At 30.7% G+C, this 46,648-nt stretch carries 46 protein-coding genes and 1 pseudogene; 14 read left to right on the top strand and 33 right to left on the bottom strand.

All coding sequences use genetic code 11. The features are described 5' to 3' along the window. Positions 1–46: 46 nt before the first annotated feature. Positions 47–784 (bottom strand): tyrosine-protein phosphatase, encoded by a 738-nt coding sequence (locus RH98_RS04125; RefSeq protein WP_026038736.1) that lies wholly within the window; start codon positions 782–784, stop codon positions 47–49. Between the two features lie 30 nt (positions 785–814). Further along, complete coding sequence (locus tag RH98_RS04120) at positions 815–1,933, bottom strand: lipoprotein N-acyltransferase Lnb domain-containing protein (RefSeq protein WP_010250815.1); 1,119 nt, start codon at positions 1,931–1,933, stop codon at positions 815–817. 382 nt (positions 1,934–2,315) lie between these two features. Between RH98_RS04120 and RH98_RS04115 the strand changes: the two genes are divergently transcribed. The 3 genes from RH98_RS04115 (at position 2,316) to RH98_RS04105 (ending at position 6,377) form a co-directional block, all read left to right on the top strand. After that, positions 2,316–3,053 (top strand): CDP-alcohol phosphatidyltransferase family protein, encoded by a 738-nt coding sequence (locus RH98_RS04115; protein WP_010250813.1) that lies wholly within the window; start codon positions 2,316–2,318, stop codon positions 3,051–3,053. Between the two features lie 507 nt (positions 3,054–3,560). After that, complete coding sequence (gene putP / locus RH98_RS04110) at positions 3,561–5,063, top strand: sodium/proline symporter PutP (protein WP_010250811.1); 1,503 nt, start codon at positions 3,561–3,563, stop codon at positions 5,061–5,063. Between the two features lie 135 nt (positions 5,064–5,198). Then, positions 5,199–6,377 carry an MFS transporter gene (locus tag RH98_RS04105; RefSeq protein WP_026038735.1) on the top strand — a complete coding sequence of 393 codons (1,179 nt, stop codon included), beginning with the start codon at positions 5,199–5,201 and terminating at the stop codon, positions 6,375–6,377. On the opposite strand, the gene RH98_RS04100 is transcribed toward RH98_RS04105, so the two are convergent. Together RH98_RS04100 and RH98_RS04095 are read right to left on the bottom strand one after the other, a co-directional pair. Then, positions 6,370–6,951: a uracil-DNA glycosylase family protein gene (locus RH98_RS04100; RefSeq protein WP_010250808.1), complete on the bottom strand. Its 582-nt coding sequence runs from the start codon at positions 6,949–6,951 to the stop codon at positions 6,370–6,372. The genes RH98_RS04105 and RH98_RS04100 overlap by 8 nt on opposite strands. Before the next feature lie 101 nt (positions 6,952–7,052). Further along, entirely contained in the window at positions 7,053–7,820 is a 768-nt protein-coding gene (locus RH98_RS04095) for an AraC family transcriptional regulator (protein ID WP_010250806.1), read from the bottom strand. Positions 7,821–7,908: 88 nt separating this feature from the next. On the opposite strand from RH98_RS04095, the gene RH98_RS04090 reads away from it, so the two are divergent. Then, complete coding sequence (locus RH98_RS04090) at positions 7,909–9,048, top strand: multidrug effflux MFS transporter (protein WP_010250804.1); 1,140 nt, start codon at positions 7,909–7,911, stop codon at positions 9,046–9,048. Positions 9,049–9,062: 14 nt separating this feature from the next. Here the strand turns inward: RH98_RS04090 and RH98_RS04085 are convergent, their stop codons facing one another. The 4 genes from RH98_RS04085 to porV form a co-directional block, all read right to left on the bottom strand. Next, a complete protein-coding gene (locus RH98_RS04085) occupies positions 9,063–9,479 on the bottom strand; it encodes a GNAT family N-acetyltransferase (RefSeq protein WP_010250802.1) in 417 nt (138 codons plus the stop codon). Between the two features lie 266 nt (positions 9,480–9,745). Then, positions 9,746–11,137: a hemolysin family protein gene (locus RH98_RS04080; RefSeq protein WP_010250801.1), complete on the bottom strand. Its 1,392-nt coding sequence runs from the start codon at positions 11,135–11,137 to the stop codon at positions 9,746–9,748. Between the two features lie 236 nt (positions 11,138–11,373). Further along, entirely contained in the window at positions 11,374–11,856 is a 483-nt protein-coding gene (locus RH98_RS04075; RefSeq protein WP_010250799.1) for a cytidine deaminase, read from the bottom strand. 96 nt (positions 11,857–11,952) lie between these two features. Further along, on the bottom strand, positions 11,953–13,083 hold the full coding sequence (gene porV / locus RH98_RS04070) for a type IX secretion system outer membrane channel protein PorV (RefSeq protein ID WP_010250797.1): 1,131 nt from the start codon (positions 13,081–13,083) through the stop codon (positions 11,953–11,955). Positions 13,084–14,687: 1,604 nt separating this feature from the next. Between porV and gldJ the strand changes: the two genes are divergently transcribed. After that, complete coding sequence (gene gldJ / locus RH98_RS04065; protein ID WP_010250796.1) at positions 14,688–16,196, top strand: gliding motility lipoprotein GldJ; 1,509 nt, start codon at positions 14,688–14,690, stop codon at positions 16,194–16,196. 68 nt (positions 16,197–16,264) lie between these two features. Next, positions 16,265–17,575 (top strand): UDP-N-acetylmuramoyl-tripeptide--D-alanyl-D-alanine ligase, encoded by a 1,311-nt coding sequence (locus RH98_RS04060; RefSeq protein WP_010250794.1) that lies wholly within the window; start codon positions 16,265–16,267, stop codon positions 17,573–17,575. 37 nt (positions 17,576–17,612) lie between these two features. Here the strand turns inward: RH98_RS04060 and RH98_RS04055 are convergent, their stop codons facing one another. The 6 genes from RH98_RS04055 to RH98_RS04030 form a co-directional block, all read right to left on the bottom strand. Beyond that, positions 17,613–18,647, bottom strand: coding sequence for an endonuclease/exonuclease/phosphatase family protein (locus RH98_RS04055; protein WP_010250792.1), 1,035 nt, complete (start codon positions 18,645–18,647; stop codon positions 17,613–17,615). A gap of 1 nt (position 18,648) precedes the next feature. Further along, on the bottom strand, positions 18,649–19,503 hold the full coding sequence (locus RH98_RS04050; protein ID WP_010250790.1) for a rhomboid family intramembrane serine protease: 855 nt from the start codon (positions 19,501–19,503) through the stop codon (positions 18,649–18,651). Continuing rightward, the gene (locus RH98_RS04045) at positions 19,503–20,261 is read right to left on the bottom strand and encodes a rhomboid family intramembrane serine protease (RefSeq protein WP_026038734.1); all 759 of its coding nucleotides are present in this window, start codon (positions 20,259–20,261) and stop codon (positions 19,503–19,505) included. Before RH98_RS04045 ends, RH98_RS04050 begins: the two co-directional genes overlap by 1 nt. Then, a complete protein-coding gene (mutL, locus tag RH98_RS04040) occupies positions 20,261–22,426 on the bottom strand; it encodes a DNA mismatch repair endonuclease MutL (RefSeq protein WP_010250784.1) in 2,166 nt (721 codons plus the stop codon). Before mutL ends, RH98_RS04045 begins: the two co-directional genes overlap by 1 nt. Positions 22,427–22,602: 176 nt before the next feature. Further along, positions 22,603–23,091: a 6,7-dimethyl-8-ribityllumazine synthase gene (gene ribH, locus RH98_RS04035; RefSeq protein WP_010250782.1), complete on the bottom strand. Its 489-nt coding sequence runs from the start codon at positions 23,089–23,091 to the stop codon at positions 22,603–22,605. 12 nt (positions 23,092–23,103) lie between these two features. Next, positions 23,104–23,880 (bottom strand): tetratricopeptide repeat protein, encoded by a 777-nt coding sequence (locus RH98_RS04030; RefSeq protein ID WP_010250780.1) that lies wholly within the window; start codon positions 23,878–23,880, stop codon positions 23,104–23,106. A 135-nt stretch (positions 23,881–24,015) separates the two neighbouring features. Between RH98_RS04030 and recF the strand changes: the two genes are divergently transcribed. The 7 genes and pseudogenes from recF (at position 24,016) to RH98_RS03995 (ending at position 31,238) form a co-directional block, all read left to right on the top strand. Further along, positions 24,016–25,113, top strand: a complete 1,098-nt coding sequence (recF, locus tag RH98_RS04025) for a DNA replication/repair protein RecF (protein ID WP_010250778.1) — start codon at positions 24,016–24,018, stop codon at positions 25,111–25,113. 19 nt (positions 25,114–25,132) lie between these two features. Next, complete coding sequence (gene murB / locus RH98_RS04020; RefSeq protein ID WP_262491725.1) at positions 25,133–26,149, top strand: UDP-N-acetylmuramate dehydrogenase; 1,017 nt, start codon at positions 25,133–25,135, stop codon at positions 26,147–26,149. Between the two features lie 67 nt (positions 26,150–26,216). After that, positions 26,217–27,338, top strand: coding sequence for a glycosyltransferase (locus RH98_RS04015; protein WP_010250775.1), 1,122 nt, complete (start codon positions 26,217–26,219; stop codon positions 27,336–27,338). Beyond that, positions 27,319–27,894, top strand: coding sequence for an RNA polymerase sigma factor (locus tag RH98_RS04010; protein WP_010250773.1), 576 nt, complete (start codon positions 27,319–27,321; stop codon positions 27,892–27,894). The genes RH98_RS04015 and RH98_RS04010 overlap by 20 nt, the downstream gene beginning before the upstream one ends. 459 nt (positions 27,895–28,353) lie before the next feature. After that, positions 28,354–29,821, top strand: a pseudogene (nirK, locus tag RH98_RS04005) (copper-containing nitrite reductase). 1 nt (position 29,822) lies between these two features. Next, a complete protein-coding gene (locus RH98_RS04000; protein ID WP_026038733.1) occupies positions 29,823–30,596 on the top strand; it encodes a formylglycine-generating enzyme family protein in 774 nt (257 codons plus the stop codon). 12 nt (positions 30,597–30,608) lie between these two features. Then, positions 30,609–31,238 carry an SCO family protein gene (locus tag RH98_RS03995; RefSeq protein ID WP_010250768.1) on the top strand — a complete coding sequence of 210 codons (630 nt, stop codon included), beginning with the start codon at positions 30,609–30,611 and terminating at the stop codon, positions 31,236–31,238. Between the two features lie 85 nt (positions 31,239–31,323). On the opposite strand, the gene RH98_RS03990 is transcribed toward RH98_RS03995, so the two are convergent. The 16 genes from RH98_RS03990 to RH98_RS03920 all read right to left on the bottom strand — a co-directional run bounded on the left by RH98_RS03990 (position 31,324) and on the right by RH98_RS03920 (position 43,835). Next, positions 31,324–31,776: a CopD family protein gene (locus tag RH98_RS03990; protein WP_010250767.1), complete on the bottom strand. Its 453-nt coding sequence runs from the start codon at positions 31,774–31,776 to the stop codon at positions 31,324–31,326. 4 nt (positions 31,777–31,780) lie between these two features. Continuing rightward, positions 31,781–32,977: a hypothetical protein gene (locus tag RH98_RS03985; protein ID WP_010250765.1), complete on the bottom strand. Its 1,197-nt coding sequence runs from the start codon at positions 32,975–32,977 to the stop codon at positions 31,781–31,783. Between the two features lie 61 nt (positions 32,978–33,038). Continuing rightward, the gene (gene ric / locus RH98_RS03980) at positions 33,039–33,752 is read right to left on the bottom strand and encodes an iron-sulfur cluster repair di-iron protein (protein ID WP_026038732.1); all 714 of its coding nucleotides are present in this window, start codon (positions 33,750–33,752) and stop codon (positions 33,039–33,041) included. 2 nt (positions 33,753–33,754) lie between these two features. Further along, positions 33,755–35,989 carry a nitric-oxide reductase large subunit gene (locus RH98_RS03975; protein ID WP_010250761.1) on the bottom strand — a complete coding sequence of 745 codons (2,235 nt, stop codon included), beginning with the start codon at positions 35,987–35,989 and terminating at the stop codon, positions 33,755–33,757. A gap of 65 nt (positions 35,990–36,054) precedes the next feature. Then, entirely contained in the window at positions 36,055–36,489 is a 435-nt protein-coding gene (locus tag RH98_RS03970) for an RrF2 family transcriptional regulator (RefSeq protein WP_010250758.1), read from the bottom strand. Positions 36,490–36,615: 126 nt separating this feature from the next. Then, the gene (locus tag RH98_RS03965; protein ID WP_010250756.1) at positions 36,616–36,927 is read right to left on the bottom strand and encodes a DciA family protein; all 312 of its coding nucleotides are present in this window, start codon (positions 36,925–36,927) and stop codon (positions 36,616–36,618) included. A 4-nt stretch (positions 36,928–36,931) separates the two neighbouring features. Next, positions 36,932–37,360: a hypothetical protein gene (locus RH98_RS03960; protein WP_010250754.1), complete on the bottom strand. Its 429-nt coding sequence runs from the start codon at positions 37,358–37,360 to the stop codon at positions 36,932–36,934. 8 nt (positions 37,361–37,368) lie between these two features. Continuing rightward, complete coding sequence (gene ftsY / locus RH98_RS03955; RefSeq protein ID WP_010250752.1) at positions 37,369–38,322, bottom strand: signal recognition particle-docking protein FtsY; 954 nt, start codon at positions 38,320–38,322, stop codon at positions 37,369–37,371. A 182-nt stretch (positions 38,323–38,504) separates the two neighbouring features. Then, on the bottom strand, positions 38,505–38,657 hold the full coding sequence (locus RH98_RS15400) for a DUF4295 domain-containing protein (protein ID WP_010250750.1): 153 nt from the start codon (positions 38,655–38,657) through the stop codon (positions 38,505–38,507). Positions 38,658–38,666: 9 nt separating this feature from the next. After that, complete coding sequence (gene rpmG / locus RH98_RS03950) at positions 38,667–38,849, bottom strand: 50S ribosomal protein L33 (protein WP_006260303.1); 183 nt, start codon at positions 38,847–38,849, stop codon at positions 38,667–38,669. A gap of 25 nt (positions 38,850–38,874) precedes the next feature. Beyond that, positions 38,875–39,111: a 50S ribosomal protein L28 gene (rpmB, locus tag RH98_RS03945; protein ID WP_010250743.1), complete on the bottom strand. Its 237-nt coding sequence runs from the start codon at positions 39,109–39,111 to the stop codon at positions 38,875–38,877. 81 nt (positions 39,112–39,192) lie between these two features. Next, the gene (locus RH98_RS03940) at positions 39,193–40,437 is read right to left on the bottom strand and encodes a competence/damage-inducible protein A (protein ID WP_010250742.1); all 1,245 of its coding nucleotides are present in this window, start codon (positions 40,435–40,437) and stop codon (positions 39,193–39,195) included. Between the two features lie 3 nt (positions 40,438–40,440). Continuing rightward, positions 40,441–40,785 carry a hypothetical protein gene (locus RH98_RS03935; RefSeq protein ID WP_010250740.1) on the bottom strand — a complete coding sequence of 115 codons (345 nt, stop codon included), beginning with the start codon at positions 40,783–40,785 and terminating at the stop codon, positions 40,441–40,443. 4 nt (positions 40,786–40,789) lie between these two features. After that, complete coding sequence (locus tag RH98_RS03930) at positions 40,790–41,401, bottom strand: fumarylacetoacetate hydrolase family protein (RefSeq protein WP_010250738.1); 612 nt, start codon at positions 41,399–41,401, stop codon at positions 40,790–40,792. 21 nt (positions 41,402–41,422) lie between these two features. Next, positions 41,423–42,196, bottom strand: coding sequence for a 3'-5' exonuclease (locus RH98_RS03925; protein ID WP_010250736.1), 774 nt, complete (start codon positions 42,194–42,196; stop codon positions 41,423–41,425). A 598-nt stretch (positions 42,197–42,794) separates the two neighbouring features. After that, positions 42,795–43,835, bottom strand: a complete 1,041-nt coding sequence (locus tag RH98_RS03920; protein ID WP_026038731.1) for a cytochrome-c peroxidase — start codon at positions 43,833–43,835, stop codon at positions 42,795–42,797. Between the two features lie 226 nt (positions 43,836–44,061). Here RH98_RS03920 and RH98_RS03915 point away from each other — a divergent pair, with 226 nt between their 5' ends. After that, positions 44,062–44,511 (top strand): hypothetical protein, encoded by a 450-nt coding sequence (locus tag RH98_RS03915; RefSeq protein WP_010250732.1) that lies wholly within the window; start codon positions 44,062–44,064, stop codon positions 44,509–44,511. Between the two features lie 45 nt (positions 44,512–44,556). Here RH98_RS03915 and RH98_RS03910 read toward each other — a convergent pair whose 3' ends face one another. The 3 genes from RH98_RS03910 to RH98_RS03900 all read right to left on the bottom strand — a co-directional run bounded on the left by RH98_RS03910 (position 44,557) and on the right by RH98_RS03900 (position 46,598). Beyond that, a complete protein-coding gene (locus tag RH98_RS03910) occupies positions 44,557–44,994 on the bottom strand; it encodes an acyl-CoA thioesterase (RefSeq protein WP_010250729.1) in 438 nt (145 codons plus the stop codon). Between the two features lie 62 nt (positions 44,995–45,056). Then, on the bottom strand, positions 45,057–46,043 hold the full coding sequence (locus RH98_RS03905; RefSeq protein WP_036495461.1) for a DUF4421 family protein: 987 nt from the start codon (positions 46,041–46,043) through the stop codon (positions 45,057–45,059). Between the two features lie 141 nt (positions 46,044–46,184). After that, complete coding sequence (locus tag RH98_RS03900) at positions 46,185–46,598, bottom strand: hypothetical protein (protein ID WP_010250725.1); 414 nt, start codon at positions 46,596–46,598, stop codon at positions 46,185–46,187. Positions 46,599–46,648: the final 50 nt, after the last annotated feature.

Below are 46,648 nucleotides of genomic sequence, written 5' to 3'. Positions count from 1 at the left end.
GTGTACAAATACCCCCAAACAGATGTAAGTGTAGTGTATATTATCTTTATATTTTAAATATCTTATTATTAGATATTGCTTTTTCTAAATTCTTAATGTCTTTTACTTGCACCTTTGATTCAAACCCTTTTATATGTTTACTATGATGGATATCTGATCCTGCAAAATCAATTAAATCATTCTTTAATAAAAACTTAGCAGCTTCTAAAACATGTCCGCCATAATAACCTGTAACAGAAAGTAAATTCATTTGAAAATTACATCCCATCTTTTTCAACTTCAAATACATATCTGTATTTTGATGATAAAAATTATATCGTTCAGGATGTGCTAATACAATTTCGTACCCTCTACTTTTTAATTGGAATAAGATATCAAATAACTGTATGGGTGGGTTAATATATGACATCTCTACCAATACATACTTATCTTTTAAAGTCAGTAATTCTTCTTGTTCCATTCTTTTTAAAAAACTATCGTCCATCATATACTCAGAAGCAACTCGTAATGAAAGCATATCCGCATGATCAGATAAAATATTTTTTACCTCATCATATTTTGACAGTATTCCTTCTTTTGTATTATCCCATACTAATGGAGTTGTGTGAGGAGTAGTAATTGCTTGATCAAAACCTAAAGATTTCATCGACTCAATAATAAACTTAGTATCATCTGGTGTCTGTGCCCCATCATCAATTCCAAACATTAAATGAGAATGAATATCAATATAATCACTAGGTATTATTTCTTTTAACGCAGGTTTTGACTTAAACATTGAAAACATATCTGATAGTTTTTGAGTAATATTAATTTATTATATAATAAGCTTATTTTGACGCTTATCGATTATTAAAAAGAATAAAGTTAACAAAAACAAAGGTAGGGTAATTAATAATCTTTCAGAAAAAACATTTAAAACAATATAAAGTCCTAATCCTATTAAACTTATTATATAAAGAATTTTATATATTTTACTTCCATTACTGAGGAACATGAAAACTAAAAATAAAGGACTACATAAAAGAATAATATTATTACGTAATATTTCAATATGATCAGAATAAAGTGTTACAAAAGCAAATAAAACACCTAAACTACCTAATATGAAAAAGTAAACTTTTCTTATGATCCTATAATTCTTTCCTAAAAATCCTATTATTACACATAACAAAGAGAAAAACCATAACGAATCCCACCATGAAGCTTTTGAAGTTAGATTAGGATCAGCACTAAATAATGTCACTGTCTCACTAACGATGGGATGTCCATCAACTACAGTTTTCTCTAAACCTTGCATATATTTATCTGGAAGAAACTGTTTATCATTAACCTCATCTATACGTGCTCCTAAAATCATATTAATTCCTAACTTTAGAAAATAACTATCTGTAAGATAATCATTAAAAATACTTCGATAGCTTTTATTATTTGCTGGAACTTCTGCATTAACTATTGTATTAGTAGCACTATTAACGATGTCTACTACTTTGGTTGTACAATTCTGATCTATAAACTTATAAACGTAATATTTATTTTCTTCTTTCAATGCTTCGTTTAACTTATGCCAAATGTCTTCTTTTTGTGCTGAAGTAAGATTTAAAACTTGTTCATAAACACTTCGATTATCATAAACATAGCTCATTACGAAATTGCGCATAGGGGTATAAACTACAAAATACTTCATATCTCCCTTAACAAAACGCAATGCAAAATTTGGTGTAGAAAAGGCAAACATTCCAAAGTTATATACACGATCAATACCTTGCATAGGATCATTTACTCGAATAGCTGTATGTCCAAATAACTCATGTAATTCAGGTCCAGTCCCCACAGTTAATACACTAATTTGAGCTAAATCAGACAATTCCTTATCTTGAGCTAAAACCTGCTGGGTAAAAAACAGTAGCAGTAAACTATATAAAAAAGCTTTCATTTTTTATTTTTTGCTAAAGATATTAAGGTTTAAGCATTCAAAAAAAGATAAATAAATATTTTACAACATAAACCTACGGACTAGAAAAGTACTGCCTATGTTTATTTAAAGATTCTTAATAAATCTAGTAAGTTTTAATATTGTATTTAAATCATTTTTTATACCCTAGTCCCTTCTTTATAGTTACGAACATATTTTTCACTACTTACCATAGTGAATGATTACTACGAAAAGTTTATATATAATCACTAAATCACTAAATAAAATAATATTTACTAATCAATTGACATTATTTACGTATTTCTAACTTTTATGATACATTTGTACTATTAAAATACTACTGTCGTAAGCAGTAAAACAACAAAACAAAAGAGTCAACAACATGAAGAAACACATCCCTAATCTAATTACACTTTTAAATTTATTATCAGGACTTATTGCCTGTGTTTACGCATTTGATGATAATATACACATGGCATTTTTATGGGTATGTATTGGTATTTTCTTTGATTATTGGGATGGCTTTGTAGCTCGTATCCTAAATGTAAAGAGTGAGCTAGGCTTACAATTAGACTCCTTAGCGGATATGGTTACTAGCGGTGTAGTACCTGGATTAGTAGTTTATAAACAATTAGCTAATATACAGGCTAATCAAGAACTGTATAATTTGACTCCAGATACTTATTATATGGGAGTAGTTCCTTATTTAGGATTTATTATTACTTTGGGTGCAGCGTATCGTCTAGCTAAATTTAATATTGACACTAGACAAACAGATTCTTTTATTGGATTGCCAACTCCTGGAAACGCTTTATTTATATTAAGCTTACCAATGATTATAAGTACAACTGATTCAGAGATAATTATTAATATCCTAAGTAATCCATATTTATTAGTTATTTTAAGTATTCTAAGTGCAATAATTATGAATGCAGAATTACCTCTATTCTCATTAAAAATAAAACCTAACAATTTAGGAGCTTATAAATTGCAAATTATTTTTATGATAGTGTCTTTAATACTTTTAATTGCCTTAAAATATTTAGCAATTCCAATTATAATAATAGTATATATTATATTGTCCATTATCAAAAACATAACAGCTCCAAAAATAGCCTAATACATCAACTATTTATATCAAATCAAAAAGCGCCTTCTTAGTAATTACTAAGCAATCTTAAATAAACTAACATTTTGTAATTATTGCTAATACAAAACAAATAATAGCTATTTTTTTAAATACTGAAATCATACAATGGCATAGTTATTGAAATTTATCTATAAACTTTTTTTTCATACTACTTTTGGTCTTGCTCCATAACCCCATAAGGTGCAAGACCATTTTTTTCTCAATACTCAAGTATTAATAATCTAAATTGTTACTTAAAAAAGCCCTTTATAAAACATTTTTTTAGCAGAGTAATTTTTATAAAAACATTTATCATAAAGGCTAAAATTTTTATTTAAAGCAATAAAACTCATAAATAAAAATACAGATTTCAAATATTATAACAATATAATAACAAGCCTTAAAACTATTATTATATAAATAATCAAACAATACTTTAGTTTTTATATTTTTTTTAAATACTTTTAAGAAATTTTTTAATCAAAAACTCAAAAATATATGTTTGATATTCTAGACCCAACGATTATAACATTTATAATTTATCTAGTGGTCATTTTAGGTATTGGTATTGTAGCTTATTTACGCACAAAAGATTTTTCAGACTACATTCTAGGTGGACGTAGTTTCGGACCACTTGTAACCGCATTATCTGCTGGAGCGTCAGATATGTCGGGTTGGCTACTTATGGGGTTGCCAGGAGATATTTTTAACAAAGGGCTTTCTAGTGCTTGGATAGCTATAGGTTTGACAGTGGGAGCTTATTACAATTGGAAATTAGTAGCTGGAAGACTGCGTGTGCATACAGAGATAAACGAAAATGCTCTAACGTTACCAGACTTTTTTAGAAATCGTTATGGGGATAGTGGTAAAATAGTAAAAACAGTTTCTGCATTAACAATTTTAGTTTTCTTTACTATTTATTGTTCTTCAGGAATGGTAGCGGGTGCTAGACTATTTGAAACATTATTCCACATGGACTACCTTAGTGCATTATATATTGGAGCACTAGCAACTATTATTTATACTTTTATTGGTGGATTCTTAGCTGTTAGTTGGAGCGATACTATTCAAGCTACATTAATGTTATTTGCATTAATAGTAACACCTGTTATGATAATCATGCACATGGGAGGATGGGATATGATTGTTGAGTTTACTGATAAAGCAAGTTTAGCTGATCATATACCCTATAACAGTCTAACCAAAAACGTAGAATTAATTACTATTATTAGTGCAGCAGCTTGGGGGCTAGGATATTTTGGTCAACCACATATATTAGCAAGATTTATGGCTGCAGATGGTGTTAAGACCATGAAAAATGCGCGTAGAATAGGAATGACCTGGATGACATTATGTATGGGGGGAGCAGTATTAATAGGTTACTTAGGAATCAGTTATTTCCATAGATTCCCAGAAAATGCAGTCGAAGTTAACAAGGACAATGAACTTATATTTATAGAGTTAATTAAATATTTATTTAATCCATGGATTGTAGGTATTCTTCTTTCAGCTATTCTTGCAGCTGTAATGAGTACGCTTAGCTCTCAATTGCTGATGGCTTCTAGTACGCTAACTCAAGATTTTTATAAAGGATACTTTAGAAGAGGTGCTAGTCAAAAAGAACTTGTATGGACAGGAAGATTAAGTGTATTACTAATCTCATTATTTGCAATTTTTATAGCTTATAATCCAAACAGTAAAGTATTAGCTTTAGTAGCTCATGCTTGGGCAGGCTTTGGAGCTGCATTTGGCCCTATCGTATTATTTACTTTATTTTGGAAAAGAACGACTGGTACAGCTGCTTTGGCAGGAATAGCAGTTGGAGCATTGACTGTAATTTTATGGCCAATCTTATTTGGTCCTAAATTATACGAAATAATTCCAGGGTTTATCTTTAGTTCAATAACAATTTATTTAATCTCTATATATGGTAAACAAGCAACTCCACATATGGTAAATAAATTTGAAGAAGCAGATAAATTATATCACGAAGAAAAATAAGAAAACGAAAATATAATTATAAGAAAAGAGACTTTCAATTACGAAGGTCTCTTTTTTTTATGTTAGTGACTATATATTTTAAACTTGTTATCACATTTGAAAACCTATACCTTTGCAGCTGAATAAAACTACAATATGCTAACACATTCAGCTCACCCCATATATAATAGACATTTTATACTAGTTTGCCTTAGTTCTCTCCTATTCTCAGCTAGTTTTAATATGCTAATACCTGAATTACCAGAATACTTATCAAGTCTAGGAGGAGCTGAATACAAAGGGTTAATAATAGGATTATTTACAATTACTGCAGGAATTTCGCGCCCTTTTAGTGGAAAACTAACAGATAAAATTGGTAGGGTACCTATTATGGCTATTGGTTCTATAGTTTGTTTTATTTGTAGTTTACTTTATCCTATACTAACAAGTGTTTCAGGATTTCTATTTTTAAGACTATTGCATGGTTTTTCTACAGGATTTAAACCTACAGCTACCGCTGCTTATGTTGCAGACATTGTACCTAGAGAACGTTGGGGAGAAGCCCTAGGACTGCATGGCATCTCTTTTAGTACAGGGATGGCAATAGGTCCTGCAATCGGTAGTACAATTAAGATTTATACGTCAATTGACTTTTTATTTTATACATCAGCTTTATTTGCACTTCTTTCAATTGCTATACTGCTAAATATGAAAGAAACTTTACCTAAAAAAGAAAAGTTCAAATTCTCATTACTAAAAATTTCAGGTAAAGATATCTTTGATTTAGCTGTCTTTCCTGCTGCTTTAATTACATGTTTATCCTATATCGCTTATGGTGTCATACTAACCTTAATACCGGACTGGACCACACATTTAGGTCTTGAAAACAAAGGTATTTTCTTTATGATTTTCACATTATCTTCTTTATTAGTAAGATTTGTTGCTGGTAAAGTTTCAGATAAATATGGAAGAGTTCTTATCATTAATATCGGACTTGTTTTATTAATTGTCTCTCTTCTTATTATTGCATTTTTCACTAGTAAAGTTGGTCTCTATACAGGTGCTTTTGTTTATGGAATTTCACTAGGAATTTTATCCCCGGCACTGAATGCATGGACTATTGACTTTAGCAAACCTGATCAACGTGGAAGAGCAATATCTACAATGTACATAGCATTAGAACTAGGCGTAGGTGGAGGTGCTTTCTTAGCAGGTTGGTATTACAAAGATGTCATAACTAATATTCCTATAATCATGTATGCTAGTTCATTTGTAATTCTAATTAGCTTAATTTACATGTTTGTGAGACAACGATTAATTGCTAAGATTAATTAAAGTTTAGAATCTGTGCAATTTGATGTTTTAATACAGGCAAAACCTCTATGTTAAACCATTTATTTTTATTCATCCAAATAAAATTACGTGGTGAAGGATGTGGCAGTGGAAAATAAGTAGGTAAGCAAGTATGGAATTCATGTACATTAGTAGTCAAAGTAGCTTTTGAATTCAAGTAATATTTCTGCGAATATTGGCCTACTAATAGAATTAATTTTACTTCTTTCATTTCACTTAGAATTTTATGATGCCAAGTAGGTGCACATATTTTCATAGGTGGTAAATCACCATTCTTTCCTTTACCAGGATAACAAAATCCCATTGGCATAATAGCAAAATTGTTTACGTCATAAAATTGCTCTTTAGTAACACCCAACCACAATCTAAGCTCATCACCACTTTTATCATCAAAAGGAATTCCTGTCTCATTAACTTTTAATCCAGGAGCTTGCCCAATAATAACAATTTTAGAATGTTCTCCAGCTTGAACAATTGGGTTGCATCCCAAAGGCAATTGGTTAATACATATTTCACAAGCGCGTACCTCTTTTAATAAGTTATCAAATTGATCCATAACAATATTTTATCTAATTCATAAAATTATAATTATTATTTTATGAATTAAAATAACATAATATATTCTTTAGTACTATAAGTAATAAAGAATGTATTATATTAAATTATATATTTATTAGGTGTTACACCTGTCTGCTTTTTAAAAAACTCAATAAATGCACTATCTGAAGAAAAATTTAACTCATAAGTAATTTCTCCAATTGTACGATGCTCGGCTAATAATTCAATCGCTCTAAATAATCTCCATTGCAATCTCCAATTTTGATAAGACATACCAGTTTCCTTTTTAAATATTCTTGATATTGTTTTCTCACTTGCACCTACTTGTAGGGCTAATTCATTTAAAAAAGGAGGTATTTCTTCGTGAAGTAAATATTTTTCAATTATATCTTTAATTCTATAATCATTTGGAATACTTAGACTAAAATTAGAAACAGTAGAGTGATTAAATTCATCCCAAAAGACTTTTAATAAATTTTTATTCTCTTCAGAATATTCTTCCCAATCCCAATAACAAATACGTTCAATTACTTCTCTAAAAAGAGGATTAACAGAGAGTACAGTTATCATTGCTGCAAGTTCAAAATCTTTTTCCCTTATGTAAATAGATCGATAAGCCACTACATTTCTAAACGTCACTCTATGTCTAACTCTAGGAGGAATCACTAATAATTTAGATGGAGGTAATACTACTTGAACTTTATCACTTATGAGTGTCATGCATCCACTTGGAGCATAGAGTATTTGAGTATGATGATCGTGCTGGTGAAATCCAGAATCATGAAGAGACAAGTCAGACGCAATACCTATAATCGGTAAATCAATATTATCTGCTACAAATTCATCTTCGGGACGTAAATAAGCCATACCTGTCCTATTTTTGATGTTTTATGTTTTTATACTGTTATAAAGTTACAAAACAAAACAGAGAACTTTGCAGCAAATTAATATAAAGATGAAAACAAAAATAAGCTTAGGATTTATGATTGTCCTAATGATGTTTCCCCAATTTGTCGAAACAATATATAGTCCAGCATTACCTAATCTAGCTGACGCATTTAAAGTAAGTGATACTAAAGCATTATTAACTATTAGTATTTACTTTATTGCTTTTGCTATAGGAGTAATATTCTGGGGTATATTAAGTGATTATATAGGTCGTAGAAAAGCAATGATATATGGACTTAGCACTTATGCAATCGCTTCTATTGTAGCACTAATATCACCAAAATTTGAAATATTGCTACTTGCCAGATTTATTTCCGCATTCGGAATTGCAGTAGGTTCTGTAATTACACAAACTATGATGCGTGATATTTATTCAGGAAAAGAGCTTGGAAAAGTTTTTTCCATAATGGGAGTAGCGCTTTCTATAAGCCCAGTAATAGGATTACTTCTTGGAGGTGGTACGGTAAGATATTTTGGTTATTACGGTGTTTTTATTCTCCTCGCTTTTTTAGCATTAATATTAGTTACCGTAGCTATTCAAAAATTACCTGAAACTAAACAAGATGACACAAAAATCACAGTTAAAAGTACAATAGCACTTAGTAAAAAAATGTATACAGACAAAACAATTATAATATTTGCTTTACTTGTAATGTGTTTTAATGTTTTACTATTTAGCTACTACTCGTTTGCGCCTTTTATATTCAAAAAAGCAGGGCTAAGTTCAACTATATATGGATACAGCGGTATCATACTTGCTATTGGTTCTTTTGTTGGAAGTTTTATAAATAAAAAATGCATTGAGAAAAATATTAGTCCTTATTCAATGATTATTACCGCTGCTGTACTAGCATTTCTGAATGCTACCTTGCTCTATTTCTTAAATGACAGCTTACTCTTTTTAGTTCCTACGTTACTAATTGTAGCTTCATTTGGAATAGCAATTCCTAATATATTAAGCCAATCACTATTATCCTATAAAACAAGTATTGGTTCGGCAGGTGCACTATTTGGACTCTTATATTATCTATTAATTGGCAGTGGACTATTTATTAGTAGCAAGATGGATAACTTAGGTAATGTTGTAGTAGTTTTTTCATTCCTTTCATTAGTACTTGCTATTACTATAAAAAGAATTAATAAGTAGTGCTGTTCTACTTATTAATTCTTTTTTACATATCCCATACCTCGAGAAGCAGGCCAAACTTCTTTAAAACCATATTTTTCATATAATCTAAAAGCCTCTCCATCTGCTATCAAATTAACGTAACACGAGTCTGGCAAATTATTCTTCACAAAACTATCTATCATAGACATTATCAATTTACCCAATCCTTGACCTTGATGCTCCGGCAAGACACAAATATCAACTACTTGGCAATGACAAGCACCATCTCCTACTACTCTTCCCATACCTACAATTTTGTTTGTCTCAATATGATAAATCGCAACACAGCATAATGAATTTGAAAGTCCAATAATTGCAGCTTCCATACTCTTACTAGAAAGCCCACTTTTCACTCTTAAATCAATATAATCCTGCGGCAAAACCTTTTCATATTTCCCAATATATTCCATACATCTATTTAATTATATTATACTTGACAAATATAACCTTTCAAAAAATCTAGATGATCAAAAAAAGAGAATTGCGATAATTTAGAACAATTTGAAAATCAATCTTAAAAATTAACTAAGCAATATAGAAGTGATAAAGAACTCCATTCTTTTATAGTACTAACAATAGAATATATGATAGGAGGAAAATACTATTCACCTCCTTTTTTTTAGAAGAACATACCAAATGGAACAAAAAAAAGCACTGCAATTTGCAGTGCTTTCTATTATTTATCTTTAGCTTCATCATTTACTCTTTCTTTCAGAGTCAATTGAACTTGTTCTACAGAGTTACGATACATCTTTAAGACTAATCCTTCATAGTCATCTAGATCAATTATATCCCCCTCTTTAAACTCACGATCTGGACATTCCTCACCTATTAGTCCCGCAAGGGTATCATAATGTTCACTCTCTTCAAATTTATAGGGTAGCAATCTGTTAATATCGGATATATTATAATGTGCTTGAACGTTATATATATTATCTTTTACTTTCTCAACAACTGGAACCTCATTATCATATTCATCTTGGATTTCACCTACTAACTCCTCTAAGATATCTTCCATAGTAACAATCCCTGTAAACTCTCCTACTTCATTTGTAGCAATAGCCATCTGTAAATGCTTGGCTTGGAATTGTTTTAATACATTTTTAATCAAAGCATTTTCTGATATATATATAGGTTCTCTCATTAATGAAGCGATGTCTCTATCATTTCTGTCTTTCAACATTGCTTTCATTAAATCTTTCGTATAGATAACACCTTTAATATTATCTAAAGTATCTTCATAAACTGGATAACGTGAATATCCTTCATTAATAGCATAATCAATAGAATCCTTTACTGTTGTTCCAATTTCAATTGCAGACACATTTTTACGTAAAGTTTGTATATTATTTACTCTTCGATCATCAAAGTCAAAAACATTCTGAATCAACAAACGTTCTGTTTCTTCAATGGCTCCTCCTTCTTGACTTTCTGTAATAATCATTTTTAGCTCTTCTTCTGAATGGATATCAGATCCATGAATAGGAGTTATTCCAAATACTTTTAAAATTCCATTTGCAAGTCCGTTCATCAACCAAATAATAGGTTGGAACACGAAATAAAATATACGCAAAGGTAATGCTACAGTAAAAGTAGTTTTCGTTGGAAAGTGAATAGCTAAAGATTTCGGCGCCAATTCACCAAATACAATATGCAGAATAGTAATAATTGCAAAAGCTAAAGGAAAAGAAATATTTTTTGCCATTGCATACCATTCTGGTCCTGATAATCCTATAAGTTCAAAGAAACTCATAATAACAGGCGTAAGAGAACTCTCACCTACCCAACCTAAACCTAGAGATGCTAGTGTAATACCTAACTGAGTCGCTGCCAAATAAGCATCTAGATTACTTACTATTGACTTTGCTACTCCTGCAACTTTAGAATTAGATTCTTGATAAAGTTCTATCTGTGAAGTACGTACTTTGACTATAGCAAATTCAGCTGCCACAAAAAATCCGTTTAATAGAACTAATAATAATGTAAGTAAAAGTTTACCTACTGAAATGTCTTCGTGTACAATGCTAGCGCTAGCCAACATTGTAATGATCTGGGGGTATGTGTCCATTTTTATAATTAAAAAAGGTCTGAGTTAATGTATTTTAAAGACCCTCCAATTAAAACTATTTAATTGGTATATCAAATGTACTAATTTATTTAATACATAATGATTACAAAAATAGTATTTTTTTAGAACATATAAACAGAAATGCATACTTACAGCATTTAACTACTTAAATATCCCAAATTACTAATATTATAAAATCTTTTCTTTAGTTAAGATAAGATTACCGCAATCAAAGATTACATCGAATTTTTATCAAAATGAAAAGGCAATATATTAATCAAAGATGGAGAATAACATACTATCCCTTCCGCTCCCATAAAGAACATCTCGATCGGTTGATCTTGCTTAACTTCATATTCCAAGATACTTTGTCTACAAGCTCCACAAGGAGGAATTGGAAAATTAGTTAACTTTACATCTGAGGATGCAGAAATAGCTAATTTTAATATCTTTTTATTTGGATGAATAGCACTTGCATGAAAAATAGCAGTGCGCTCAGCACACAATCCTGACGGATATGCAGCATTCTCTTGATTTGATCCTTGAACTATTGTTCCATCTTCTAATAGTAATGCAGCTCCCACTCGGAATTTAGAATATGGTGCATAAGCATTCTTTCTTACTTCGATTGCCTTCTCCATCAACATTTTATCTTCAGGATTCAATTCATTTATAGAATCATATTCCAAGAATGTTGTGGTTAATTCTACTTTTCTCATAATCTAATTTAATTATGTTAGACAAAAAATCCAAACACAACACAATTTCTGCTGGTTTGGATTCTTTATACAAATATAACTGTTTTTCTTTACCTTTTAATATCTTTTCTTACTTATGTCAAAAGTCAAAGAAAACCTTAATGTATTTTCTAATGGATTATTTATACTAGAGGTCGAAAATAAATAGGACATGTCAATAGTAACGATGTTATATTTAAAACCTGCACCTAATGTTGCAAATTGTCTAGCACCTTTATCTTTACTTTCGTGGAAGTAACCTGTACGAAATGCAAACTTATTATCATACCAATATTCTGCTCCAATAGACCACATAACTTCCTTCATCTCTTCACTAAATCCATCAGGTGCATCACCTAGTGATTTAAAAACTCCCTTAAACCATCCCGTATCATTATACTTTCTCATTTCTTCAGCATCAGATCTATCTTTTGGAGGAGTAGGTACTAATAATTTACTAATTTCTCCTGTAACGGTAACTGTATTATATTCGTCCAAAATAAAATCAAACCCACCTCCTAATTTTAAATTACTCGGTAAGAATGAACCATCTCCTGCAGCGTCATCATATTTAATCTTAGGTCCTAAGTTCTGAATATTAAAACCTGCTCTCCAACGTCCATCAAAAGTTGGAAATGAAATAATATCAGATTCATAAAAACCTGCAACGTCAACTGCAAAAGAATTTGCATTAGAATTATATCCATCTGATTCTGGAACTTTCAGATTTGAATTAATAAATCTTCCTGCTACAGCCATTGAGAAGCGTTCACTTAATTTTAGAGAATACGATACATCAATAGAGAACTCATTAGGCTTACGTGTTACAGGCACACTATTGTAATCTTGACGCAAATCAATATCTCCCATACCAAAGTAGCGCAAACTAGCTCCCACAGCACTTCTTTCATTAAACTTATTAAAATATGTTAGTTGCCCTAATGACATTCCACTAGATATCTTTGACATATAAGGGGTATAACTCATAGAAAATGCTTGTTGCTCTTTTGAAAAAGCATATTTAGCAGGGTTATGTTGCTGAGAAAAAGCATCACTTGAGGTTGCAACTCCCATATCTCCCATACCAGCAGATCTAGCATCACCATTAATTGTCAAGAAAGGTACACCCGTTATAATTGGACGGACATCTTGAGCTAAAACTACTTGACCAAATAAAGCAGTAAGAAGTATTGATGTAATATTTTTCATCTATTATTTATATAATATAATTTCACAAATATAATTTTTTCTTCCTTATTAATAAGCTTCTTATCGAATTCAAAAATATTTCTAAAGAGTAAGCTTCATTTTTAATTTTTATAAATATAAAAACCTTTTCAGATTTTACAACTAAACATTGACAATAATTACACACTAAAGACGAATAAAACAGTAAAAACTTTCCATATACACTAAAAACACTAATAAAAACAAATACTCATTCACTTTTATTTAAGAAAAAATAAGTTAATCAAAATATTACTCAGATAATTATCCAAAGTTCTTTTCGAATACATTGCCTAAAATGATTCTTGAAATATTTGATTCCTTATATGCCTTTATTACTATAGAGGATATGATTTTTTCAACAATGCTTCAACACTTCTTCAAGATTCCTTCAACAAATAGCCCTATATATGGAGCAATCATAGGGAAGTGTTGAAGAAGTGTTGAAGGATTTCGCTCTAATCCTTATGAATAATGGCCTTACCAAGCATTACAATTTTACCTTAAAATCGTTATTTTTAATATAACACACTGTAATATAGCTAGATATGATTTTTAGGGTTAAAAAAAAGTGAGGTACTTTTTTATTTTGCTCAGATAATTAAAATATGTACATCAAACCTCCTATCCAATTGATAAGTAAAGGATATATCTGATATAGAAATTAAGTTTGAATACTTAATGAGTCACTTAACTAATGCTACAAAACGCCTATCAAGATTAGTTTATTAATAGTGATACTGGTTTTGACCCACAGAAGTTAAAATTATCTAGAGAGAAAGAAATAATAGCTAACATTTGTCCTCATACAACAAAATAGAGAAGAGAATACAGACAATTATTTTTATAAAAAACTATACAAAGAAAGATATGTCATTGAAAGAATAAATCCTTAGTCAGAAAGCTTTCGCGCTTTACGCAATAGATTCGGCACCTACATTATCTAGATAAACGATATGGAATTTCACGGCTTTTATCGTATAGACTTAAAGAAATTTCGCAAAACTAAAAAGTCAAGAGGACTTCATTTTATACAGTAAACTATTAATTAAAAATTCACTTTTCTCTAAATATTTAATATTCGTATTCTCTACCTTATATAAAGTAAATAACAACTTTTAAATTTATAAGTATTACCCTATGTCCTGCTTGTATAAGTATTGCAATTAGAACTAATCATAAATAAACGATCAATTAGTACTAAAATATTGATTCAAAGATTAAACAAAACATCAATTAAACGATTCTATAGTTAGACTATTCTTAAAAAAAACAGGTAGATAAAAAGCTTTATAGTTACTATAAAACCGCTATACTTTGTTAATAAAAACTCACAAAACCAAACAAAAACAATAGTTCATTTAAGATATTTTTCATATATATTTGCACCAAATTGCGAAAGAGTATTACATTAATAATTTACTTTTATTGTATGCAATACAAAAGAGAGTTAAACGTTATATAAATAATTAGCTATTCAAAAAGAAAATACAAATAGTTTTTTGAAGTAATTAAAAGATATTACATTGCTAATTAAACGTTAATTACTAAATTGCGTATAATATTTTATATCCACTTATAATAAGATGAAGATTAAAAGACTTTTGGGATTTCAACTATTGGCAGGTATTGCACTTATAGCAGGTTTTTCTAGCTGTAGCAATTCAAACAATAATGTTTCAACTGCCACTGGATGGAAAATAAACGATAAAAAAGGAGGATTCCAATATAACACCAAATATGTCCAAAAAACTCCAAAAGGAATGGTGCCTGTTGAAGGAGGTACTTTCACTATGGGTAGGGTTCAGGATGATATTATGGGAGATTGGAATAATAATCCTAAACAAATGTATGTCCAATCTTTCTATATGGATGAGACTGAAACCACTAACATTATGTACAATGAATATTTGTACTGGTTAAGTGCTGTATTTCCTCAAACAAATGAAATCTACCAAGAAATCTATAAAAGTGCACTCCCTGACACTACAGTTTGGAGAAGTGCTTCGGGATTTAACGAAACACTAATTACTACCTATTTAAGACATCCTGCTTATGCAAATTATCCTGTAGTAGGAGTTAGTTGGATTCAAGCTAGTGATTATGCTAAGTGGAGAACTGACCGTGTGAATGAACTTGCGCTAGAAAAAGCTGGATATTTAAAAAAAGATGCTAAAATCATGGAAGCTTATGGTGATGCACACTTTAGCACTGAGGCTTACCTTTCGGCACCCGAAACAGTATACGGAGGGAATAGCGATGTAGTAATCGACAAGGCTGGCGAGAATAACCGCAATAAATATGCAACTCAAAATTACGGTTTGTTTACTGCACAGTTTAGACTTCCAACAGAAGCTGAATGGGAATATGCGGCTTTAGGTCTAATAGGAAACCGTGAATACAACAATTATCAAGGAAAAGGAAAATATCCTTGGGATAAACAAAGTAAAAAACGTAAAAAAGGAAGACCACAAGTTCTAAATACAAAATACGCTAACTACAAACAAAGTAGAGGTGATTATGGAGGTATTGCTGGATGGTCAACTGATAATGGTGATATTACAAATGCAGTTAAATCATATCCTCCTAATGATTTTGGATTATATGATATGGCAGGTAACGTAGCTGAATGGGTAGCTGATTTATATGAGCCACTAATTGGTGATGATGATGCCGACTTTAACTTCTACAAAGGAAATGTCTATTATCAAAACAAAATTGGACCAGATGGTAGAATAGAAATTGTTACTGATCAAAGTGTAAAGTTTGATACACTTTCAACTGGTAAGCTTAGAGTAAAAAACTTACCAGGTCAAGTAGCTCAACAAGAGTTTGATGGTTCTAAATTTGCTAATAATCCATACGCTAGTTCTCCTAAAATTGAAGAGAAAGCTAAGAAATCAAATAAAAGAACTACTTTATATGATTCTAAATCAAGAGTAATAAAAGGAGGTTCTTGGAAAGATAGAGCTTATTGGTTAGATCCTGCTACAAGAAGATTCTATCCAGAAGATCAAGCAGCAGATTATATTGGATTCCGTCTAGCTATGACAAAAGTTGGTCCTAAATCTGATAAACGAAAAACAAAAAATTAAACTATAATAATAGTATTTAAAAGCCCTAAATAGTAAATATATTAGGGCTTTTTTTTTAATTTTGACTTATGAATATTACAGAACTATATCAGTGCTTTCTGCAATGCGATGGCGTTTCTATAGATACTAGAAACATCCGTCCAAACTCACTATTTTTTGCTTTAAAAGGTGATAATTTTGATGCTAATGAATTTGCCAAAGAAGCTTTAGAAAAAGGAGCTGCATTTGTTGTTATGGACAATAAAAAATTTGTAACAGACGAATCTAAAATGCTACTTGTTCCTAATGCTCTAGGTATGTTACAACAACTTGCAAAATATCATAGACAGCAACTAGGTCTTCCTATTATAGCATTAACCGGTAGTAATGGTAAAACAACGACAAAAGAACTTATATTAGCGACGCTATCAAAAAAATATAATACCAAAGCTACAGAAGGAAATCTAAATAACCATATAGGGGTTCCTCTTACATTGCTATCTTTTACAGAAGATACAGATATAGGAATTGTAGAAATGGGTGCAAATCACATAGAAGAAATTGCCTTTCTTTGTGAAATTACAAATCCTGACTTTGGTTACATCACTAATTTTGGTAAAGCACATCTAGAAGGCTTTGGTGGTTTTGAAGGTGTAATAAAGGCTAAAAGTGAACTATATAATTATCTAGAAGATAATCACAAAATGGCTTTCGTCAATCTTGATGATCCTAGACAAGATGCAAAGACATTAACATTCGCTAGATATACTTTTAGTATAGAAGACAAAGATGCAAATGTAAAATTCGATGCATATAGCGCACAACCAGATGCAACAGTTAGTTACAAAAATATAGATATTACTTCTCATTTAACTGGGATATATAACTCGACAAATATTGCTGCAGCTATTACAATTGGGATTTTCTTTGATGTAGATATTGATGATATTAAGAAAGCTATTACAAATTATAGCCCTACAAATAATAGATCACAATGGATAGATAGAAATACTACTAAAATATTACTTGATGCATATAATGCAAATCCAAGCAGCATGGAAGTAGCAATAGCTAACTTTAACCAATTATCTTCACCATTATCTTCACCATTATCTAAAATCATGATACTTGGAGATATGTTTGAATTAGGCAATGAAAGCATTAAAGAGCATAAAAAGTTAGTTGAATCAATAGGAGAAACAACTGCTAAAAACATCTTATTTATAGGAAAAGAGTTCTACAAGCACAAGAATGATGCAAATAATAAATTTTTATTCTTTGAAAATTTTGAAGAAGCTAAAGACTATATCGAGCAACATAAATCTAATTTCGAAAACAGCTTATTACTCATAAAAGGTTCAAGAGGTATGGCCTTGGAAAGACTAGTAGAGGTAATCTAAAAAAAAGAGCTTTGAATAAATTACAAAAGCTCTTTTTTTAAATATCATTAATTTTTAATCTAGTAATTAATGGAAAATGATCAGAATTATAAAAGTCATTATATGTATTAAATTCCTTCACTTCTATTTTGGGATCAACGAATATGTAATCAATACGCATTGGGAAATACTTAAAATCATAACTCTTCCCAAAGCCCATTCCTGCTTCTACAAAAGCGTCTTTTAATTTGCCACGTATATTCCTGTACACATATGAATAAGCGCTATTATTCATATCTCCACAAATAATTTTAGCAAAATTAGCATCATTCATATGAGCTTGGATTAATTCAGACTGTAACTGTTGCTCTCTAAAAGCTTTTGATATACGATTAATAATCTTTTTTGATTTCTCTTCATCTATCTTTTCGTGAATGTCAGGACTAATACTTATCGACTGCAAATGGATACTATATACGCGCACTGTATCATTATCTTTCAAAATATCAGCAAAGACAACATTATTATTAGAGTTAGGTAATTTAATTTCTCCTTTATCTATAATGCGATACTTTGAGAAAATAGCTTGTCCTGTTTTTATTTTATTGCCGTGAGAAACAATAAACTTATAAGGATACTGAGGAAAGCGTAATTTTGTATTTTTTGAGTACTCTTGGAGACAAAGTACATCTGGATCATGTAAATCAATAAATTCCTTTATATTACTTGAAACATCTTTATTAGGTATCCAGTCAAATAAATTAAATAGCCTAACATTATAACTCATTAATGTAAAATCTTGTGACTCTACCTCATCATTCTTCCCTGAAAAACGATAAAACTTATTTATAAATGTAATGCCTAATAACAAAATAAGTACAGATAACCATATCTGTCTTTTCATTTGAAATAGCCAATAAACTAAAAAAAAGAGATTAACAATTAAAAATGCCGGTAAAACTAAGGTAAAAACCGAGAGAAAAGGAAAAAGCTTTGGTGCTAAAAAAGGTAATAAATAACCTGCTATAGTCAATATAGCTACAATAATATTGAGTGAAAAAATAAACTTATTAAGTAGGGATAAGTTTCGCATACTACTCTTCTTTTCCAGATCTAAACAAGAATGCTTTCTCTTCTTTTGTCAAGCTCTCATATCCAGATTTACTGATTTTATCTAATATAATATCAATCTTTTGTTGCTTCAAAAAATCTTCATTACCGTTAGCAGATGTCTTTTTTGGCTTTTTATTTACATATACTTTTTTAAAAGGAGTTCCTTTTTTGCGTTTAAATAAATTAGCAATCCTATCAAAGATAACACTTAAATCTTTACCCTCCTTAACTAATTTAATATAAACAAACCCCATAAAAGCTCCTCCTAAATGTGCCAAATGTCCTCCAATATTAGAACTTGATAATTGTATTATATCCAGCAAAATAATAAAAGCAGCAATATACCATATCTTAACTCTCCCCACTAACATCAATCTCACTTCCATATTAGGACTATAGGTAACTAAACCTATAAGAGGAGCAATCACGGCAGCTGAGGCACCAACCAAAACACTACCAACGGGTAAAAACAAACTCCCAATAAGGAAGAATATCCCCCCTACCATAGCACCTAACAAATAACATGTCAAAAACTGTTTGTCATTAAAAAAAGTTCTAAATAATTGATAAACAAAATATAATACCAACATATTTAAAATCAAATGAACAATCCCAGCATGTATAAAAGAATAGGTTAATAATGTCCATGGCTTATATATAAAGTCTCTGTAATCAGATGATAATACTGCCCAATAGAAAAACTTTTGTGAAATACTTGAGTGCAATGCCTCGAATATAAAAAACACAATAGATACACCAATATTCCAGAAAAGCAATTTCTGGAGAATACCACCATATTTATAGTGCCTTTTTAAATCTTGGAAAATATTTGCCATTAATCCCAACGGTTTTTATTAAACTGTGTCTTTTTCCAATAATACATCAAAATGAACCCCATTAATGCTCCTCCAATATGAGCAAAATGTGCTATACCACTTCCACCCCCAAACAAACTAAATCCTCCAGAAACTCCACCATACAAGTCAAGTAATAAAATTCCTGGCACAAAGTACTTAGCTTTAATAGGTACTGGAATAAACATCATCATTAATTCAGCTTGTGGAAACATAAATGCAAATGCTACAAGTAATCCATAAATAGCACCTGAAGCTCCTACAACAGGAGTATTAAAAGCACTTGCCGCATTTACTAATTGTTCTTGACTAATGTATTGTAGCCAAGCTGTATTATAATTAAAACTTCTACTATTACTATAGATTGTTTCTAATATTTCTTTTCTAGAAAAACCATTATCTACTAATGTAGATGTAATATCATTAATAGCTAAATAATTTACTCCTGTATGTAATAATGCAGCACCAAAACCACAAAGTAAATAAAATAGTATAAATTTTTTACCGCCCCATATCGCTTCTAAAGTACTTCCAAAAGAAAATAAAGCAAACATATTAAAGAAAATATGCATCATACCACCATGCATAAACATATGCGTTAATGGCTGCCAAATAAAGAAGTTTGGATTTTCTACATAATACATTGCAAATAAGCTTTGCATTGCAGGGATTAAGTAACTCGCTACAAAAAATATAATATTAACTATTATTAAATGTTTTACTGTATCTGTTATTCTCATCATAATGCGAATTTTTTTTCTATATCTTCTACTTTCATTGTGATAAAAGTAGGTTTTGAAAATGGAGAAACATTGGGTTCTTTACATGCAAATAAAGAATTCACAATATTCTCTTGTTCTTCTTCTGTTAATGTTGTTCCTGTTTTTACTGCCAAACTATGTGCCAAAGATTTTGCAATGCGATCACTCTGACTATATGTCGTAGTAGGTAAACCATCTTGAAAATCAGTAATCAAATCTTCTAGTACAATGGAGGCTTCACTTTCTGCTACATGTACTGGTAAACCAGATATTACAATATAATCTTCTGCTATATCCTCAAAACCAAAACCTGTTTGTTTTAATAGTAATTGAAGTTGTCTTAACATTTCAATTTCATAAGGAGCATAGTATAGCGTTAATGGAAACAATAATTGCTGTGATGCAGCTTGCTGTGCACTAATATTTTCCATGAACTTTTCATATAAAATACGTTGATGTGCTCTTCCCTGATCGATAACAACCATACCAGACTTTATAGGACTTACTATATATTTTCGATTAATTTGAAATGTACGATAAGTTGATATATCAGTCTTATGTCCATCAAATAAATTTGGATTAACGATTTCTTGTTCAATTTTAAGTTTAGAAACATCGAGCTCGCTACCAGAATTTTTTAACCCTTCATACATTTTCTCCCAACCTTTACCGCTATTTTGATTAGTTGTAGATGTAAAAATAGTTGACGTTGATCTTTTTCCTCCTTGACTTTTCTTAGATTCTTCAGATTCGAAATATACGTTACTCTTAGAAGCTAAATAATCACTAGAACTATGATGCAATGTATTACCCTCTAATGAGAAATCATCTTCATTACCTTTTGATGGCAACATTAAGTCATCTTCCGATTTATTAACTTCAAATTCTATACCACCACTTAAATTCTCAATATCAGTTTCGTCAATACCCATCAGATCAGTCATTTTGGACTCTAAAATAGCATCTTGCTTATTTACTCCAAAAGGATTCTCAAATGGGTTGTATTCAAAGTGATCAGAATCAACACCATCTTCACGCATAAAAGGATTATAATTTCTATCAACTTCAATAGTTGGCGTAGAAGCTTCTTTCCCTTCATAATCATATGGAGTGTCAAGTGATTCATCTCTGTGAAAATCTAACACAGGAGCTACATTAAATTGTCCAAGACTATGCTTAATAGTAGATCGTAAAATACTATATAAAGCTTGTTCATCATCAAACTTAACTTCTGTCTTTGTGGGGTGAATATTGATATCTATTGAATCTGCAGGTACTTGTAAGTATATAAAATAACTTGGATGAGTACCTTCTTTCAGCAACCCCTCATAAGAAGCAAGTACAGCATGATGCAAATACCCGCTCTTAACAAAACGATCATTCACAAAGAAAAACTGTTCGCCTCTACTCTTTTTTGCAAACTCTGGTTTACCAACAAAACCTGAGATTCCAACGATATCAGTATTTTCTTTAATTGGCACTAACTTTTCGTTTGTTCTTGAACCAAATACATTTACAATACGTTGACGAATATTTGACACAGGAAGATTAAAAACCTCACTCCCATTATGTATCAAACTAAACTGCACATCGTAATGCACCAAAGCGATACGTTCAAACTCATCCACAATATTTCTAAACTCAACATTATTTGATTTTAAAAAATTGCGTCTAGCTGGTATATTAAAAAAGAGATTTTTAACTGAAAAAGAAGTCCCTATTGGAGTTACAGTAGGCTCTTGCGAAACAACCTTAGTTCCCTCAATAATAATATGAGTTCCTAGTTCGGTTTCTGCAGTTCTAGTTTTAAGTTCCACATGTGCAATAGCTGCAATAGAAGCTAATGCTTCACCTCTAAATCCTTTAGTTTTTAAAGCAAATAAGTCTTCTGCTCTTGAAATCTTTGAAGTTGCGTGACGTTCAAAAGCCATTCTAGCATCAGTTTCCCCCATCCCCTTTCCATTATCAATAACTTGGATAAGAGTTTTACCTGCTTCTTTCAATATTAATTTTATTTCTGTTGCTCCAGCATCTACAGAATTTTCTATTAATTCTTTAACAACAGAAGCTGGTCGTTGTACCACTTCTCCCGCTGCTATCTGATTCGCTACATGGTCTGGCAGTAATCGAATTATATTTGACATTTACTTAAATTACGTAGGTTAGTTTGCTATCCTTATATTTATTTTACAAACATAAGTTTTACAAATTTAATTAAATAAAAGTGCTATTACTATTATTGACTTTGTAAATTATTCTAAAATAAAAAAACCTGCAACGATTAAATTGCAGGTTTTTTAACTTATACTTTTTATTTTTCTTATCTTCTATTAAGATCTATCATTTTTATTGCTGCTATTGCAGCTTCTGTTCCTTTATTTCCATGTATTCCACCACTTCTTGCGATAGACTGCTCTATGTTGTTATCTGTCAACACACAAAACAATACAGGAATTTCTGAAATTAGATTAAGATCTTTTATTCCATGAGTAACGCCTTCACATACAAAATCAAAATGCATTGTCTCACCTTTTATGACACATCCTATGACAATTACTGCATCTAAATCTTCATAGGTCTCTATCATTTTTTTTGCACCAAAGATTAATTCAAAACTCCCAGGCACATTCCATCTAATTATATTCTCTGATAATACTCCACAATCCAATAAAGCAGCTTCTGCACCGTTATATAGACCATTAGTGACATTATCATTCCATTCAGACACCACAACTCCAACTTTAAAATCTTTACCATTAGGCAAGGTTGTTTTATCGTATTCTGAAAGATTTCTATTTGCTGTAGCCATTTTGTATATCTCCTATTGAGCTAAACCAATAAATCCATCTACTGAACTATATTCAGGTGAACCTAAATAGTTATTTTTAATTTCATTAAACATTTTTAAAGCTTCTTCTTTCTTACCTAAATCTAAAGCAACAATACCCGCTTTATTCAAGAAACGAGGAGTAGTGAAATCATTGCGGTCTTCACTTATTGCTTTTTTGTAATACTCTAAAGCTTCTTCCTTTTGTCCTAATTCAGAAAATGCGTCTCCAATAGCTCCTTTTGCTAAAACTCCTAGGATATTACCCTTTCCGTTGTACTTCTCTAGATATTTAATTGCCTCTTGAAACTGTCCTAAATTCAAATAAGACATTCCAGCATAATAATAACCTAAATTAGCAGCATCAGTACCTTTATATTGTTCGATTACTTTTAAAAATCCTAATTTACCCTCACCACCATTTAAAGCTAGATTATATAAATTATCTTTATCTGATGTATTTGTTAGAGCTTCAGTATAATAGCTTTGTGCTTGAAACATTTGGTTTGCAGCATCCTCATTTTTAGGTTCTACAACAAATTTGTCATACCCAACATATCCTATTGTAACTAAAGCGATTGCACCAACAATTCCAAAAATTGCTTTTTGATTACGAGCTACCCATCCTTCCATGCGATTAGCACTTGCGTCTAGTGAATTAAACACCTCAGCAGTTTTACTATCTGACACATCTTTGAATTTGTCAAACTCGCTATCTTTACTTTCCTCAGGTTTTGGGGCTTTATAACCTCTTTTATTATAAGTTGCCATGTATACAAAAGTTTAATGAATGGCAAAAATAGGATTTTTCTTGTAATATAAAAGTGCTTTCTATCTATATTTTTGATAATTTGCACCAAATTTTATAAAAGCGTTCTTCAAAACGTTAAAATAACAGATAAACACGTGTATTTAAAAAAATTAAATGTTCTAAATTTCAAAAATATTAGCGATAAATCTTTCGATTTTAATCAAAAGATAAATTGTTTCGTAGGTTTTAACGGTGTAGGTAAAACAAATATCCTTGATGCCATTTACTACATGGCTTACGGAAAAAGTTATTTTAACCCTATCGCCTTACAAAACATTAATCACGATTCAGATTTTTTCGTTATTGATGGTACATTCGTCAAAGAAGATAAAGATGAACATATCGTTTGTAGTTTAAAAAAAGGACAAAAGAAAATTCTAAAAAGAAACGGAAAAATATACGACCGTTTTTCTGATCATTTTGGATTAATCCCTTTAGTTATCATTTCACCTTCTGATACTGATTTGATAACGGAAGGAAGTGAAACTAGACGTAAATTCTTAGATAGTGTTATCTCTCAGATGGATAACACCTATTTACAATCTTTGATACAATATCAAAAACTTATTTCTCAGCGTAATGCACTATTAAAAAGCTTCGCCCAAAATAATTATTTTGATTTAGCAACTCTTGAGATTTATAATGAACAATTAGAAAATCTTGCACAACCTATATACAGCAAAAGAAAAGATTTTATTGAACATTTTATCCCGATATTTAATAAGTACCATCAATTAATTACAGAAAATAAAGATGATGTAGCTTTGCTTTATGAATCACAACTTCATGAAAAATCAATGAAAGAATTGTTCAATGAAAATCTAACTAAAGATAAAATTTTACAATATACCTCCGTGGGTATTCATAAAGATGATTTAGCTTTTGAACTAAAACAACATCCTATCAAAAAGTTTGGTTCTCAAGGTCAACAAAAATCTTTTTTAATAGCATTAAAGCTTGCTCAATTTGATTTCTTAAAAGATCAAAAAGGAATAGCTCCTATTCTTTTATTTGATGATATATTTGATAAATTAGATGAAAATAGAGTTCGAAAAATACTTGAATTAGTAAATCTAGAAACATTTGGTCAAATGTTTATTTCAGATACGCATGCTGATCGAACTGAAAAACTATTAAATAGTATCAATCAAGACTTTGAAATTTTTAAAATTCAAGACACAACAATTCTTTAACAATTGCTCTAATATTACAATAATGGAAATAGCTCAAAACATTTCTCTTTTACCTTATAACACTTTTGGTATCGACGCTAAAGCAAAATATTTTGTAAATATTGATTCTTTAAACACATTAAAAGATGTATTAAAAAGTAACCTTCCTGAGAGTCTATTTATCTTAGGAGGAGGCAGTAATATGTTACTAACAAAGAATATTGACAAAATCGTTTTAAAAATCAATATTAAAGGAATTACTATTGTTAAAGAAGATGAGGATTTCGTGTGGGTTGAAGTCAATGCAGGAGAAATATGGCATGATTTTGTTTTATGGTGTATCGAAAATAATTACGGCGGCATTGAAAATTTGTCACTCATACCAGGAAATGTTGGCGCCACTCCTATCCAAAATATAGGAGCATATGGCGTAGAAGTAAAAGATGTGATTGAGAGTTGTAAAGGAATAAATATGTCAACTAAGGAATTCACTACCTTCTCAAATAAAGATTGTCAATTTGGATACCGCGAAAGCATTTTTAAAAATGACTTAAAAAATCAATATATAATTACCTCTGTCATTTTTAAACTGACTAAGCACAACCATATTTTAAAAACTGGATATGGAGCTATTCAACAAGAACTTGAAGCAAAAAATATTACAACTCCTACTATTAAAGATATTAGTGATGTAGTTATCGCAATAAGACAGGAAAAACTTCCAAATCCTAAAGAAATTGGAAATAGCGGTAGTTTTTTCAAGAACCCAATAATTAGCAAAGATTTTTTTGATCAATTAATCAAAAGATATCCAGCTATGCCACATTATGTTGTCAATAGCACTGAAATAAAAATACCAGCTGGTTGGCTAATAGAACAAGCTGGATTTAAAGGATATAGATTAGGAGATGCTGGAGTTCATAATAACCAAGCATTAGTATTAGTTAACTATGGCAATGCCACTGGAGAGCAGCTTAAAAAATTAGCAGACACTATATTACAAGAGGTTAAAGGAATCTTTGGCATTGACATTTCTCCTGAAGTAAACATCTTCTAAAAATCGAGTTAAAGATTATTAGATTAATTGTACATTTGCGTACCAAAAAAAGAAGAGAAATTCATAAATGCTAACGATATTATTTTATTTATTTATAGCTGTTGTAGCTATAGAATTACTGCAATATATAATCCTATACGGACCATTATCTTTTTCAAGTAACTTTTTACCTAAAAGATATAGTGAGTTCGACCCTGTATCTGTTATTGTTTATGTAAAAGATCAAGAAAAAAATTTAGTAGATTTCCTTTCAAAGTTGAAAGACCAACAATATCCGCAATTTCAAATTGTCTTAATAAATAATGCTTCTGAAGACAATAGTTTAGATATTTTAGAACAATTTACATTAGAAAATAAAAATGTAAAATTGGTTAATGTAGTAAACAATGAAGCTTTTTGGGGAAACAAAAAATACGCCCTTACCTTAGGAATTAAAGTTGCACAATTCGATCGACTTGTATTTATTGAACCCCAAGGTATGCCAGATTCTACAAATTGGCTACTCTCTCTTGTCAGTTGTTTTTCTACAACAAAAAAAATAGTCTTAGGGTATACAAAAATTGAGAAAAAGAAGCGTTCACTTATTAATCAATTAATCAGATATCAAAACGTAACTAAAACTATAGATCTTTTCGCCTGGGCAAAAGTAGGAAAGCCATTATATGGAAATGCATTAAATCAAGGGTATGATAAATCTTTATTCTATAAAGTAAATGGTTTTATCAAATTTATGAAGACGCCATATAGTGATGAATATGCATTTATTAGCCAAATAGGTAACAATAATAATGTCGCAATTAGTTTAGATACTGAAAGTTTTACTACAAAAAAAGTACCTAACAAATCTTCATATTGGACCAGTGAGCTAAAAAAAAGCAATCTACTATTAAAAGAGGCTTCTATAGGATCTCAATTAAAGTTACGGTTCTTTAACCTATGTCATTTTTTATTTTATGCCTTATCAATTATCTTATCAAGCTTTTTATTTAATTGGGAAATTGTAGTTGGTTTAATTCTCTTAAGATTTATTATTGTATTCATCTACAAAGCAAAAATGTTTAAGAAGTTTGAAGTAAAAGATCTTATTTGGGTACTGCCTATCTTAGAAATTATTCATATTTTTATGATTACTATTTACAGTGTCCGTCAATTTATCACACGCAAAAAATTTGAAACATACAATAGCTAAATATATAGAATTAGCACAAGCTGGAGATCAAGCGTCATTTACTTTCTTACTTAATCACTATTGGAGTGAAGTTTTCACTTTTATGTTGAAAAGAATTAATAACGAAACAGACGCAGAAGACATAACAATCGAAACTTTCTCAAAAGCTTTTAGTAGTATTAAATCTTATGACTCTAAATTTGCTTTTAACACGTGGTTAATTGCTATTGCTAAGAATGTTCATATTGATATGATTAGAAGAAGAAAAGATATGTCTTTTCTAGATTTAAATGATGAAAACCAAGCTAATTACACAAATATAGCAGATGACTCATCTAACATTGAAGATGAGATTATTAAAGAACAAAATATCAAAATCTTTAAAAATTATATTCGCTTACTAAAACCTCATTATCAAGAAGTGATAGAATTGCGTTTCTTCCAAGAACTATCATATAATGAAATTGCAACAATTCTTAACGAACCTCTTAATAATGTAAAAGTAAAAATAATGCGTGCAAAAAAATTATTGGCAGAAATTATCGTCAAACAAATAGATAACAACTTCACAATATAAAAGAGCTTTTAGCTCTTTTTTTATCATTGACATTCCTATAATTACTTATTTTTTATTAGTTAATACTAGACGGCACATTATAATATAGCTTTCTTAACGAATAGTGATTTTTCATATTCAACTGCTTTAAAAACTCCTAAACATTGTGCTTTTACAAATACATAAAAACCTTAAAAGAAGTTGAGCCAATATTGAAAAAGCATTGAACAGCTTATACTAACTTTTCATATTATATATGCTTTAATTTTTTAAGTGTGTATCCTTAGTAATAAAAGAAATTTCACTAGTACTACCTCATTGGCTTTACATATTTTTTAATCTACACAAGCTCTTTACTTATAGTACTTTAAAGTATAAAAAAGTCTATTTATTTTTTATATAAACTGATATTTATCACAATAAAGGACAATCTTGTCTTTTATATTTGTTATACAAAATAAGATATAAAACAACTTAAATATGCGCACAAATCTACTATCATTAAAAAGCAAAGTTGGTGTTTTAGTTTTAGCACTAAGCTTAGTAGCGACAACAAGCTGTCAAAAAAAAAGAGGATACTCCTAAAAAAATGACAAGCGACATTGCAGAAAAAATAATAACAAAAGGAGAATCTGAGGCGGAGTTAACTTCACCTCCATTTGTTCCTAAACCTGTAGGAAAAAGAGAAGCAACAAAATTAAAAGTTAACCTTGAGATTTTAGAAGAAGAAGGAGAAATGGTAGACGGAGTAAAATACGTTTACTGGACATTTGGTGGTACTGTACCAGGAAGTTTTATTAGAACTAGAGTTGGTGATGAAGTTGAATTTACTTTAAAAAACCATCCCGATAATAAACTTCCACATAACATTGACTTACATGCTGTAACAGGTCCTGGTGGTGGTGCCGCTTCTTCCTTAGTGGCTCCAGGTCATGAAGTAACTTTCTCATTCAAAACTTTAAATCCAGGACTTTATGTATACCACTGTGCGACAGCACCAGTAGGAATGCACATTGCTAATGGAATGTATGGGCTAATTCTAGTTGAACCAGAAGGTGGATTACCTCCAGTAGATAAAGAATATTATGTGATGCAAGGAGATTTCTATACAAAAGGAAATTATGGAGAAAAAGGATTGCAACCTTTTGACATGAATAAAGCATTACTTGAACAGCCTGATTATGTTGTTTTTAATGGTAGTGTAAACTCACTAGTTAATGATAATGCAATAACAGCAAAAGTTGGTGAAACAGTAAGACTATTTGTAGGAAATGGTGGACCTAACTTAGTGAGTTCATTTCATGCAATCGGAGAGATATTTGATAGAGTACACGTAGAGGGGGGAGATTTAATTAATGAAAACGTTCAGACCACTTTAATTCCTGCAGGAGGAGCAGCAATTGTAGAATTCAAAGTTAATGTACCTGGAACATTAGTTTTAGTTGATCACTCTATCTTTAGAGCGTTTAACAAAGGAGCGCTTGGAATGTTAAAAGTAGAAGGAAATGAAAATGAAAAAGTATTCGCTGGAAAAATTAGAGAAGGTATTTATTTACCAGAAGGTGGTACTATTCAAACTATGCCAAAAGGTAAACCTAAAAAAGAAATCATTGAAAATAAAACAGTTGCACAGCAGATAAATGATGGAAAAAACATCTTTACTAGAACTTGTTTTGCATGTCATCAATCAGAAGGTCAAGGTATTGAAGGTATTTTCCCACCACTTGCTAAATCAGATTATTTAAATGCTGATGTGAACAGAGCCATAAAAACAGTTATTAACGGATTACAAGGCGAAATAACAGTTAATAATGTAAAATACAACTCAATTATGACAAGCCAAAATCTATCAGACCAAGAGATTGCTGATGTATTAACTTACGTATACAATAGTTGGGGAAATAATAAAAAAGTAGTTTCGCCTCAAATGGTTAAACAAAATAGATAAAATGTTTTTTCTTGATAAATCAATTATTACCGCAGTCTTGTGTTTTTTCTTCTTATCATGTTTTTCGCAAACACAGACGCAAATGTTAACTATCAAAAGTGGAACTTATGTTCCACTTTATGGTAGTACAGAAGAAGGTTATGTAAAAGTTGATGCTTTTCAAATAGATAAATATCCAGTAACTAACGAACAATATCTACAATTTTTAAAAAAGAATCCTGAGTATCAAAAATCAAAAGTAAAAGCCTTATTTGCAAATAAGAGCTATTTGTCGCATTGGATAGGAGATTTAGATTATGGTGATTTAAAAGAAAATGCTCCCGTAACAAATGTATCTTGGTTTACAGCAAAAAAATATTGTGAACTACAAGGTAAGCGTCTACCTACAATGGATGAATGGGAATATGTAGCAATGGCAGATGCAAAAAATATGGATGCAAGAGCTAAGGAAGAATATAATAAATACATATTAGCATGGTATGAAACTCCAAAAACATTTAACAATGCAGTAGGAAGTACTTTTAAAAATTATTGGGGGGTATACGATATGCATGGACTCATATGGGAATGGGTTTATGATTACAATTCCATTTTCTTATCTGGTGAAAGTAGAAAAGATAAAGGTAACGATGAGAATCTATTTTGTGGCAGTGCATCCATTAACGCATCAGATTTAATGGATTATGCCGCTTTTATGAGATATGGCTTTAGAGGAAGTCTAAAAGCAAATTTCACTACTAAAAACTTAGGCTTTAGATGCGCTAAAGACCTTTAAAAATTAAAAGCAATGAAAAAAACAACATTAATAGCTATAGCATTAACTCCTTTCTTACTTTTTACAAATTGTAAACAAGAAAACACAAAGGCAGAGAATAATTCCGAGGCAATAGAGCAATCTTCTCCTGCCTCTCAAGAAATAAGTGATCTATCAATTTACAATCTTCCATCAACATGGACGACACAAGACGGGAAAGATATAGAGTTAAAAGATCTAAATGGAAATGTATTAGTGATGGTAATGATTTACACTTCTTGTAAAGCTGCCTGCCCAAGGTTAGTAGCAGATATGAGAAATATAGAACAACGTGTGCAATCCAAAAACAATGACAAAATAAAATATATTCTAGTGAGTATAGATCCAGCAGTAGATACCCCTGAGAGATTAAAAGAATTCGCTAAAGAAAACCTTATGGATGGTTCGCAGTGGATATTTTTGAGATCTTCAGATGATAATACAAGAGAATTTGCTGCAACATTAGCAGTTAACTACAAAAAAATATCACCTATAGATTTTTCACATTCCAACATTATAAGTGTATTTAATGGTACTGGAGAGCTAGTTTACCAACAAGAAGGATTAGGTGTAGATTACGCTCCTACTGTTAAGGCTATTGAAGAACAAGCCGCCAAATTATAATAATAATTTTACATCATATAAAAAAGGGAAGAGATCTATTCTTAAATGAATAGATCTCTTCCCTTTTCCTTTACTATATATTTTTTTAAATACCACCATATCTAACAAAGCTCCCAAGAATTAGCATTACAATACTTATAGTTGTAACAGACAGAATATGAAATGTCATTAATGGCAACATTTTAATATTGTTTTTTAATCTTGGCAATACATAAAACTGAGCACTCAATGCAAATAAGACAATTGCTATTAGACAACATAATTTTAAAGACACCACTCTTTCAATTGGCGTCTCAAAAGAAAACCAAGAACCTATTTTAACGCTATATATATAAGCCATTCGCACACCAGTAACTAACATAATCAGCAATGCCGGCATACCTATCCACTCATATCTACTCTCAAAATTAAATAGTTTATCTACCGCCTTCTCCTTCCAGACTTGAGGCAGTATTACAGTACTTAACAAGATATGACCACCTACCCAGATTGTAGCTCCTAGCAGGTGAAAGATTAATAAAATATGTAATTCATTCATAATATTATCTTTTTAAAAGTGATGAAAATAATATACAGGTTATACTAAGTGGAAATAAAGCTGAAGCCCAAAATATCCACATGGGAATAGTAGGAATCAAAACTCCCCAAAAGTAACCTTGTCCACCCATTACTAATAATAATAACTCACTACTGAAAAAAGCAAAAAGCAGTAAGACAATACCTATCTTTGAAAGTATATTAATAGCAATAAATTTACTCTTTACAAGCATCCACAGTCCAAATCCACTTAAGACACCTAACATATTCAAATGAATAAAACCAATAATCCAACTGCGTAAAGCTTTTAAAGAAATAGCTAAAGTTTCCCACACCCCCCCTAATTGAACAAAAATTCTAATTGTAAAACAAAAAGCTGCTAATAATAACAAACTTTTTATATAAATAGTATCGTCTTTTTTGTGTTCTTTCCAGTAAGTCTTATAAGGACCAATTAGATAACTAAATGCACACAGTTGTAATACAACGCCTATGCCATTAATATAATGTAGTAAAGGATATTTTACATACCAACTTAGAGGTAAAGCGTACGTCAATACTATGGAAATACACCATGTGACATAAAAAGTTTTATATCCTTGTATCTCTCTACCATTAAATAAATAAGAAAACATTAAAGCTAAGAATGCTGTTAAAAACCATCCATCAAACTGAAAATGCAAAAAAAACTGAATACATATTTGATAAAATGCACTTGCCTTTCCTAACATTCCAACAGCTGGTCCTAAAAACCAAACTCCTAAAGTAGAGAACGTCATAAAAAATAATGCTGTCTTTAATAAAAGAGCCTCTTGCTTAGTTTGTGTACTATGTTTTCTCCACAGATGAATAACAAAAATGTAAGAACAAATAATGTGTAATGTTGAAAAGGAAATAGATGCTGCTGCATATCCTTGAAAAGGAAAAGTAACTGCCATTCCTAACACAGCAAATTGTGTTACCCAAAATAAACGTTTATAAAATCGATCCTCTATAGGTTTCTTAATTCCAAATTTCTCAATCAATAGCACATAGACTAATAAATATAACCAACCTAGTAGAGCTATATGTGAATGAGTATGTAATACATATAAAAAAGTTATCCCTTCTATCGGAAAAACAAATAGCGCTCTTAATAATAATCCTAATAAAGTCGCTAATAAAAAATTTAATAAGGGAACTATGTAATAGATCGGTTTCATAATTGTAAAGGTAAAAAGTGCCTTATACTAAGATAAGGCACTTCAATAACAAACTAAAACATTATTCAAATTTTTGTTCCAATACTACCGCACTTGGGAATAAAATATTATTTTCTAAATGGATGTGTTTATGTAAATCCTCTTCAAATTCTTTTAGCATTGCATAAGTAACCTTATACGTATTACAAGCATCTGCAGGAGGAGTATAATTATTGGTCAAAGCAGCTATTTTTCTAAATCGCTCACCTTCCCCATCGTGTTCATGCATCATCATAGCTACAGGATTTTGTACAGAACCAAAATGAGGCGTATCTAATTCTCTACCACTAATTGTAGCATCTACCATTTTTCGAATAAATGGGAACAGCACTAATTCCTCTTTTTTTAAATGCTGTGACAATTCCTCTGCACAACCTATAAATAACTCATTAATTGCAAATAACTCAGGATGTCTATCACCATGTACTTTACATAGTTTATTTAAAAACTGCAATAAAACAGGTATTTTCTCTTCTACATATCTATGATGAGTTTTCTCAATATAATCAGCAAGTAAATCAAGAGGCCATTGTCTGAAGTCAATATTATTTTCTGCTTTTTGACTTAATAAACGATCGAGCTCGTCTTCCACATCTGCTTTTCTTATCTTTTTTTTATCGCATACTTCATCTAAAGTACGACCTCCTTTACAACAAAAATCTATTCCATATTTATTAAATATTGCTGCTGTTCTAAAATCTTGTGCTACATATGAGCCCACTGTTCTATTTTCCATAATCATTTCTTTTTAAGTGTTAGTTTAAATATAAATATTACAATAGCTACAATTCCCACGGTGAATATTACATCGCCAAACGTTCTCATCCATTTTAATGTAACCATCGTTGGATGCTGCATTAACTCACTTGAGCGAGCATACCACATACCATGTTGTATACTTTCGATTGCCTGCCAAATTCCAATAGGCAACAAGCTCATTAATGCCATTAAGAGTAGACCTAAATTAAGTCCCCAAAAACCAATTCTCAATAACTTATCGTCCCATTGAACTTTATTGTATATACTTCTCAACACAAATAACATTAATCCAATACCCAACATTCCATACACTCCAAATAAAGCGGTATGTCCGTGAAGAGGTGTAGTATTTAATCCTTGTACATAGTAAAGTGCTATAGGTGGATTAATAATAAAACCAAAAACACCAGCTCCTAAGAAATTCCAAAATGCTACAGAAATCATAAAGTACAGAGGCCATTTATATCCTTGTAACCAACTTTGATGTTTAGAAATTTTATAATTTTCATAAGCTTCATAGCCAATCAATGTTAATGGCACAACCTCTAGTGCACTAAATGTAGCACCTAAAGCCATTATTGCGGTAGGAGTTCCACTAAAATACAGATGGTGGAATGTTCCTATAATACCTCCAGACATAAAAATTATAGTTGAAAACAAAGCACCATTTGTCGCAGTTTTAGTTTTAATAAGCCCCATACGAACAAATAAAAATGCTAATACTACAGTTGCAAATACTTCAAAGAAACCTTCTACCCATAAATGCACTACCCACCATCTCCAATATTCTGCTATAGCTAAGTTTGTTTGTCTTCCCCACATTAATCCAGCACCATAAAATAACGCTATTGCACCACATGATACTAAAAACAATATTATAAGATTTCTATGGCTTCCTTTAGTTCTTAATACTGGCAATAATGGGCGAATCATAAGTGCCAACCATATAAATAACCCAACAAATAAGAATATCTGCCAGAAACGTCCTAAGTCAACATATTCATACCCTTGATGACCAAACCAAAAATTCTGTACAAGATTTAACTTTTGCATTACTCCTAGCCATTGTCCAAACATTGATCCTAAAACAATAATAATTAAAGCAAAGAATAAAAAGTTTACACCAAAAACTTGATATTTAGGATCTTTACCACCTACAGCAGGCGCCATATATAATCCCGTTCCCAACCACGCTGTTGCAATCCAAAAAATTGCTAATTGCGTATGCCAAGTTCGTGAAACTGAATAGGGTAGTATTTGATCTAACGGTATACCATATAAACCTTGTCCCTCTACACCATAATGGGCAGTAACAATTCCTAAAAGAACTTGTAAAACCATTAATAAACTCACTACCCAGAAGTAACGTTTTACTAAAAGCATACTTTTAGTAGTTACCCCATTAGACATAGGGTCTTTTTCTGGTCTTAATTCTTCTTCTTCTTTCTTAGAGGCAACATGATAATAAACGAGAATCCCTACAAAAAATATTAATAGTATAATACTCACACCTGACCAAGCTAATAAAGGTGTTGTCGCTTTATTACCTACTAAATCTTCTGCTGGCCAATTATGAGTATAACTAATATCACTACCAGGACGGTTTGTTACGGTTGCCCAAGTTGCCCAAAAGAAGAATGCATTCATCTGTTTTATTCTAACTTCATCTGTTAGGGTATTCTTAGGAATTGCATAATCCTTACGCAACTGTGTAAATTCAGTATCATCAGTAAATAACTTACTGTAATAACTATTTAAAAACTGGCGTGCTAAATCTCTTTCTGCTGAAATTGTCAGTACACCTGTAGATTTATTATAAGTATTTTCTCTTATTGAATTTTGTAATTTTGCTTTAATAAATGCTTGTTCCTCCGCTGTTAGGTGGTCAAACTCTTTATCATAAATCGCTTGTGAGTAGTAATCTAATAAGAATAATGCTTCTCTGTGCAAATAATCGGCTGTCCAGTCAGGCGCTACATAAGCTCCATGTCCCCATATAGAACCTACTTCTTGTCCTCCAATACTTTGCCAAACATTTTGCCCATCCTTAATATCTTTTTCTGTCAGCACAACTTCTCCTTCTGTTGTCACAACTTCTTTTGGAACGGGAGGTGCCTCTTGATAAATTTCTATACCAAAATAACCTAAAACACCAAATGAAAATAGCATTACTATCGCAAACGCTATCCATAGTTTTCTTTGATTTCTATCCATAACTAATAGAAGATATTTTTGTCCTTTATTGTTTTAAAAAAATGGGGAGATACTCCCCCTACCTATTAAATCTTTAAAAAAGTATCACCAGACTTGGTACCTTTGGCTAATTCTTCTAAAGTAGTTGTCTCAAGCATCTTTCGAAGTCCCTCACGAATTACCTTAAATTTATCATGAACTGGACAAGGATGAATTTCAGAACACTGCGCAAGTCCTAAACCACATCCTTTATAGATAGCATCTCCATCAATAATATTTACCACTTCACAAAGTTTGATTTTATCTAATCGATCTACAGGAATTTCAAATCCGCCTCCTACGCCTTTTATCGAATCAATAATACCACTCCTTGAAAGCTTTTGTAATATTTTAGCTGTAAATGCTTCTGGTGCATCAATTTCTTTTGCAATCTCTTTAAAGCCTACGCGCTCACCCTTTAAAGATGATGCAGCAACAAAAATGACGGAACGAATAGCATATTCACAACCTTTAGAAAACATATTCTATACTTTTATATATGCAAAGATAATAATTAATCTATACATAAAAGACTTTTTTATCTTTTATTACAGCATTAAAAAAAGCCTATACATTAAAATATTAATATATAGGCTTTTAATTTTTTTCTATCTGAAAATAATATCTGAAACTACTTCTTTTTTCAATTCTTCATTAAGCATTGAAATAATCTTTGACTTACCATAAGTCAACTCCTCTCTTACAATGGGTGAAGATAAAGATACATACAGAATATCCCTCTTTAAAAACAACTCTAAAGTATAATTAGCAATACCAGGGCCTAATAAATCTCTCCACGCTTTGCGTACATCCAAATTATCAATTCCAGTTTCTAACCGATTCTCTTTAATAATAATTTTTAAGATATCCTGTACACTACTTTCCTCTCGTAGTCTTTTATTTATATCAAACTTTTTCAAAATACTATTTCAAACTAAATGCTACTGGACGTTTATAATAATAAAGAATATCCTGTTCGTTTTTCACTACTAAATGTTCTTTATTTAATTTCACCAATTGCTCTTTCCACTCAGAATATTCAGTCTTATAATTAAGCCAACTTTTCCCTTCAACTTGTTCAATTACAAAAGATTCTGGAACTTCATTTGTAAGGTATTCACCATTGAATTGAGGCATAACTTTTTGTCGTAATCCATGATTATTATCCTTCAACTCAAAAAAATCAATTGTACCATTAATGGTATAATCTTTCTCCTTTCCATCTGGCAGTTTTACTTTTTCAATTTCCCAATACCCATTTAGATTAACTAAATCGTCATTAGAAATGCCTTGTCCACAACCTATTACTAATAGCAGTGAACAAAGAGAAAAAACGTATTTAATAAAATTCATATTTGTAATTATTTAAAGAATGAATCTACAAACTCATACTTATTAAACACTTGTAGATCTTCAATACCTTCTCCTACACCAATGTATTTAACAGGAATCTGGAATTGATCAGAAATACCAATAACGACACCACCTTTAGCTGTTCCATCTAACTTAGTTACTGCTAGAGAAGTTACTTCTGTTGCCACTGTAAATTGCTTAGCTTGTTCAAAAGCATTCTGCCCCGTAGAACCATCTAGGACAAGCATTACATCATGAGGTGCATCAGCAATCACTTTTTGCATTACACGTTTAACTTTAGAAAGTTCATTCATCAAGTTAACCTTGTTATGTAAACGACCTGCAGTATCTATAATAACTACATCTGCATTTTGTGTAACCGCAGATTGCAAAGTATCAAATGCAACAGATGCAGGATCACTACCCATCTGTTGTTTTACTAATGGTACACCTACTCTATCAGCCCATACTTGTAATTGATCGATAGCTGCAGCTCTAAAAGTATCAGCAGCTCCTAAAACAACGTTTAAACCAGCTTTCTTAAATTGGTAAGCTAATTTACCTATTGTTGTAGTCTTACCTGCACCATTAACCCCTACCACCATTAAGACATAAGGCTTCTTATCTTTAGGAATTTCAAATTCAGTTGCCTCACCAGATTTAGTTTCTGATAAAAGTGCCGCTATTTCTTCTCTCAAAATAGCATTTAACTCATCAGTTCCTACATATTTATCACGTGCTACTCTTTCTTGTATTCGTTCAATAACTTTCAATGTAGTATTAACACCTACATCAGAAGAAACTAAAATCTCCTCAAGATTATCTAGTACATCATCATCTACTTTTGACTTACCTGCTACTGCTTTAGTAAGCTTTGAGAAAAAAGATACTTTAGACTTTTCAAGTCCTTTATCCAGGGTTTCCTTCTTCTCTGAAGAAAATAATTTCTTAAAAAAACTCATATTGCTCTTATTTTACTAATACAAATATAAAAAATATAAGCTAATACCATTTGCCTTTAAAATAACAAACTTCCATTATTTTTATTATTGGTCAAATCCCTAAATTAAAAATAACAGAATAGCTTAAAACAAAAAAAAGCTGCCCATAAAGACAGCTTTTCAAGATTTTTATAATGGTAAAATTACTTCTTGTTTAAGAAATCATCTACGAAATCAGGAGCCATAACAGATTCAACGAACGTGTAAGCACCAGTCTTTGGAGATTTAACCATTTTAATTGCTTTAGTCAACTTTTTAGAAGAAGTTCTTAAAGTTGCTACGGTTTTCTTTGCCATGACTACTAATTATTTAATTTCTTTGTGAACTGTTACTTTTTTCATGATAGGATTGAATTTTTTGATCTCCAATCTATCAGGTGTATTTTTCTTATTCTTAGTCGTAATGTATCTTGAAGTTCCTGGTAAACCAGACGCTTTATGTTCAGTACATTCTAAGATCACTTGTATTCTGTTACCTTTCTTTGCCATCGTATTCTATTTTTTTATGGTCCGATTATTTTACTAATCCTTTTACTTTTGCGTCTTTTAACACAGCAGTAATACCTTTTTTATTAATTGTTTTTAATGCAGAAGTAGATAATTTCAAAGTTACCCATCTGTCTTCTTCAGCAATGTAGAAACGTTTTTTAACTAAGTTCACAGAAAACTTTCTCTTAGTTTTATTCATCGCGTGAGAAACGTTGTTTCCAACCATTGCTCTTTTACCAGTAATTTCACAAACTCTTGACATTATTTCTTATCTTTTATTTCAATATTCAAAATCAGGGTGCAAAGTAACGAAAAAGAAAATTATTATACAAAAACATTTTCGTTATTTTTTTAATATATCGTTATATATCAACTCTAATCCTTTAGAAATAGCACCATTTATTACTTTTTCCCTAGGTTGACCTAAACTAAACTTTTTTGCATATACTCCCTCACTACTCGCTATACCGATATAAACTGTACCTAAATCCTCTTCTGAATCCCCTTTCGTAGGTCCGGCATTCCCCGTAGTTGAAATGGCATAATCACTTTTAAATTTATCTCGTGCTACTCTAGCCATTTCTATTGCAACTTGTTCACTGACTACACTATATTTTTCTATAAGCTTTTCATCAACACCTAAGACATCAATCTTAGCTTGGCTTGCGTATGGTATAATCCCTCCTTTAAAATAAGAAGATGAACCTGGTAGAGAATTGAACATCACTGAAAATCTTCCACCTGTACAACTTTCTGCAAAAGAAATAGTTTTATTTTGATTTTGCAACTCCTTTATAACTATTTGCGATAAATCTACATCTTCGTACGCTCGAATATAAGGAATTACTGTTTTTGGTATTTTTTTTATTAATTCAGCAATTCTTTTCTCTAAAACCTCTCTATTATCACCTTTAACTGATAATCTTAATCTAACTCTTCCAGGACTTGGTAAATATGCTAAGTGAATATCTTCTGGTAAATTATTCTCCCAATCCTCTAAATATTCAGCTAATAAACTCTCCCCAATACCATAAGTTATAATTACTTTATGCACATTGATATTAGAATAAAACTTACTATTTAAGTAAGGTGCCAATTGCTCTTCAACTATATGCTTCATTTCAAAAGGAACACCTGGTAACGAAACAAACAATGTATTATTCTTGTTCATTAACATTCCTGCTGCTGTTCCTACTTCATTAAATAAAACATGCGCCTTAGATGGTACAAAAGCTTGCTGTTTATTAATTTCAGATATGGGTTTATTAAATATTCGCTCAAGCATAATTGTAATATGATCCAAAACTTTTTGATTACATACCAAATAATCATCAAAAAAGTCGCAGAACACTTTCTTTGTAATATCATCTTTTGTAGGACCTAGTCCTCCAGTCATTATTACAACATCGACCTTGCCTAAATAATTTAATAAAGCCCCTTCTATTGCTTCTTTGTTATCTCCTATGGTAAGCGCACTTACTACTTGAAAACCTAATTGATCTAACTTTTTAGCTAAATATGCTGAATTAGTATCAACTATTTGACCTATTAATATTTCATCTCCAATAGTAATAATTGCTGCTTTCATAGATTATAGATTAAAATCTTTCTTGATCTCTTTACGAGCATCTTTAACGAGTACTTTAAATGACTTAAAAATTTCTTTTACCTCTTTTGTTTTACCTTGATCAATAGTCCACTCATTCATTAATTTTGCCTCGTCCAAAGCTTGATCCATCCCTATATACTCAAGAAATGGTATCAACTTATTAATGTGTTTTTGCACTTTCGAATATGACTTTTCGTCTATACCCTCTTTTATCTTTTGCAAACTGTGTTTAGTTACCTCTAAGAAGTCAACTAACTTTTCTCTTACAAGACTATTGTCATTATTATAATGCTGTAAAAGAGCCCCTAAATCATAATATAAAGCCATATCTCTATTTTACAGTTATGCGAAATACATTATTGCCTCCAATTTCACCTTCTAAAACATCATTTTCATCTACTCTCCCTACTCCTACAGGAGTACCCGTAAATATCAAATCTCCTTTCTTTAAGGTGAAATATTTTGAAGCTTCTGCAATAACCTCATCAATATTCCAAATCATCTGTGCAGTATTTCCTTTTTGAACTACTTCTCCGTTTTTAGTAAGAGAGAAATCAGTATTGTAAATATCTGCTATTTTATCTTTTGGAAGAAAACTGCCTACCACTGCAGAGCCATCAAAACTTTTTGCTTTTTCCCAAGGCAATCCTTTTTCTTTCAATTGCTGTTGAGTATCTCTTGCAGTAAAATCGATACCTACCGTAATTTCATCGTAGTATTTATTTGCAAATTTAGGCTCGATGAATTTACCTACTTTATTAATTTTCACTACTACTTCTATTTCATAATGAATATCATTAGAAAAAGTTGGTATGACAAATGGCATCTGATTTCCTAATAAAGCCGAATCAGGTTTAATAAATAACAATGGCTCTGATGGCCTTTCATTATTTAATTCTTCAATATGTTCAACATAATTACGACCTATACAAACAATTTTCATCAGTGAATATGTTTTTTATTTTTACAATTTACTATTTAATTTTCTCAACTTAATAGCTGTTAATACTTTTTTGGTATACAATGGGAAGTCAGCATTCTGAATCCATCCGTAGTACCCAGGTTCTCGCTCTAGAACTTCATTCACTAATGCTCCCTTATGTTTTCCAAAAGTAAAGATTTCCTCTCCATCTTCGTTCAATGCAATATATCCAGCGAAATCAACACTTTTTTTACGAGTTGTAAACTCAGATAGTGATTTCATGTCATTCTCTAAATCTTCGTATCGATCTAATTGTGCTTTTAGAATTTCGTATGTAGCTGTTGTATCAGCCATTGCCGAATGCGCATTTTCTAAGGACTCATTGCAATAGAATCGATAAGCAGCACTTAAAGTTCGTTCCTCTTTTTTATGAAAAATAGTTTGAACATCTACTGATACTCTATTCCCCATATCAAAATCAACTCCTGCTCTTAACAACTCCTCTACAAGTAAAGGAATGTCAAATCGATCAGAATTAAACCCAGCCAAATCTGAATCTTTTATCATATTGTAAATATGAGGTGCCAATTCATTAAAGGTTGGCTCGTTAGCTACCTGTTCATCAGTAATACCATGAATTTTAGTAGAATGTTCAGGGATTGGCATACCAGGGTTAACTAACCATGTTTTACTCTCTTTATTTCCATTTGGAAATACTTTTAATATACCTATTTCGACGATTCTATCTTTCGCAACATCTATACCTGTTGTTTCTAAATCAAAGAAACAAATAGGTCTATGTAATTTCAACTCCATTATACTAAATTGTTTAATGACAAATATAAGAAATGTTAATCAGTACCTTTAAAACTATACAATGAAGTTTTCAGAAAAACTTTCATTTTAAGTAATAACCTTATTATCCATAAGAAATAGCTTTTAAAATCGAGTTCTCGTTTAAAAGCACTTTTACTATAAAATTTAATTGATAAAATAAGCCCCCTAAATATAGATTTCGTCAACACTGCTTCAACACTTCTTCAACATTGCTTCAACAAAACCCTATAAAACCGAGGCAATCTTGACGTATTGTTGAAGCGGTGTTGAACCAGTTAGCCATAAACATCACATTATTAGATATTTAAGCAGTGATTTTTCACTTAATTAAGGACACAAAAAACACAGCTTAAACAACTAAAGCACTATATATCAGTACATTAAATAAAAATAATCCCAAAAAAAAATTAGTGCGTTTTTTTATTAAATAGTTAAAGAATATGTATTCATAATTTTGAATATCAACTAATAAATAGATAGTTACAAAATAACGTTTCAGTTTAAATACAGTATACAAAAAAGGAGTTCTCTTTATTTATAAGAGAACTCCTAATAGTCAAAATAAAACGAATAACTACTACATTACCTTTTCATCCTCAAATGGTGATTTCTTAACATCGTCAGGAATATCACTTGATAAACTTCCTAGGAAAGCAACTATATCATCAATTTGTTGATCTGATAATTCAACATTATTTTGTAATTTACCCATAATCTTTACCGCTTCTTTCAACTCTTTGACAGACCCATCGTGAAAGTATGGAGAAGTATGAGTTACATTTCGTAGACCAGGAACTTTAAAGAAGTATTTTTCTGTTTCATTGTTACTAATATCAAATAACCCATTATCTACTTTTTCTGATTCTGTATATTTCCAATACTCATGATAAACTCCAAACTTTTGGAACATTTGTCCTCCCATTGCCACACCATTATGACAAGTAATACATCCTGCAGTAATAAAAGAATCTAGTCCTTTTTTCTCTTGAGCTGTTAAAGCTGCCTCATCCCCTTCTAAATATTTATCAAATCTACTTTCTGGCATTAAAGTACGCTCAAAAGCACCTATTGCATTAGTTAGATTATTAAATGTAATTGGATCTTTGTCCCCTTTATAGACATCGGCAAACATCTTCTGATACATCTCTACTTTCTTAATGCGCTCTACTAATTGCTCTTCACTCTTAATATTGTGCTCTACTGGATTTAGAATAGGTCCTCCTGCTTGCTCTTCCACATCTTTAGCTCTACCATCCCAAAACTGCATTTTATGCAATGCCGCGTGAAAAACAGTAGGTGAATTACGACCTCCTAAAGATCCATCATCTCCAGGCGAAAAAGTTTTGTTATCCACACCATAAGTATTTAAATCATGACAAGAATTACAACTTATATTCCCTTCACCAGATAATCTGGTATCAAAGTATAGATATTTTCCTAATTTCACTTTATTATCAGCTGGTATTTCATATTCAACTGATGATAATGGTTGAAACAATACTTTTGCTTTTGCTAGTAATTCAGATTCTTGTTTTTCCCCTTGTTTATTTTGTGAGTTGTCTCCTTTTTTACATGCTACAAATGAACACATTATAGCTAGCATTATTACTTTTTTCATTGCGCTTATTAATTTGTCGTTATTAGTTTATTTTCATCTAATTTACCCTTAGATTACTTGATAACATATGATAAATATCAACAATTCACACATTGCGCATAACATAATTTGACAAACAAAAACTTAATAATTATTTAATAAATAGAATCAATAAAAACATATTTTATATTTTTATTTTGTTTTTTATAATATTAATTCTATTTTAGTCTTAACCAATCTTACAATCATGAAACATTTATTAATCCCAGTACTTCTTTTAGTAAGTTATTTTTGCTTAACAAGTTGTCAAACGACTGAGACTATTGTTTCTTCTCCGTACCTATTAAACAAAGAAAAAGCAACTGTATTTTCAGCAAAAACATTCTTATTTAAAAACTATTTTTTCACATTCAAAAATGGGCAAGCAACATTAATATACCAACAGGACAAAAAATTAAACAAAGATGCTCAACCTGTGTTTTTACCACTCGTAGAAAATAAAAACGCTAAAAAGTACCAAGAATTTACTGATGCTAAAAATCAAATTGTAGTAAAAATAATTAATGATCATGAAGTGCGTCTACAATTAGATAAAGCTAGATACACACTCTATACTTCTAAATTTCTAGAAGAAGTAAATGCTGATACAGAAAAAATATTAGCTGATATAGCTATTTGGAGAGATGCTAAATATTAATGATGGATTGCAAAATTGTCATCCATCATTAATACTTGATATTTATTAAAGAGCAGGTTCATAATTTTTTATTTCACTCAACAACCACTCAGGTATTTCAATTGTCTTTTTCTCAGAAATATCAATCATAACTTGTATACTACTTCCTATAGCATGGACGATTGGTTTTCTATCTTCGTCATCACTTAAGATTGCATATTCAATATCAAAACTTTTTGAACCTAATTTAGAAATCCTAACTCCTATTCTAGGATTGCGTGCAGTAAGTTTTATTTCTTTTAAATAATTACATGATATATTGGCTATAACAAACATGTGTTTAGTCCAATCCCAAGTTTTACTTACTTCATTCATATACTTTCCTCTACCTATCTGAAAGTACTCAATATAATTAACATTATTTACATGCCCTAATGCATCCAAATCATTCCATCTAATTTCTAAGGGACAATAAAATCGATAATTGGTAATATCAAAATTCATAATCTATAAGTTTTTTTAGCTTAGTAAGGTATGAAAATCAATTTAAAAGACAAGTTACGGCTCTACTTTATATTTTCTTCTTCCTCTCTTTTTTTAAGCAAATCAGTGAAGTCATACTTTAATAATCTCCATTCTTTTTTAGGAGTAAAGCGTTTTATAACTGTCAAGGTAAGATTTGTATTCAAAATGCTAGACTGATAATCATCTTTAAAACTAACGTATAAATTATTCACTAAAGAAGATACACCTATTATCCAATCTTCCGACTGATACATAACCGAAAAACGACCTGTTACTTGTGGATTAACCCTAAATGTCGTTTCGTTGGATTCAAGATTTTTATCAAAAACTCCATTAATACCCACTGAAAAAGATCCTGCCAGCAATAGATTTTTCAATGGTACCCAGTTATAGCCATAGCCTATATTAGGACCAAAATTATAGGATACGCGGTCATAATCCTTTAGCTTTTCTCTTACTTCAGGTAAATTTTTTATTTTGTTGTAAAACAACCCACCACCAAGTAATAAACTACCTGCTGATTTGACCTGCTTTTTACTTTGATCAAACGCGGCTGCAGCTGAATAGCGTTTGTTATTAAAGATATATTGCCCCGAAATCCCATAATAATTTATACTCAAACTATTAAATAAATTGTAGGGTTTGTTTTTGTCTCCTTCTAAGTAAAAACCTTTATATCTTTGGTAATACAAATCAATTACCATTCTCTCTCCATAATAGTGATATTGAAGATCTCTGGACTTAGTCTTTCCCTTTTTCTTATCCCTTAAAAAAGAAAAGCCATAACTGTAGCTTAAGGAAGAGTTCTTCCATGAGAATCCTACGCCAATGTTTATAGGTTTATTAGGCAAAAACTTTTCTGAATCTTTCTCTTGTAATTCATACTCAAAAGAAAGATTATCATTCGCTAGATACAATTTTACCCCATAAATATGTTTATAATTTTTTACATATAAACTATCTTGTTGTGCAATACAAAATTGACAGACAAAATAAAACACAATAAGAATTAACCATTTATTTGACAAATGCGAAAATTTATATATTAATAAAACGATGTAAAAAATACTTATAATAAGATAAGTAGATGCTCATCACAAAACTAATAAAAAAAGGGTTGTTTGATATCAAACAACCCTTATAATAGTGATTTACAAATTCTACTCTAATTAAACTAGCTCGTCTTCTAATTCTAGTTCTAATTCATGAAACTCGTCAAAGTTAACGGTCTCATTACATTCCTTCTCTAAATATTGCTCTTTTCCTGAATCGAATAACACAATATTCAAACGTTTAAACAATAAGTCAAGCATTCTTTTTTGGCCTTCAGCATCTAAATCCATCTTCATTTTTACCAAATGTTCCTTTGAATCATTGCTTTTCTCTAAATCAACACATAGTAAAGTAATTTCAAAATTACTTACTCCTGTTAATGAAACACCAACTACTTTAAATTTTTCAGGATTAACATCGAAGTACTCCCCAATACTGCTGATGTAATTTCCTTTTTTTGCAGCTATCAAATCTGAGATATCTGCAGCTACACTTCCGTAGAAGTCATTGTACTGTACTTTTGCTTTCATAAACAACAAATTTTAATTTTTCTTTTCGTTAACTAAGATACTAAAACATT

Origin of the sequence: Myroides injenensis M09-0166 (genome assembly GCF_000246945.1) — a bacterium.
GTDB classification, from domain to species: domain Bacteria; phylum Bacteroidota; class Bacteroidia; order Flavobacteriales; family Flavobacteriaceae; genus Flavobacterium; species Flavobacterium injenense.
The sequence above is the reverse complement of the archived record's forward strand: the minus strand, read 5'-3'. Positions and strand labels throughout refer to the sequence as shown.

Excerpts from the sequence above, each read along its gene's own strand:
- RH98_RS04120 (WP_010250815.1), bottom strand. The coding sequence starts at position 1,933 with ATGAAAGCTTTTTTATATAGTTTACTGCTACTGTTTTTTACCCAGCAG.
- RH98_RS04045 (WP_026038734.1), bottom strand. The coding sequence starts at position 20,261 with ATGAGAATAACAGATACAGTAAAACATTTAATAATAGTTAATATTATA.
- porV (WP_010250797.1), bottom strand. The coding sequence starts at position 13,083 with ATGAAAAATATTACATCAATACTTCTTACTGCTTTATTTGGTCAAGTA.
- RH98_RS04055 (WP_010250792.1), bottom strand. The coding sequence starts at position 18,647 with ATGCGAAACTTATCCCTACTTAATAAGTTTATTTTTTCACTCAATATT.
- RH98_RS03985 (WP_010250765.1), bottom strand. The coding sequence starts at position 32,977 with ATGAAACCGATCTATTACATAGTTCCCTTATTAAATTTTTTATTAGCG.
- ftsY (WP_010250752.1), bottom strand. The coding sequence starts at position 38,322 with ATGAGTTTTTTTAAGAAATTATTTTCTTCAGAGAAGAAGGAAACCCTG.
- gldJ (WP_010250796.1), top strand. The coding sequence starts at position 14,688 with ATGAAGATTAAAAGACTTTTGGGATTTCAACTATTGGCAGGTATTGCA.
- RH98_RS04080 (WP_010250801.1), bottom strand. The coding sequence starts at position 11,137 with ATGGACACATACCCCCAGATCATTACAATGTTGGCTAGCGCTAGCATT.
- RH98_RS15400 (WP_010250750.1), bottom strand. The coding sequence starts at position 38,657 with ATGGCAAAGAAAACCGTAGCAACTTTAAGAACTTCTTCTAAAAAGTTG.
- RH98_RS04100 (WP_010250808.1), bottom strand. The coding sequence starts at position 6,951 with ATGGATCAATTTGATAACTTATTAAAAGAGGTACGCGCTTGTGAAATA.
- ribH (WP_010250782.1), bottom strand. The coding sequence starts at position 23,091 with ATGGCTACAGCAAATAGAAATCTTTCAGAATACGATAAAACAACCTTG.
- ric (WP_026038732.1), bottom strand. The coding sequence starts at position 33,752 with ATGGAAAATAGAACAGTGGGCTCATATGTAGCACAAGATTTTAGAACA.
- RH98_RS03970 (WP_010250758.1), bottom strand. The coding sequence starts at position 36,489 with ATGTTTTCTAAAGGTTGTGAATATGCTATTCGTTCCGTCATTTTTGTT.
- RH98_RS04060 (WP_010250794.1), top strand. The coding sequence starts at position 16,265 with ATGAATATTACAGAACTATATCAGTGCTTTCTGCAATGCGATGGCGTT.
- RH98_RS03925 (WP_010250736.1), bottom strand. The coding sequence starts at position 42,196 with ATGGAGTTGAAATTACATAGACCTATTTGTTTCTTTGATTTAGAAACA.
- RH98_RS03915 (WP_010250732.1), top strand. The coding sequence starts at position 44,062 with ATGAAACATTTATTAATCCCAGTACTTCTTTTAGTAAGTTATTTTTGC.
- RH98_RS04115 (WP_010250813.1), top strand. The coding sequence starts at position 2,316 with ATGAAGAAACACATCCCTAATCTAATTACACTTTTAAATTTATTATCA.
- RH98_RS03960 (WP_010250754.1), bottom strand. The coding sequence starts at position 37,360 with ATGAATTTTATTAAATACGTTTTTTCTCTTTGTTCACTGCTATTAGTA.
- RH98_RS04095 (WP_010250806.1), bottom strand. The coding sequence starts at position 7,820 with ATGGCTTATTTACGTCCCGAAGATGAATTTGTAGCAGATAATATTGAT.
- RH98_RS04090 (WP_010250804.1), top strand. The coding sequence starts at position 7,909 with ATGAAAACAAAAATAAGCTTAGGATTTATGATTGTCCTAATGATGTTT.
- RH98_RS04125 (WP_026038736.1), bottom strand. The coding sequence starts at position 784 with ATGTTTTCAATGTTTAAGTCAAAACCTGCGTTAAAAGAAATAATACCT.
- RH98_RS03935 (WP_010250740.1), bottom strand. The coding sequence starts at position 40,785 with ATGGCTTTATATTATGATTTAGGGGCTCTTTTACAGCATTATAATAAT.
- RH98_RS03940 (WP_010250742.1), bottom strand. The coding sequence starts at position 40,437 with ATGAAAGCAGCAATTATTACTATTGGAGATGAAATATTAATAGGTCAA.
- mutL (WP_010250784.1), bottom strand. The coding sequence starts at position 22,426 with ATGTCAAATATAATTCGATTACTGCCAGACCATGTAGCGAATCAGATA.
- RH98_RS04105 (WP_026038735.1), top strand. The coding sequence starts at position 5,199 with ATGCTAACACATTCAGCTCACCCCATATATAATAGACATTTTATACTA.
- rpmB (WP_010250743.1), bottom strand. The coding sequence starts at position 39,111 with ATGTCAAGAGTTTGTGAAATTACTGGTAAAAGAGCAATGGTTGGAAAC.
- RH98_RS04085 (WP_010250802.1), bottom strand. The coding sequence starts at position 9,479 with ATGGAATATATTGGGAAATATGAAAAGGTTTTGCCGCAGGATTATATT.
- RH98_RS03920 (WP_026038731.1), bottom strand. The coding sequence starts at position 43,835 with ATGAAAAAAGTAATAATGCTAGCTATAATGTGTTCATTTGTAGCATGT.
- RH98_RS03975 (WP_010250761.1), bottom strand. The coding sequence starts at position 35,989 with ATGGATAGAAATCAAAGAAAACTATGGATAGCGTTTGCGATAGTAATG.
- RH98_RS04075 (WP_010250799.1), bottom strand. The coding sequence starts at position 11,856 with ATGAGAAAAGTAGAATTAACCACAACATTCTTGGAATATGATTCTATA.
- RH98_RS03910 (WP_010250729.1), bottom strand. The coding sequence starts at position 44,994 with ATGAATTTTGATATTACCAATTATCGATTTTATTGTCCCTTAGAAATT.
- putP (WP_010250811.1), top strand. The coding sequence starts at position 3,561 with ATGTTTGATATTCTAGACCCAACGATTATAACATTTATAATTTATCTA.
- RH98_RS03900 (WP_010250725.1), bottom strand. The coding sequence starts at position 46,598 with ATGAAAGCAAAAGTACAGTACAATGACTTCTACGGAAGTGTAGCTGCA.
- RH98_RS04000 (WP_026038733.1), top strand. The coding sequence starts at position 29,823 with ATGTTTTTTCTTGATAAATCAATTATTACCGCAGTCTTGTGTTTTTTC.
- RH98_RS04015 (WP_010250775.1), top strand. The coding sequence starts at position 26,217 with ATGCTAACGATATTATTTTATTTATTTATAGCTGTTGTAGCTATAGAA.
- RH98_RS04030 (WP_010250780.1), bottom strand. The coding sequence starts at position 23,880 with ATGGCAACTTATAATAAAAGAGGTTATAAAGCCCCAAAACCTGAGGAA.
- RH98_RS03990 (WP_010250767.1), bottom strand. The coding sequence starts at position 31,776 with ATGAATGAATTACATATTTTATTAATCTTTCACCTGCTAGGAGCTACA.
- rpmG (WP_006260303.1), bottom strand. The coding sequence starts at position 38,849 with ATGGCAAAGAAAGGTAACAGAATACAAGTGATCTTAGAATGTACTGAA.
- RH98_RS04050 (WP_010250790.1), bottom strand. The coding sequence starts at position 19,503 with ATGGCAAATATTTTCCAAGATTTAAAAAGGCACTATAAATATGGTGGT.
- RH98_RS03930 (WP_010250738.1), bottom strand. The coding sequence starts at position 41,401 with ATGAAAATTGTTTGTATAGGTCGTAATTATGTTGAACATATTGAAGAA.
- RH98_RS03995 (WP_010250768.1), top strand. The coding sequence starts at position 30,609 with ATGAAAAAAACAACATTAATAGCTATAGCATTAACTCCTTTCTTACTT.